Origin of the sequence: uncultured Pseudoxanthomonas sp., assembly GCF_947498795.1 — a bacterium.
GTDB lineage: Bacteria > Pseudomonadota > Gammaproteobacteria > Xanthomonadales > Xanthomonadaceae > Pseudoxanthomonas_A.
Genome location: NZ_CANMLQ010000004.1, coordinates 280,486 through 336,122, shown reverse-complemented (window position 1 = coordinate 336,122; position 55,637 = coordinate 280,486). Strand labels below are relative to the sequence as shown.

Here is a 55,637-nt window from a genome sequence, read left to right as displayed (position 1 = left end):
GCCACCGGCGCACTGCGCCAGGCCGCGTGCAGCATCGCCAGTGACCACGTGCCCCAGAAAGCGTAGCGCTCCCAGTCGCCGCGTGCGGGCAGCCCTTCGGGAAACAGGCGGTTCGCGACCAGGATGCCCAGCGCCGCCAGCACCATGCCGGTGACGGTGGTCACCGCCAGCGCATCCACCACACGCGCGCCCTGCTGTCCCTGCCTCGCGTGCTGCCGCTTGCGTTTTTCGACGAAGAACAGGAAGCCGGTGGCGATGCATACCGCGCCGAGCAGGCCGCCCAGCACGTACATCCAGCGCAGCAGCCAATGGCGGAAGTGCTGCAGGTGCAGGCCGGTGAGGAATTCGGCGACGCGGCCCGCCGCGCTTGGCGGCGGATCCTCGCGGATAAGTTCGCCGGTGGACGCCTTGTAGTGGATGCCATCGCCGACCAGCGCGATGCGGTCGGTGCCTGCGCGGTACACGCTGATGTAGCCGTTCGCATCGCCGACATGCTGCAGCACCAGGAAGCCGACATCGCCGGCCTTGTCCTGCGCCTGCCAGCGCCGCTGCGCGTCCGCCACCATCGCATCGACATCGGCGAGCCCGGCGGGTACGCCCGCACGCAGGTGCGGCAGGCCGGTCTCGCGCGCTTCCACCACCGCATGCAGGTCGTGCAGGTCGTGCAGCTGCGTGTGACCGACCGGGAAGTAGTACGTCGCCGCGAAGATCAGCAGGCCCGTGAAGGCGAAGAAGAAGTGGAACGGCAACGCCACCACGCCGGTCAGATTGTGCAGGTCCAGCACGCTGCGCAGACCGCCCTTGCCGGGCCGGAAGGTGAAGAACTCGCGGAAGATCTTGCGGTGCATGACCACGCCGGTGACCAGCGCCACCAGCATCATCAGGGCGGAGAAGCCGCCGATCCAGATGCCCAGGTTCTTCCAGTCCAGGGTCAGGCCGTAGTGCATCGGATAGAAGAAGCCGCTGCCGACCTTCAGTCGGTCGTTCGGCAGCGGCGTGCCGTCGCGCGGGTCGATGGTGGCGTCGGCCCAGATGGCTTCCTCCGGATCCTTCGCGTTCGGCACCTCGTAGCCGGCGAACAGCTGCAGCACCGGATCGCGGTGGGTGGTGTACGCACTCCAGCTGACCACGGTGTCGAAGCGCTCGGGCATCGGGCCGTCCACGCGCGGGCGCATCGCATCCACGGCGGCCGGCAGCGGCTGCATGCGCTCGAACGCCGGGCGCAGGATCTTTTCGTACGACGGCATCGGCTGCGGTTCGAAGCGCGTGGACGGGATCGCCCAGCGGTCGATCTCGCGGTCGAACACCGACAGCGCGCCGAAGAAGAATGCGGCCACCAGCACGAAGCCGAGGACCAGGCCGAACCAGGTATGCAGCCAAGCCATCGCCTGGCGGAAGCTCTGCATCATGATGACGTCCCCGGCCTCAGACCAGCCGCGATTGCACGAACGAACCGACGGCGGCCAGCAAGGCGCCACCGCCCACGAGCACCGTCCACACCACCCACAACCGGCGCGCCGCGAAGGTCCACAGGAACACCGCCAGGAACGCCAGCACGCCGAACAGGCTGGCGAGGAACTCGGCATCGTGGAAGTCCATGCCGGCGGCGAACATCAGGCTGGCGCCGGCGGCGACGATGCCCCAGGCGAAGCCGTAGCCGCCGAAGATGGCGGCCACGATGCGCGCCGCCAGATGCAGGCGTGGCGAACGGGGAGCGATGGAACGCGGGATCGTGGACATGGTGGCGGCGGCTACCAGGGATGGTCGGGGCGGGACGTCATCAGAACCGGTATTCCAGGCTCAGCGACCAGTGCCGCGGCGCACCGTAGTAGCCGATCTGGTACAGCGTATTGATGTACTTCTCGTCGATCAGGTTGCCGACGTTGGCACGCACGGTGGCGTTCTCCAGGAAGTCCCACGCCGCGAATGCATTGAGCACCGTGTAGCTGCCCTGTCGCACGGTCTGGCCGCTGTAGCTTTCCACGTTGGAGATGGCGCTCTGCCAGCGACCGCCGATGCCGAACGACACCGCCTCGTACGCAGGCAGGCGCGTGCTGAGCATCAGGTTGGCGGTACGGCGCGGCACCCAGTTGTAGGTCAGCGTGCCCTCTTCCCCGTCCATTTTCAGGTGGGTGTAGCCGAAGACCAGGTCGGTGCGATCGCCGAGCCTTCCCGTGGCCTCGAACTCCCAGCCCTTCGACTCCACGTCCTTGGACACGTAGTAGTTCATCAGGGTCTCGCTGCTGTAACCGGCGAAGGTCGCCAGGCCTTCCTGCTCGGCAGAGAAGTACGCCAGCGTGGTCAGCAGGCGCTTGTCGAACCACTCGGCCTTGACGCCCACTTCGTAGTTCACGCCCTTGGACGGCGCCAGGTAGAAGCCGTCGAAGTCGCGCTGGTCCTGCGGCTGGTAGATGTCCGAATAGCTGACGTAGCCCAACACGTCATCGCTGAAGTCGTAGGTCAGGCCGGCGTACGGGCTGGTGTTGCTCTCGGTTTCGTCGAACGGCTCGATACCGTTGGCGCCGTCGCGGTGGTATTCGGCGTAGTTGACGCCCAGCACCGCCTTGAAGTTCTCGGTCAGCGACAGGCGGGTCGCGCCGAATGCACGACGCAGGCGCTGGTTGAAGAAGCTCGACCGTTCGCGGGCACCCCAGGCGGGTTCCGGCACGGCATCGCCCGCGTACGGGAAACCGGGAAGCGCGCCGAACGCCGGCGAATCGGATGGCGCGGGATTGATCCAGTATGCCTGCTCGCTCTCCGCCTGACTGAGGCCGAACATCGCCTCGTGCTCGCGACCGAACAGCTGGAAGCGGCCGTTGACGCTCAGGTCCACCAGATCCGACGTCAGCTCGTCCTGGCCCTTGTAGGCCCAGCCCAGCAGACCCGTGCCGGTGACCGGATCGAGACCCGTAAGGGAGTACGCGAAGAACAGCTCGTCGTCGTTCTCGCCCTTGCGCCGGTTGTAGGTCGCCTTCAGTCGCCAGTCTTCGCCCAGCTGGTGCGTGTATTCGACGAAGGCGGTCTGGGTGTTGGTGTCCCAGTAGGCCCAGTCCACCGTGGTCGAGGCGCCCACGTCCCACGAGGGCTGCGTGCCATCGGTGTTCACGAACGGCAGCGCGCCCCACATGTTGCCGGTGGTATCGGCCTGCTGCCACGAATAGCCGAACGCCAGCGTGCCGTTTTCGCCCACCTGGCCATCGATCACCGCGTAACCGAAGGTGCGCTCGTTCTCCAGGTCGCGCAGGTAGGAGTCGCCTTCCTCCCGCGCGAACACCACGCGACCGGCCCAGGTACCGTTCTCGTTGAACGGCATCGAATAATCGAACTCGACACGGCGCTCGCCCCACGAACCGACCTTCACGCCGACCTGGCCTTCAGCCTCGTTGGTCGGACGCTTGCGCACGTAGTTGAGGGTGCCGGCCGAATTGCCGACGCCGGTGAGCAGGCCGTTCGCGCCACGGATGACTTCCAGCTTCTCGTAGCCGAAGGCGTCCATCGCACCGGTGGCGATGCCCCAGTCGTTGGGCATGCCGACGCCGTCGATCTGCGTGCTCTTGATCTCGAAGCCACGCGCCAGATAGTTGGTGCGGTTGGTTTCCCATTCCTCGACCTGGATGCCGGTGGCCAGGCGCAGCGCATCGTTGAGGCTGTCGGCGCCGAACTGCGCCATCTGTTCGCTGCTGACCACGCTGATCGACTGCGGGGTCTCCTTGATGGCCAGATCCAGGTTGGTCGCGCCGTTGCTGACGCGGTTGGCACGCTGGCCGACCACCAGCACCGCGTCCAGGTCGGTGGCGCTGCTACTGGCGGTGGACGACGTCGCCGCTTGCGGCGAACCCATGACAACGCCGGATGCGCTCAACAGCGCGGCCGCGAGTGCCGCCGGCAGGCGCGCGCTTCGGGGTGCGGGGCCGGAACGCTGTGCAGGGCGAACCAGGGGATGGGACGAAATCGGACGAAGCATGGAGGGGCCTGGGGGAGGGGGAGGGCAGCGCCGGAGAACAGCACGGGGCCAAATCTCACCGCCGTGGCTGCCCGAGCCCTTGCCGACGCATCGGGTCGCAAGGGCCCGAAGGCTCTGCGGCCATTAAATGCGAATGAGTCTTATTTTTCAAGCCGCAGGCCTCGGCTGAGGCCGCGACCCATCGTCGCAGCCGGTGCCGAGCCGCCCGCCCGGGTGTGGATCGAGGTCGTGGCCACCACACGGAAAGGCCGGCGTTGCGCCGGCCTCTTCCATTGCATCCCCGGTAGCCTGAGGAAGGGGCGGGACAGCCCTGGCGTGGACCCGCGACTCACCCGCTCGCGATGATCGCGATCCCCATCACCACCATGAAAACCGCGAACACCCGCTTCAAGGCTTTGCCGCCGATGCGATGCGCAAGGCGCGTGCCGTACGGCGCGGCGAGTACGGACGCGATGGCGACCCCGATGGCGGCGGGAAGGTAGATGTAGCCGACCGCGTGCGCGGGCAATGCGCCTGCGGGTGCATGCGCCGCATACCCCACCGCGCTGGCGATGCCGATGGCGACGCCGCACGCGCTGGAGGTGCCTACGGCCCGCACGGGCTGCACGCCACGCCAGACCAGCAGCGGTACCGTCATGCTGCCGCCGCCGATCCCGACGACCGCCGATACCGCGCCGATCAGGGATCCGGCCGCGCTCATCACCGGGCCGCGCGGCGCGGCCACACCACGTCCTTCCGGATGCGCGTTGCCGCCGAACATCATCTGCGCGCCGGCGATGAAGCAGTAGCCGGCGACGATCCAGCGCAGCACGTCGTCGTCCAGGTGCACCGCCAGGCCACTGCCGACCCAACCACCCAGCAACAGGCCGGGCACCATCCACGCCACCGTCGGCCACAGCACGCTGCCACGACGATGATGCGAGTACGCCGACGACGATGCGGTCAACACGATGCTCGCCAGTGAGCTCGCGAGCGCGGCATGCATCGCCGCGTCTTTCGGGATCCCGTGCAGGGGCAGGATCCACGCGAGTGCGGCGACCAGGACCAGGCCGCCCCCGATGCCGAGCAGGCCCGCGAGAATGCCGGCCAGCACGCCGAGCAACGGAAAAATCCAGACACCTTCCAATCAGCACCTCGCTGTGACGCGTTGTCTACGTGGACGTTCAGCCGGCTTGGGTATAGTCCCGGCATGATCCGATCCACGACTTTCATCGTACTCGTTGCCATCGCCGGGCTGTGCAACGCACCCTTCTCGCGCGCGCAGTCGCTCGACGCACAACGTCCCGCGATGCGCGATGCGCTCGCCGCGGCCGAGGCCGGTCGCTTCGATGCCGGCACCGCGTCGTCGCTTACCCGCCACCCCCTGTACGGATGGCTCGAGTTCGCGGCCCTGCGCCGCGACCCCGATGCGATATCCACGTCGCAGGCACAGGCCTTCCTCGCGCGCTACGAAGGCCAGGCCGTCGCCTCGCAACTCCGCAGCCTGTGGCTGGCGGCCCTGGCGCGCCGCCAGGACTGGCCGACGTTCCTGGCCGCATGGAAACCGGCCGACAGCGTCGCCCTGCAGTGCGCCCACCTGCAGGCGCGCCAGGCCACCGGACGCATCGATGCCGCGTGGACCGAACAGGCGCAGGCGCTCTGGCGGAAAGGCGCGAAGTCGCTTCCGGATGGGTGCGACCCCGTCTTCAATGTGCTGGCGAGCCAGGGCGCGCTGGCGCCGGCGCTGCGCTGGGAGCGCATCGATGCGGCCGCGGCCGAGCGCCAGACCGGCGTGATGCGCAGCGCGGCGCGTGGCCTGCCCGGCGACGAGGCCGCACTCGCCAACGACTATGCCGCCTTCATCGATGCCGTCCATCCTCGCGCGATGAACTGGCCGAAGACCGACCGCAGCCGCCGCATGGCGGCCCACGGCCTGTCGAGACTCGCACAGAACGATCCCGACACGGCCGAGCGCATGCTGCCGCAATACGCCGACGCGCTGGGCATGGGCCCCGACGAGCGCGGGCAGGTGCTGTACCAGATCGCCTTGTGGACGGTCGCATCCTACGGACCGGATTCCGCGCGCCGCTTGGGCAACGTACCCGAGTCTTCCTACGACGAGCGCCTCCACGAATGGCGTGTACGCGAGGCACTGTCGCGCGGCGACTGGCCCTCGGCGCTCGTGGCGCTGAAGAAGATGCCACCGGCGCAGCGCAGCGATTCGCGCTGGCGGTATTTCGAAGCCCGCATGAGCGAGAAGACCGGCGACCGGGCCGCCGCACAGCGTCTTTACCGGGAGACTGCGGGCAGCCCGACCTTCCATGGCTTCCTCGCCGCCGATCGGTTGGAGCAGCCCTACGCGTTGTGCGCCTGGATCCCGAACGACCCCGCCACCGCCGTGCAAGCCGTGGCGCGCGACCCCGCCGTCGTTCGGGCGATGGAACTCTGGCAGTTGGAGCGTCCGGGCTGGGCGACGGCCGAATGGAACGAGGCGCTGTCCCGCTTCGACGATACCCAGCGCCGCATCGCGGTGCAGGTGGCGCAGGACAATGGCTGGTTCGACCGTGCCGTGTTCTCGTTGGGCAAACAGCCCGACGAGCAGCGCCTGTACCGGCTGCGCTTCCCGCTGCACCATGAGGACACCATCAAGCGCGAAGCCGCGAAGCACGGCATCGATCCGGCCTGGGTCGCCGCGGAGATCCGTGCCGAGAGCATCTTCAACCCGAAGGCACGATCGGGCGCCAACGCCATGGGCCTGATGCAGGTGTTGCCCTCCACGGGTGCGGGCGTCGCCAAGCGCCTGGGCATTCCCTACGCGGGCGCGGCCAGCCTGTACGACGCCGACACCAACATCGCCATCGGCACCGCCTACCTGCGCGAGATGGAAGACAAGTACGCCGTGCCCTATGTCGCCATCGCCGCCTACAACGCGGGGCCGGCGCCGACGGCACGCTGGCAGTCGCAGCGGCCGGGCTTCGATCCCGACGTCTGGATCGAGACGATCAGCTACAAGGAAACGCGCGAGTACGTCGCGCGCGTGCTGGCCTTCAGCGTGATCTACGACTGGCGCCTCAACGGCAGCGCCCTGCCGGTCAGCGACCGCCTGATGGGTCGCGTGCAGGCCAAGCGCAAGGCCTTCACCTGCCCGACAGCACAGATGCCGAAGAGCTGATGACGCTGCGCCCCTGTGGGAGCGACGTCAGTCGCGACCGCGGAAACAGGACGACGGCCCACGTCCCGCATCGGGAAGTCGCGTTGTCAGCGGATCATCGCGCACGATCGTCGGGCTGATGGCCTGCACAGGTCGCGGTCGCGACTCGCGTAGCTCCTGAAGCAATCCCGCATCGCGCTCCGGATCCGGCATCATGCCGGCATGAAGACCTATCTCGTCGGCGGCGCGGTGCGCGACCGGTTGCTCGGCCTGGCGCCCGGCGACCGGGACTGGGTGGTGGTGGGTGCGACGCAGGCGCAGATGGAAGACCTCGGCTTCAAGGCGGTGGGACGCGACTTCCCTGTATTCCTGCATCCGGACACGGGCGAAGAGCATGCGCTTGCGCGCACGGAGCGCAAGAGTGGCCGCGGCTATCGCGGGTTCGTCGTCGATGCCGACCCTTCGGTAACGCTGGAAGAAGACCTGTTGCGGCGCGACTTCACCGTCAACGCCATTGCCCAGGACGACGACGGCGCGCTCGTCGATCCCTACGGCGGCGCGCGCGATATCGCGGCGCGCGTGCTGCGGCATGTGGGCCCGGCCTTCGCCGAAGATCCGCTGCGCGTGCTGCGCGCGGCCCGCTTCATGGCGCGCTTTGCATCACTGGGTTTCACGATCGCGCCTGAGACGATGGCGCTGATGCGCGCGATGGTGGCCAGCGGCGAACTGGAGGCGCTGGTGCCCGAGCGCGTGTGGCAGGAACTGCGACGTGCGCTGGCGTCCACGACGCCCTCCACCTTCCTGTCCACGTTGCGCGCCTGCGACGCATTGGCGGTGGTGCTGCCGGAAGTGGATGCGCTGTATGGGGTGCCGCAGCGCGCGGAATACCACCCGGAGGTGGATACCGGCGTGCACCAGGAAATGGTCAGCGACATGGCGGCGGAACTCGCGCCGGGCGATGCGCGCATCGGCTTCGCCGCGCTGGTGCACGATCTGGGCAAGGCCCTGACGCCGGCCGCGGTACTGCCGAAGCACATCGGCCATGAACATGCCGGGGTGAAGCCGGTGATGGCACTGTGCGAACGACTGAAGGTGCCGGTGGACTACCGCGAACTGGCCGTGATGGCATGCCGCGAGCACCTCAACGTGCACCGCCTCGCCGAGCTGCGCGACGCCACCGTGGTGGAACTGCTCACCCGCTGCGATGCATTCCGGCGACCCGAACGCATCCCGTGGCTGGCGACGGTCTGCGAAGCGGACAAGCGTGGCCGCGGGGGACAGCGGCAGGCCGACTATCCGCAGGGGCGTGCACTGGTGCGCCTGCACCAGGCCGCATTGCGGGTCGGCGCGCGCGATGTGGTGCGCGAGGGCATGACGGGCGTGCAGATCGGCGAAGCCCTGCAGGCGGCGCGCGTGCTGGCCATCAGGCAGCAGCGGACGGCGGACGGCTGACGGACGGTCGGCCATTCCGTCTCCCGTCCGCAGGGGAGCACGGTATCGTGTCGCCGCGGCCGGGGGAGCCGCGCCCTCCCACCATCACACGAAGGACCCGTCATGGAACGCACGCGCCTCCTGCTGTCCGTCTGTCTCGCCGGTGCCGGCCTCTGGGGCGCCGATGCCCGTGCCGACGACTACGTGACCTGCGAAAGCCGCAATGATCGCTACCAGAGCTGTTCGATCACCACCGCGGGCTACGTCACGCTCGACCGGCAGCTATCCACTACGTCCTGCACGCAAGGCCGCACCTGGGATTACAACCGTCGGGAGATCTGGGTGGACGATGGCTGCCGGGCGACCTTCCGCGTGCACACCAGCTCGTCCGGACACCACGGCGACGACCATGACGCCAAGGTCGCGGCGGGCGTGCTGATTGGCGCGGCGATCCTCGGCGCGATCGCACACAACGCCAACAAGAAGGACGACAAGTACGACGACGACCGCTACCAGGGTGCCCGGCACAGCTCGTACGTGCCGTCGTGGATGATCGGCACGTTCGAGGGTTACAACGCGGTGTACGACCGCGACGTCACCCTCACGATCACCGCGGATGGCCGCGCCACGGCCCGCACGCGCGACCAGACGGTCGACGGCTGGATCAACGACGGCCGGCTCAACGTGGGGAATACCGCGTTCGACATCGACCCGTCGCGGGATGGCCTGGTGACCACGCAGGTCGGCGATCGCCAGAACGAAGTCCGCTACCGCCGCGTGCGCTGACCGCGCCGACGCGGCACGGACGCGCCCGCCACGCCGGCGGGCGCGTCAGCGGTCGTCATTCCATCGGCTTGCAGGTCAGCTTGTTGCCGAAAAAATCGACTGACGCTTCGCCTTGGTGCTCCCAGTACTCAATGCCGACGCGGCCGTACTTCACACCGCTGGCGGCCGGTTGCGGGAACACGATCGCCTGGTCGTTGCCCCAGGTCATCACCGCCGCCTGCGGATCGATGTCGTTGTAGTACACCATCGTGAAAGGCAGGCGGTTGTCGCTGCATCGGTATTCCACGGTCTTCGGCACCACGACGCCGGGCGCCGCGATGGCCAGCTCGACCAGCCGCGTCCGATAGGACTCCAGCACGCACAGGCGAAGGTCATCGGCCTTCCAGCAGTCGTCGCGCCCCTTGGCCCAGCCGCGCTGCGTGGCAGGGTCCGTGTCCCTCGCGTCGGCGTAACGCCTGGCCAGTTGCCGATCCAGCGCGGCGAGTTCGGCGTCGCCGCAGACCAACCGCTCGGCGGCCGACTGCGCCTTGGCGCAATCGAACGATGGCGGTGACAATGCGGGCACTTCGGCCGCAGGCGTGGGTGCGGGGGGTGCCACGGGCGCCGCCGCGACCGGAGGCGTGGAGGCCGGCGTTGCAGGGGGCGCGGGCGGTGCCGAGGGCTTGCAGGCCGACAGCAGCACCAGGGACAGGCAGAACAACGGCCGCTTCATGACGGTGTCCTCCGGGAAAGGCGGGACGATGCTAGCGCGTGCCGGCGAAGCCCGGCGTCAACGCGCGATCCGCAGGCGGCTGATCGTGCCGCGACCCGGGGCGGACTGGATGGACAGTGTCCACCCGAAGTGTTCGCACAGGCGCGCCAGCAGGTCCAGGCCGATGCCGCCGCCCTCGCGGCTGCCGCCCCGCGCCAGGTGCGCATAGATGCGGCTGATCTCTTCCGGCGTCATGCCATGGCCGGGATCCTGCACGGTGACGGTGGCGTCCGCGTCCAGCGCCACGTGGATCTGGCCCCTGTCGCTGTTCTCGATGGCATTGCGCAGCAGGTTGCCGATCGCGGCCTGCACGATGTGCAACGGCGCGCTCACGCTGCATGGCGCGAGCGCGTCGATGACGACCGACAGGTCCTTGCCTGCCATCAGGTGGCGGTGGTCGTCGATGATGTCGGGGAGCAGCTCGTGCAACGGCACGACTTCCGTGGCGCGCGAGAGGCGTGCCGGATCCTTCGCCAGGGCCAGCAGCAAGCCGATCAGCCGTTCCACGTCGCGCGCGGTGCGGTGGATGCGTTGCACCTGCTGGCGAGCGGGCGCGGGCAGTCCCGCCTGGTCCAGCGCAAGCTCGCTGGCGCCCGCGATGACGGCGATGGGCGTGCGCAGCTCGTGGCTGGCGGTGTCGATGAAGACGCGCTCGCGCTCGACGAAAGCGTCCTGGCGCCGCAGGTAGTCGTTGAGCGCATTGGTGATGACGTGCAGCTCCGCACTGGCGTCCTGCGTCACCACGATGCGCTGGCCCGCGCGGTCGGGCGACAGTGCATCGATGTCGTCGGCCAGGTCGGACAGCGGCCGCAACGAATTGCCTACGCCGCGCGCCACCATGACGCCGATCACCACCAGCATGACCAGCGCCAGCCCCAGCGAGCCGATGATCAGCGCGTCCTCGATGGCTTCGATCCCGGTGATGTCGCGCACGACGAAGTACTGCACGCCGTCCACGCGCTCGACCAGCACCACGTTTTCGCGCCCGTCGAACCAGAAGTCGTCATGGACGCCCGCAGGCAGCATCGACAGGCCCGGCGGCGGCGGACGGCCGGGCACGCCGTAGAGCTGCACGGCGTCCGTGTCCTGCCAGCGATGGTGCGGATCGGCCTGCCGGCGCGCGAGGTGTTCGGCGATCTCCCGGTGGAGCAGCGACTTCCAGACCCGGTCCTCGAGGAAGTCGTCCGCGAAGACCAGCAGGATCACCGCGGCCAGCAGCACGGCGTAGCCGCCCAGCAGCCGCCGGATCTGCCCGCTCAGGCTGCGGTGGCGCTTCATGCCTCCGTCGCCCCGTGGGGCACGGCGAGCCGGTAGCCGGTGCGGGGAAGCGTATGGATCAGCTTGACCGGAAACGGGCCGTCCACGCTGCGCCGGAGTTCATAGATGTGCGAACGGAGCATGTCGCCGTCGGGCGGATCGTCGCCCCACAGGGCATGTTCCAGTTGCTGGCGGGTGACGGCCGCCGGACTCGCCTGCATCAGCGTTTCCAGCAATTTGCGGCATGCGGGGTACAGGTGCAGCGCCTGTCCGGCGCGCATGACCTCCAGCGTGGCCAGGTCGAGGGTCAGATCGTGCACCTGCAGCAGCTTGCGCCGCTGCCGGCCCTGCACGCGCGCCAGCAACGCCTCCAGGCGGACCTCCAGTTCCGGCAACGCGAACGGCTTGGTCAGGTAGTCGTCGGCCCCCGCGCGGAAACCGGAAATCTTGTCCGGCAGTTCGTCGCGCGCCGTCAGCATGATGACCGGCACGTCGGAGGCATGGTCCTCGCGCAACCGGCGCAGGACCTCCGGGCCCTCCAGCCGCGGCAGCATCCAGTCCAGCACGACGGCGTCGTACGCCTGCGTGGCGGCCAGGTGCAGGCCGGTCACGCCGTCGGGCGCCGCGTCCAGGGTGTGGCCGCGCGCCTCGAAGTAGTCGAACAGGTTCGCGACCAGGTTCCGGTTGTCTTCGATCACCAGCAGCCGCATCGGCAGGGCCCGCGCGAAGGGAGGAGGACCGGCAGCATCGCAGGCCGGACGTCGAAACGCCGTCGGAACTCCGACGGTTCTCTTACGCCGCATGATCCACGATCATGCGCCCGACTGCCGACCGCCGACCCCGCCGATGCGACCGACGCCGCTCCGAGACGCCCCCCGCTGGCAGACCCCGTTGTTGATCGCCCTGGTGGTGTGGGCGCTGTTGGCGGGCCTGGGCCTGCGCGAACCGATGCCGGCCGACGAGCCGCGCTTCGTGCTGGCGGCGCGGACGATGGTCGAGAGCGGGCAATGGCTGTTCCCGCACCGGGGCATCGAGCTGTACGCGGAAAAGCCCCCGACCTTCATGTGGCTGCAGGCGGCCAGCTATCTGCTGGTGCGCGACTGGCACGTTGCCTTCCTGCTGCCCTCGCTGCTGGCGGCCTTGCTGACGCTGTGGCTGTCTGGCGACCTGGCGCGCCGGCTGTGGGGCCGCCGCGCCGTGCCCTACGCGGTGTTCGGCCTGTTCGTGTGCCTGCAGTTCGCGCTGCAGGCCAAACGGGCGCAGATCGACATGGTGCTGGTGGGCATGACCACGCTGTCGCTGTGGGCGCTGATGCGCTACCTGCTGGAAACGCCGCGCGCGTGGCTGCTGGCACTGGGCACCTTCGCGGCGGGGCTGGGCACGGTGACCAAGGGCGTGGGCTTCCTGCCGCTGCTGGTCTTCGTGCCCTGGCTGTGGGTGCGGTGGAGGTCGCGCCGCGCGCTGCCGCCGCATCGTGGCGTGCGCGCGCTGGCGGGCGTGGCGGGCTTCATCGCCGGCGCCGGGGTGTGGCTGGTGCCGATGCTGTCGGTTGCGCTGACCTCGTCCGATCCCGCGCTGCACGCGTACGCGCGCGAAATGCTCTTCAAGCAGACCGGCACGCGCTATGCCAGTGCCTGGCACCACGTGAAGCCGGCCTGGTACTACCTGCAGACGATGCTGACGCTGTGGCTGCCGGGCGTCCTGCTGGCACCCTGGCTGGTGCCGGCGTGGTGGCGACGCCTGCGCCGCGTGGACCCCCGGCATGCGCTGCTGCTGGGCTGGGCGGTGCTGGTGCTGGTGTTCTTCAGTGCCAGCCCGGGCAAGCGCGAGGTCTATGTCTTCCCCATGCTGCCGGCATTGGCAGTGGCGGCGTCGCCGTTGCTGGCCGGGTTGCTGCGCCGACGCGGCGTGCGGACGGTGCTGTGGTCGTACCTGGCGGTGCTCGTGGCGGTCGCCGGTGGACTGGGGCTGTGGCTGCTCACCGCGTCGCCGGCGCGCGTGCATGCGCTGGTCGATGGCCGCGGCATGGACATGGATACAGTGGCGCAGCTGGGGCGATGGCTGGCCGGTTTCGCGGCCGTGGCGGTCGTGGTGATGGTCGCGGCGCGACGACGGGTGGCCGTGGCACTGGTCGCGGTCACCGCGGCGCTGTGGACGGCGTATGGCATGGGCTTCATGCCGGCGCTCAGTCCCGACAGTTCGGCGAAGGCCCTGATGCAGCGGGTCGGTGAACGGATCGGCCCCCAGGCAGAACTGGCCATGCTGGGGTGGCGCGAACAGCACCTGCTGCAGGCCGACCGCCCGGTCACCGACTTCGGCTTCAAGCAACCCTGGGCCGCGCAATGGCAGTACGCGCATGCGTGGTTGCTGGAAGCACCTGCGCAGCGCTGGTTGTTCCTGCGCAAGGAAGCCATCGGACCCTGCCTGGACCCGGCGAAGGTGGTGGACATCGGTGCATCCAACCGGCGCGCATGGATTCTGGCCCCGAGCGCGGCATGGATCCCGGGCTGCGAGGTCCCGACCGACTGGTCGGCGGACGTCAGCGAAGACTGAATCGGCGGCAACCCGGGACGCTCGCACGCCCGTTCTCGTGCGTCTCTTAACGCGGCTCCGACGCGCGTCCGACCGCGCTACGACGTAACCGCCACCAGCATGCGTGCACGTTCCGCTCGCCGCCTGCCGCATGTCGTCCTTCCCGGTCCGCCCCCTCTCGCGTTCCCTTGCCCGACTGTCGTGGCGGTTGCCGTGGTCGTTGCCGGTGCTGCTGCTCGCGTGGTGGCTCGCACGCCATGTGGACCTGGCGGTGGCCCACGGGCTGTTCCACTGGGAAGGCGACGTCTGGTCGCTCAAGCGCAGCGTGCTGCTGCAAGCGGCGCTGCATCGTGGCGGTCGGCTCCTGAGCCAGGCGGCCTGGGCCGGCGTGCTCGTCGCCACGCTGCTGCACTGGCGTTCGCCGGCGTCGCAGGCGTGGACGCGGCCGGCGGCGCGCTTGCTGCTGTCGGTCTTCGCATCGGTGGCCTGCGTGGCCGCGTTGAAGGCCCTGACCCACATGGACTGTCCCTGGGACCTGGCAGGCCTGGGAGGCGACCGGGCGTTCGTGGCGTTGTTCGAAGCACGGCCCGCGACGATGCCGCCCGCCGCGTGTTTTCCCGCCGCACATGCCGCGGGCGGCTATGCCTGGGTGGCGCTGTATTTCTTCCTGTCGCAGGTGGCACCGCGCTGGCGCCGGGCCGGGCTCGCCGTCGGCCTGGTGGCCGGTGCCGTGTTCGGTGCAGCACAGCAATTGCGCGGGGCGCATTTCCTCTCGCACGACATCGCCAGCCTGGCGGTGTGCTGGACGGTGGCCTGGGGCGTGAACACCCTGTCCGCATCGGCCCCGCGGGAGACGCAGGCATGAGCGCGTCGGTCGTCGAGCACGCGCACGCCGGCTCGCGCGGGCAACGCCTGCTTGCCCTGCTCGCCGTGCGGCCGCGACTGCACACGGAAACGCTGATCCTGTTCGCGTGCCTGTACTTCAGCCTGTTCGCAAACGCGGAATTCTGGCGCGCCGCCGCACCCCAGCCGTGGACGCACGGTATGTGGACGCTGTCGCTGTTCCTCCTGGTCACCGCCGTGCATGGCGTGTGGCTGTCGGTGCTGGTCTGGCGACATACCGCCCGCTGGGTGCTGTCGGTGCTGGTGGTGGTGGCGGCCCTGGCCGGCCACTACATGGCCAGTTACGGCATCTACATCGATGCCGACATGGTCCGCAACGTGCTGCACACCGACTGGCGCGAGGCGAGCGACCTGGCCGGCGCCGATGCCGTGCTGCCGCTGCTGGCATCCGTTCCCGCGCTGCTCGTGGTGTGGCGCGTGCGCCTGCGTCCCCGCACGTGGTCGCGCACGTTGCTGGCACGCGTGCTGTTCCTCGCCGGCATGGTGGTGGTCGGCGCGCTCGGCGTGCTGCCCTCGATCCAGCCGCTCACCGCCTTCCTGCGCAACCAGCGCGAAGTACGCTACCTGGTCACGCCCGCCAACGTGCTGGTATCGCTGGCCAAGGTGGTCAGCGAGGAGGCGCCGGGCAAGGCGCGCTTGCAGCTGCCGATCGGCGAAGACGCCGTGCAGTCGCCGGCCGCCACCATGCGCCGCCCCCGCCTGGTGGTGCTGGTCGTAGGCGAGACGGCCCGCGCCGCCAACTGGGGCCTCAACGGTTACGCGCGCCAGACCACGCCGGAGCTGGCGCGGCGCGGCGTACTCAATTTCCCCCATGTCGCCGCCTGCGGCAGCAGCACCGAGGTATCGCTGCCCTGCATGTTCTCGCCGTACGGGCGCGAGCACTATGACGAGAAGGAGATCCGCGGGCACCAGTCGCTGCTGCACGTGCTGCAGCGTGCGGGCGTGGCCACGCTGTGGCGGGACAACCAGTCCGGCTGCAAGGGCGTATGCAACGGACTGCCGGTGGAAGACCTGCACGCACGCAACGACCCCGCGCTGTGCGACGGCAAGCGCTGCGAAGACGGCATCCTGCTCACCGGCCTCGCAGACGCGGCGCGCCGCAACGCGGGCGATCAGGTGATCGTGCTGCACATGCTGGGCAACCACGGACCCACGTATTTCGAACGCTATCCGCCCTCCTTCAAGGTGTACCAGCCCGTCTGCGAGACCTCGGACCTGGGCCGGTGCTCGCGGGCGCAGATCGTCAATGCGTACGACAATGCGCTGCGCTACACGGACCACGTACTGGCCGGGGCCATCGATGCGCTCGCCGGCATGGGGGATTACGACACGGCCCTGCTGTACGTCTCCGACCATGGCGAGTCACTGGGCGAGAACGGGCTGTACCTGCACGGCATGCCGTATTCGATCGCCCCCCGCGAGCAGTTGCAGGTGCCGATGGTCGCCTGGTTCTCCCAAGGCTGGCGCAAGGCGACCGGTCTGGACGACACTTGCCTGCGCCGCCAGGCGGCCGGCCAGCGCAGCCATGACGACCTGTTCCACACGATGCTGGGCCTGACCGACGTGAAGACGGCCCTCTACCGGCCGGACCACGACATTTTCCTGACCTGCCGGAGTGGACGATGACCCTCCCTTCCCCAGCAAGCAGCCCCATGACGAGTCTGTCCGTCGTCATTCCCGTCTTCAACGAGCGCGGCAACATCGGGCCGCTGGTCGAGGAAGTGGTACGCCACCTGCGCGGCCACGTCGCCTTCGACATCGTGTGCGTGGACGACCAGTCCGACGACGACACCCGCGACGTGCTGACGGCCCTGAAGGCCGAGGTCCCCGAGCTGCGGGTGCTGGTGCACCATCGCCGCAGCGGGCAGAGCACGGCGATCCGTACCGGCGTGAAGCAGGCCCTGTCGCCGTGGATCGCGACGCTGGACGGCGATGGCCAGAACGACCCCGGCGACATCCCGAAGCTGCTCGCCGCGCGCGACGCCGCCGATGCACAGACCAAGCTGTTCGCCGGCTGGCGCGTCGACCGCAAGGACACCGCCAGCAAGCGCTGGGCGTCGCGCTGGGCCAACCGCATCCGCCAGCGCCTGCTGCGCGACGACACGCCGGACACCGGCTGCGGCATCAAACTGTTCGAGCGCGCCGCCTTCCTGGACCTCCCCTATTTCGACCACATGCATCGCTACCTGCCCGCGCTGATGCAGCGCGCGGGCTGGAAGACCGTCAGCGTGCCGGTCTCGCACCGGCCGCGTGGGTCGGGGCAGTCGAAGTACACCAACCTCGGGCGCGCCCTCGTGGGCGTGCGCGATCTCATGGGCGTCTCGTGGCTGATCCAGCGCAGCCACGTCACCGCGATCAGCGAGATCAACGCGGGGCGCAAGCCATGAGCGTGATGGACCAGGAACTCGTCTGGCTGGGCTGGACCGGCCTGCACATGACGCCCTGGAAGCTGATCGGCCTGACCGGCGCCGCCATGTTCGGCGCGCGCTGGGTGGTGCAGTTCGTCGCCTCGCGGCGCGCGCGCCGGCCCGTCATCCCGCGCCTGTTCTGGTACATGAGCCTGGCCGGCAGCCTGATGGCGCTGAGCTACTTCCTGTTCTCGTCCAAGCAGGATGCGGTGGGCGTGCTGCAGAACCTGCTGCCGGCGTTCACCGCCGCCTACAGCCTGTACCTGGACATCCGCAACGGACGCGAGACGCGCGCGGACGGCCGCCCGGCCTGATCAGCTGCGGTTGGGCATGAGCTTCAGCAACCGCCCGCCGGCGCCGTCCTCCAGCAACCACAGCGCGCCGTCCGGCCCCTGTTCGACCTCGCGGATGCGCCGCCCCATCGGATAGCGCCGCGCCTCGCGCGCCTGCGTGCCGGTGAATTCGATCTCGACCAGCGCCTGCGAGGCCAGGCCGCCGATGAAGCCCTTGCCGCGGAACCAGGGAAACAGGTTGCCGGTGTAGATGACGAAGCCCGCCGGCGCGATGACCGGCGACCACCAGGCCTCGGGCGCGTTCAAGTCCGGTCGCGTCACGTGGTCCGGGATCGGAGTGCCGTCGTACTGGTCGCCGTTGGACACGACGGGCCAGCCATAGTTGGCGCCGCGTTCGATCAGGTTCAGCTCGTCGCCGCCCGACGGCCCCATTTCATGCGTCCACAGCTGTCCCGACGGATCGAAGGCGATGCCGAGCAGGTTGCGGTGGCCCAGGCTCCACACCTGCGCCGCAATGCCGCCCTGCGCCGCGAACGGATTGTCCGGCGGCAGGCTGCCATCGTCGTTGAGCCGGATCAGCTTGCCGAGTGAGGACTGCAGGTCCTGTGCAGGCGTCTGCTGATCGCGCTCGCTCGAGGTGATCCACAACTTGCCGTCCGCCCCGAAAGCGAGGCGGTGTCCGTAGTGATTCGAGCCTGACACTTTCGGCAGCTGGCGCCAGATCACCTGCAGGTTGGACAGGCTTCCGCCATTGCCACTGGCATCGAGCTGCAGCGTGGCGCGCGCCACGGCAGCGCCGCGCGTGCCGCCGCTGCCGGCTTCCGCATAGCTGACATAGACCAGCCGGTTGTCGGCGAAGCGGGGATGCAGCAGCACGTCGCCGAAGCCCCCCTGCCCGCCGTAGGCGACCGTCGGCACCCCGATGATCTCGCCGACCTGGCCGCTCGCGACGTTGGCCAGGCGGAGCTTCCCGGATTTCTCGGTCACCAGCAGGCGACCGTCCGGCAGGAACGTCATCGCCCAGGGCTCGTTGAACGTGGCGACCGGCGTACTGGTGAACGGCGGGTCGGGGACCTGCCGCGCGCGCGACAGTCCTGCCATGGTGCGGCCCGTGCCGGTCATCGCCGCCCCGGTCCCGGCCGGTGCCGGCGTCGCTGCCGTGCCCGCGGCGGAGCCGGTCGTGGGCATGACGCGGGAGGCCACCACCGCCTTCGCGCCCTCCTCGGTGATCGACGCCCGCTGGCAGGCGGATACGCACAGGCAACAGACAAGCAGCAACGGCATCTTCATGCAGGCGGCATCCGGCGGGGCTCGTTGCCCTTGTACGCCTGCGGAGCGAAGAAAAGCGTGACGACGGCGGAGCTTCAGACCTTCACGTACCAGCCGCGGCGATCCATCGCCCACACGACCAGCCACCACACGCCGACGAACGACAGCGCGAAGGCCAGCGACGGCAGGTACGGTCCGAAGCGCGGCGTCATCCAGTTGGCGAATCCGACCCGGTACAGCGGCTCCATCCAGCCAAGCGCGAGCAGTACGTACGTCATCACGGCGGCGCCGACATAGGCGGCGATGGCATTCACACCGAAGCGCCGCCCCACCGCCGGCCACCCCTGCCGGTCCACCGCCGCATGGGCGAACGCCAGCGCGAGCGATGCGCAGCCGGCGGAGAACAGCGCATACGACGATGTCCACAGCGCCTTGTTCAATGGAAACACACTGCTCCATGCCAGTCCGAGGGCCACGGCCGCCATGCCGGCCAGCACCAGCGTGCGAAGCGCGCCTCCCCGCAACCAGGCGCCGGCGCGCACGCCGAACAGCGTGGTGGCGATGGCCGGCAGCGTGCTCAGCAACCCCTCCGGATCCTGCCCGCGCGCGAGCGTCGTATCCCACTGGTACAGCCACGGCGCGAACAACGCCGTGTCGATGCGTGCCGGCAGGTTCGTGTAGGCCGCATAGCCGGACGGCGCGAGCAGCGCCCAGTAGCCGAGCAGGACCGCGCCGATCAATGCCCACTGCAGGCGAGGCTTCACGTACAGCGCGATCAGGCCGGCCGCAGCGAAACACAGGCCGATCCGCTGCAGCACGCCCCAGGGGCGGAAGTGCGGACGGTCCAGCATCAGGTACGCCAGCAGGTGCAGCGCCAGGCCGAGCGCGACGATCTTCGCCGCGCGCCACAGCAGCGCGCGCACCAGCACGCCATGCGCCACGCCTGTTTCGCTACGCGGCACGATGCCCAGCGAGATCGATACGCCGACGATGAAGAGGAAGAACGGAAACACCAGGTCGGTCGGTGTCACGCCATGCCATTCCGCGTGCAGCAGCGGTGCGTAGACATGCGACCAATCGCCCGGCGTGTTGACCAGCAGCATCGCGGCGACCGTCAGGCCGCGCAGCGCATCTACGGACGCGAACCGGGCCGGCGCGACGCTCATGCGCGCGGGATCAGGCGCCGCCGATCCACGTGCCGACGATCTGCAGGTCGGCGTCCAGCGCCACCAGGTCGGCACGGTAGCCGGGCGCGATGCGGCCGCGCGTCCCGCCCAGGCCGAGGACATCGGCAGGATAGGTGGACGCCATGCGTGCCGCCTCGTCCAGCGGCAGGCCGAGCAACCGCACGCAGTTGCGCACGGCGGTGATCATGTCCAACGCCGAACCCGCCAACGCGCCGGCGGCATTGCGCACCACGCCGTCGACGGCGGTGATGGTTTCGCCATACAGATCGAACGACGGATCGTCCGAACCGACCATCGGCATCGCATCGGTGACCAGGACCACCTTGCCGCGCGGCTTGGCCGCCAACGCGACGCGCAGGCTGGCCGGATGCACGTGCACGCCATCGACGATCACGCCACACCAGCAGCTGTCGTCCTCCAGCGCAGCACCGACCGCGCCCGGTTCGCGGCCCTGCAACGGCGACATCGCGTTGTACAGATGGGTGAAGCCCGACACGCCCGCGTCGATGCCGGCGCGGATCTGTTCGTAGCTGCCCGCCGTGTGGCCGGCGACGACGATCGCACCACGCGCCACCAAGGTGCGAATGGTGTCGGTCGGCACCTGTTCGGGCGCCAGGGTCAGCAGGGTCACGCCGCTATCGAGCGACGTCGCCATCGCGATTTCGTCCGCGCCGGGCACGCGGAACTTGGCCGCATCGTGCGTGCCCTTGCGCGCGGGCGCGATGTACGGGCCCTCCAGGTGGATGCCGAGGACGCCCGGCACCCCCTGCGCGATGGCGTCGCGTGTCGCCGCGATCGCGCGCGCCATCACGTCGGCATCGTCGCTGATCAAGGTCGGCAACAGGCCGGTCGTGCCGAAGCGCCGGTGCGCCTTCGCGATCGTGCGGATCGCGTCCACCGTGGTGTCGTTGTTGAACAGCGCGCCGCCGCCACCGTTGACCTGCGCATCGATGAAGCCGGGCAGCAACGTCGCGCCGCGAAGATCGTGCCGCACCGCATCTGACGGGATCGCATCGTCCGCGAGCAGGTCGGCGATGCGGCCGTCCTGCATCAGTACCGCCAGGCCTTCGACGAAGCCGTCCGGCGTCAGCACGCGGGCGTTGCAGAGGGCAATGGCGGCGCTCGTCGCGTTCATACCGTTTCCGTGACCTTGTTGAGGTGCGGCGGCACATCCGGATTGTGGCCGCGACGCAGCGCGAGCGCATTGATCGCCCGGTAGAAGCTCTGGATGGTCAGCAGCGGCGCGCACGCCGGATGCGGTGCCTCGACCAGTGGCAGATCGCCCTGGCGCGATGCCACCCACACCTGCGCACCGCGGTCGCGGAATTCCTGCGCCAGCGCCAGCGTGCCGGCTTCGGTTTCGTCCGGCTGGGCGAAGCAGAGCACCGGGAAGCCCGGACCCACCAGCGCCATCGGTCCGTGTTTCACTTCCGCCGAACTGTAGGCCTCGGCGTGCAGGCCGCAGGTTTCCTTGAATTTCAATGCGGCTTCCTGCGCGGCGGCGAGGCCCAAGCCTCGTCCCAGCACGAACAGGTTGTGCGCACCCACCAATCCATCGCTCAGCGGCGACCAGTCCGCCTGCCACGCGCGACGCAGCGCGTCGGGCAGGGCATCGGCGGCGGCATGCAGCGGCGCCTCGTCCTTCCAGTACGCGGCCAGCTGCAGGATCGCCGCGAGCGAACCCAGGTAGCTCTTGGTTGCCGCCACGCTGCGCTCGGGACCGGCGCGCAGCGGCAGCACGGTGTCGGCGAGTTGCGCCAGCGGCGAGTCTTCCACGTTCACCAGTGCGACCACGCGTGCGCCGGCCTCCTTGGCCGCGCTCGCGTTGCGCAGCAGGTCCGGGCTCTTGCCCGACTGCGAGATCACCACGTACAGCGCATCGGCCAGTCGCTGCTTCACTTCGTACACCGACCCCACCGACGGCGACGCCGACGCTGTGACCACGCCGAGCTGCGTCTCGAACAGATACTTCGCATACGTCGCCGCATGATCGGAACTGCCGCGCGCGCAGGTCACCACGAACGGTGGAGGATTACGGCGCAGGTCGTCCGCCAGCGCTTTAACCGTCGCGGCGTTGCGCGCGTACTGGTCGGCGACGATGTCGGCGGTCTGGGCCGCCTCCTGGTGCATCAGGGTGTCGGAAGGCGCAGGCAGTAGCGTGTCGGTCATGGCGAGAGCGGTTCGGGTCGGTCGGCGCGCGGACGGACCGGCGCCGTGGAGCCCCGCACCACCAACTGCGGCACGAAGCCCTGGTTGTGCACGGGGGTGGGGTTGTCGTCATAGGCATCGGTACGCAGGCCGGCGATCAGCAGGCGTGCGGCCTGTTTTGCGATGTCCTGCGTCGCCTGCTTGGCGGTGGTCAGCGGCGGCCACGACTGCTTGGAGAACGGGCTGTCCTCGAAACCGGCGATGGACAGGTCGTAAGGCACGTTCATGCCGGCCGACTTCGCCGCCGCCAGCACGCCGGCCGCAATTTCATCGTTGGAACCGAAGATCGCCGTGGGCGGTTCGCGCAGTGCCAGCAGGCGGCGCGCGCCGCGGAAACCGTCGTCGAACGTGTAATCGCCCGGCACGACGAGATGCTTGTCGAGGGTGATGCCGTAGTCCTTCAACGCTTTCTCGTAACCGGCATAGCGTTCGGTACTCGACCGGTGCGCCAGTCCGCCCCACAGGAAGCCGATGCGCTGGTGTCCGAGCTGGATCAGGTGTTCGGTGATCTCGTAGGCGGCATCGCGATCATCGACATAGACGCACGGCAGGCCGTCTTCCGGATCTTCGGTCGCGGCGATGATGCGCACCAGCTTCACCCCGCGCGCAGCCAATGCCGTCACCAGGTCGGCGCGTTCGGACATCGGCGCGGTCAGCACCAATCCGGCCAGGCGCGAACGCTGGACGAATTCCACGAGCTCCTCGGCCAGCAACGGCGAGGTGGAATCCACCGGATGGATCTGCAGGCCGAAGCCGGTCTCCTTGCAGGCGGCCAGCACGCCGTTCTGCACGCCGATGATGTGGTACGGGTTGGGGTTGTCGTAGACCAGACCGATCACGAACGGCGTGCCGCTGCGCAGGTTGCGCGCGGACTGGTCCGGTTCGTAGTCCAGTTCGGCAATGGCGTGCAGCACGCGCGCACGCGTGCCCTGCAGCACCGACGGCTCGTTGTTGATGACCCGGGACACGGTCTTCAGCGAGACCTTCGCGCGTTCGGCGACGTCCTTGATGGTGGGTCGGCGCATGGGCGTTTCCGTCATGGAGGCGAGTCCACCATGATGCCGCGTTCCGGGACGCCCGTCGCCGCCCGTTTCGCGCTGCCCACGCGGTGCCCGGCCAGCGCGTAGTAGAGGATGTACAGGTAGCCGGGAATGGCCAGTCCGGCGAACACGACCTGGAAGTCGTAGTGCTGCTTCAGCACCGCGAACAGCTGCGGCAGGATCGCTCCGCCGGCGATGCCCATGATCAGCAGGGCCGATCCGGTCTCGGTGTGCCGGCCCAGCCCCTTGATCGCCAACGGGAAGATCGCCGGCCACATCATCGCGTTGGCGAAGCCCAGTGCAGCGACGAAGCCGACCGACACATAGCCGTGCGTCAGCAGCGCGCCGAGGGCGAACAGCACCCCCAGCGTGGCGGAGATGGCGAGGTAGCGTTCCTGCGACACGAAGCGCGGGATCACGGCCAGGCCGACCAGGTAACCGGCCAGCATCGCGAACAGGGTGTAGGTGGTGAACAGCTTGGTCTGGTCCAGCGGCAGGCCGAAGCCCCTTCCATAGGTGCCGATCGCGTCGCCCGCCAACACCTCCACCCCCACGTAGAGGAACAGGCAGAGCACGCCCAGCCACAGGTGCGGGAAGCGCGACAGGCCACGTGCGCCATCGGCGGCATCGGCCGCGGGCGCGGCATTGACCTCGGACGGCTTCACCTCGGGCAGCGGCGAGAACAGGATGCCGATGGCGACCACGACCAGGAGGCCGGCCATCACCAGGTACGGCAGGTGGATCTTCGCTGCGAACGCGTCCAGCAGCGCCGCCTTGGCGACGGGATCGGCCGCCTCGACCTGCGCCGCGAGATCGCCCACGCCGTGCAATACCAGCGTGCCGATCACGATCGGCGCCAGCATGCCGGCGATCTTGTTGCAGATGCCCATCAGCGCGATGCGCTGCGCGGCGCTCTCGATGGGGCCGAGGATGCTGACGTAGGGGTTCACCGCCGTCTGCAGCAGCGCCAGGCCGCCGCCGATCACGAACAGGCCGGCCAACGCACCGGGGTACCAGCGCTGGGTGGAGAACTCGCCGAACATCGCCGCCCCCACCGCCATCACGAACAGGCTGGCGGCCAGCCCCTTCTTCATGCCGGTGCGCTTGAGCAGCACCGCAGCAGGCAACGCGAGGAAGAAGTACGACAGGTAGAACACCATCAGCACGAGGAAGGCATTCACCTCGTCCAGATCGAAGGCAAGCTGCACGAAGGTGATCAGCGGGCCGTTGATCCAGGTGAAGAACCCGATGATGAAGAACAGCACGCCGACGATGGCGAGCGAACGGAGCGGGGTGGTTCCAGCGGCGGTACTCATGCAATCCCCTCGATCTGGGATGTCGCGCCTGCGCGCGACATCGGGAACAACGTTGTCAAAGCCATCAGGCAGTCCCCCCGGAACTTGAAGGCCTCCAAGCGATCTGGCCTTCCTTCCGTGAGTGCACCGGCATAGTGCGCCGCAACATAAAGTCCTGTAGGACTTAGCGCTTTTCCGCCTTTGCATGCCGCAATTGGCGACACCAATGCGCTCAATTGAATAATGAATACGAGCATTGTTGTCGGTTCCATGCATCGCCTCGGCCGCCAGACGGCTATTTCATGACAGAGTCTTGACAACGTTGTCAAACACTTTCCACACTCCGGCCATATCGGGATGACGGGGTCCCGGCCGCGAACATGTGAGGAGACGTGTGGTCGCCATTGCCAATCCATTGCCGACAGATGCCAGCCGCGGGGCGCACGACGCCTTCATCGCGGCGGACGTCGGTGGCACCCACGTCCGCATCGGCCTGGTGCGCGGCAGCGGCGACGCCGGGATGCCGGTCCACGTGCTGGAGTACCGCAAGTACGCCTGCGCCGACCACGCCGGCCTGGGCGACATCGTCGAGGATTTCCTGCAACACCTGGGCCTCGACCACGGGCGCGCGACCCGTGGCGTGATCGCCAGCGCCGGCTATGCGCTGGAAGACGGCACCGTCATCACCAACAACCTGCCCTGGCGCCTTTCGCTGGCGGAACTGCGCACGCAGCTCGGCTTCGACGACGTCCGCCTGGTCAACGATTTCGAAGCCGTGGCGCATGCCGCCGCGCAGGTGGACGCCAGCCAGGTGCTGCAGCTCACCGGCCCGGCGATCGCACCGACCCGCGGCCCCACGCTGATCCTCGGCCCGGGCACCGGTTTGGGCGCGGCGGTGTGGATCCCGGTCGGCCCGCGCGCCGTGGTGCTGGCGACGGAAGCCGGCCAGGCCGCGCTCACCGCCGGCAACGCGCTCGAGATGGCGCTGCTGGCCGAGATGCTGAAGACCCGCACGCACGTGCCGGTGGAACAGGCGCTGTCCGGCCCCGGCCTGTTGAACCTGCATGCCGCGCTGTGCGCCGTCCGCGGCGCCGCGCCTTCGGCCTACACGCACCCGGGCCAGGTCACGGCCGCCGCGCTGTCGGGCGACGACCCGCTGGCGCGCGAAAGCCTCGATGTGTTCTGCGGCCTGCTCGGCAGCGTCGTCGGCGACATGGCGCTTCTTTACGGCGTGCAGGGCGGCGTGTATCTCGCCGGCGGCATCCTGCCGAAGATCCGCGGATTCCTGATCCAGAGCAGTTTCGTCGCGCGATTCCTCAACAAGGGATCGATGCGCGAGGCGCTCGAACGCATCCCCGTGAAGCTGGTGGAGCACGGGCAGCTGGGCGTCATCGGCGCGGCCCGGTGGTACCTGGATCGCGACGGAGACACATGAAGGAAAGCGCCGGCACAGGCGCGGAGCAGGAAGGGGCGGGGTGCAGGGGATACGTGCAACGCCAGGCGACATCGAAGTACCAAGCACGGCGGAACAGCGCGAGCGATGGCTGCCGGAACTCTAAAAACAATGATGGGAGAGACATCATGAAGTACCGCACCTCGATCCTTTCGGCCTCGATCGCCGCCGGGCTCGCGTTCTCGATGCAGGTCCACGCGCAGGAAGCCGCACCGGCCGACACGGCCGCGACCGACCTGGACACCGTCGTGGTCACCGGTATCCGCGGCAGCATCGAGAAGGCCCTCGATGCCAAGCGCGACGCCGCCACGCACGTCGAAGTCGTCACCGCCGAAGACATCGGCAAGCTGCCGGCCAAGAACGTGGCCGACACCCTGCGCCAGCTGCCCGGCGTCAACATCGCGTCGTCCAGCGCCAGCGAAGGCGGCTTCGACGAAGCCGACCGCGTCAGCCTGCGCGGCACCAATCCCAGCCTCACCCAGACCCTTGTCAACGGACACGGCATCGGCACCGGCGACTGGTTCGTGCTGAGCCAGGTGGGCAATGTCGGCCGCAGCGTGAGCTACTCGCTGTATCCGTCCGAAATCGTCGACCGCGTGGTGGTGCACAAGACCTCCGAAGCGAAGCTGGTCGAAGGAGGCACCGCCGGCTCGGTGAACATCATCACCCGCCGTCCGCTGCAGTTCGCCGAACCGCTGACGATCCAGGGCTCCATCGGTGCGGTCCATTCCGACCTGCCGGGCGACACCAAGCCGCAGCTCGATGCGCTGCTGAACTGGCGCAACGATGAAGGCACGGCTGGCCTGCTGGTGCAGGTCTTCAATGAAGAGCGCAGCCTGCGTCGCGATGGCCAGGAAGTGGTGGGCGGCTACGGCACCATCACCTCCACCAATCCCGACCTCGATGGCGTGCTGTATCCCAACCTGATCGGCGCGGCGCTGTTCGAACAGGTGCGCAAGCGCCAGGGTGGCGTGGCCAACATCGAGGCGAAGGTCACCGACAACCTGACGCTGAACGTCAACGCGTTCTACTCGCGCCTCAAGGCGGACAACTACAACCGCAACTACATGATGTGGGCCAGCCAGTTCGTCAACTCGCAGATCCCCACCAGCTACACCGTCGAGAACGGCGTGCTGACCAGCGCCACCTACGCGCCGGTGACCGGCGGCACGACCGTCACCCCGTACGGCGTATACGACATGATCTCGCGGCCGGGCGCCGAGTCCACGTCCAAGTACATCGCCCTCGATGCCGAGTGGAATGCCAGCGACGCGCTGAAGTTCGTCTTCCAGCTGGGCTCCACCAAGGGCCGGGGCAGTAGCCCCACGCAGGACGTGCTGGAAACCGGCATCGCCGGCAATGCGGGCGCGAGCTGGAGCATGAACGGGGTCGGCAATCCGATCGACTGGTCGCTGGGCGGCACCAACACGGCGGCGAACCACTTGCCGCAGAACGGCTGGATCTTCGGCGCGCAGGGCATCGATGTGCTGGACAAGGAAGACTGGGCGTCGGCGGACGGCCAGTTCTTCTTCGACAACGACACCCTGTCCTCGCTGGACTTCGGCTACCGCTATGCCACGCATGAGCGCAGCAACGACTTCTCGCTCGCGCAGGGTCCCAACTGGGCCACCAACTGGACCGACATCGCGGCGTACCCGGCGGCCGGCGGCGCGTATCCCGGCGACTTCGGCGTGGGCGGCAACGTGCCGTCGGGCATCTGGTACTACACGCCCGCGCAGCTGGCGGAGATCAATGCCCGCTTCGCCAACCGCAACAACCCGGAGCGCTTCTACTTCTCCGACGTCTACGGCGTGAAGGAAGACATCAACGCGGTGTACGCGCAGTTGAACTTCCGCGGCGACCGCTGGAGCGGCAACGCCGGCCTGCGCTACGTGCGTACGCAGACCGACGTGAACTACAACCAGGCGCTGGCGGTCAACTCGGGCATTCCGGGCGCGATCACCGGGTCGGCGTTCGGCGACTACCTGCCGGTCGTGGTGAACAACGACTACAACGAGCTGCTGCCCAGCGTGAACTTCAAGTTCGAGCTGACCGACTCCCTGGTGGCGCGCGTGTCGGGCAGCAAGACCATGACCCGCCCGGACTTCTCCGCGCTGGCCGGTTCGCTGACGCTGAACGACCTCACGCACGAAGGCAGCGGCGGCAATCCGAACCTCGACCCGCTGGTGTCGACCAACTTCGACGCGTCGCTGGAGTGGTACTTCGCTCCCCGCGCGCTGCTGGCCGCCAGCGTGTTTTCCATGGACCTGGACGGTTATGTCGACTTCGGCAACGTGATCGTGCAGTACAAGGACCAGCAGGCCAGCCAGGCGGCCGGCACGGATGTCTACAGCGACTACCTGGTGTCGATCCCGGTCAACTCGAACGGCAAGGCCCGCGGCGTTGAACTGACCTACGAGCAGCCGATCGGCGACAACTTCGGCATCAACGCCAACTACACCTACGTGGATGGCGAGGCCGATGGCGGCAAGCCGCTCAACGGTACCTCCGAGAACACCTACAACCTGTCGGGCTGGTACGAGAACGACCGCTTCAACGCACGCATCAACTACAGCTACCGCAGTTCGTTCTACGCCGGCGTCAGCCGCGCCGACAACTTCTACCAGGACGACTTCGCCACGGTCTCGGCGTCGCTGGGCTTCAAGGCCACCGAGTGGCTGACCATCAGCCTCGATGGCCTGAACCTCAACAACCCGAAGCTGAAGTACTACACCGAGAACGATGCGGTACCGGGCTACCTGCCGCACGCGTTCTACAGCAACGGCCGTCAGTACTACCTGAACTTCCGCTTCAAGTTCTAAGCCTCACGATGTAAGGGAACACTCTCCCTCTGCGGGCCCGGATCCGTCCTGGCCCGCTTTTTTTTGGGCATGCTAGGCCCGCCGCTATCGAGGACTCCGATGAACCGACGCATCGCCCATCGCGCCCTGGCCGGATTGGCCTTCATGCTGCTCGCGCTCACCGCCTGCACGCCCAGGACGGGTGACGACGCCGACACGACCACGGTGGCGGCCACACCGATCACGCCTTCGCTGATTCCCGCGCCGGCGGTAATGGAAACCGGCACCGGCAGCTTCACTGTCGGCACGGGCACGCGCCTGTCCGCCAGGGGCGACGTGGCCACGCGCGTCGCGCGGCAGTTCGCCGCCTACCTGCAGTCGGCGGGCGGGCCGGCACTGGCCACTACCGGGGACACAGGCAAGGGCCTGATCCAGTTCGTGCTGGCGCCGGCCGGCGCTGGCTCGGCCAATCCCGAGGCCTATACGCTCGACGTGACGCGCGACGGCATCATCGTGCAGGCGCACGACGAACGCGGCCTGTTCTACGGCGCGGTGACGCTGTGGCAACTGGTCACGCAGGGCGACAAGGGCGGGGCCACGCTGCCCGTGCTGCACATCGAGGACGCACCGCGATTCGGCTGGCGCGGCTTCATGCTGGACCCGGCCCGCCACTTCCAGCAGGTCGACGACGTCAAGAAGATCATCGACGCGATGGCGCTGCACAAGCTCAACACGCTGCACTGGCACCTGACCGACGACCAGGGCTGGCGCATCGAGATCAAGCAGTACCCGAAACTCACCGGGATCGGCGGCTGCCGCATTCCCGCCGGCGACGGCGGCAAGGATCCGAAAACCGGCGAGCCGCGCCCGTACTGCGGCTTCTACACGCAGGACCAGATCCGCGACGTGGTGAAGTACGCCGCCGAGCGCCACATCACCGTGGTGCCGGAGATCAACGTGCCGGGCCATGCGACCGCGGCGATCGCCGCCTATCCCGAACTGGGTTCGATCGGCACGCCGCTGGTTCCGTCGAACGAATGGGGCGTGTTCCCCAACCTCGTCAACGTGGAGGAGCCGACGATTGCCTTCTTCGAGAACGTGCTGGGCGAGGTCGTCGCCCTGTTCCCCGGCACCTACGTGCATATCGGCGGCGACGAGGCGGTGAAGGACCAGTGGGAAGCTTCCGCGCGCGAACAGGCGCGCATGCGCCAGGTGGGTGCGAAGACCGAGATGGACCTGCAGGGCTATCTGGTGGAACGCCTCGAGAAGTATCTCGCCGGACACGGCAAGCGCCTGGTCGGCTGGGACGAGATCCTCGAAGCCAAGTTGCCGGCGGAAGCGACGGTGATGTCGTGGCGCGGCATCGAAGGCGGCCTGCAGGCGGCGCGCCAGGGGCACGACGTGGTGATGTCGCCGTCGAACAAGACCTACCTCGACTATCTGCAGACCGCCTCGCCGAACGAACCGCCCGGACGCCCCGCGCTGATCACGCTGCAGGATGTCTACGGCTTTGAGCCGGTGCCGCCGGATCTCGAGGAAAGCCAGCGCCACCACATCCTCGGACTGCAGGCCAACCTGTGGACCGAGCACACGCGCACGTTCGCGCGTCTGCAGCACAACGCATTCCCCCGCCTCGCCGCGGTCGCCGAAACCGGCTGGTCGCCCGCGGCCAAGAAGGATTTCGCCAGCTTCACCGCCCGGCTGCCCGCGCAACTGAAGCGCTACGACGCCATCGGCCTGGGCTACGCGAAGACACCGTTCGAGCCGCTGATCGCCACCGAGGACAACCGCAAGGCAGGCAATGCAAAGGTTAAGCTATCCAACCCGCTCGACTACCCGGTGCACTACACCACCGACGGCAGTGAACCCACGCAGGCGTCGCCGACCTTCGCGTCGCCGATCGAGGTGAAACTGCCGGCCACGCTGCGCGCCGCGGCCTTCGCCGACGGTCGCCCCCTGGTGCCGGCGTCGACGTTCGAACTGAGCGCCGCTTCGATGCTGAGCCGCACCGATGAGGCGATGTCGGTCTGCCCCGACGCCGGCCGCCTGCTGCTGCGCCTGGAAGACGATGGCCCGGCCGACGGCGAACGTGCGATCTTCAACGCGACGATCTTCTATCCGTGCTGGCAGTGGGACCAGGCCGATCTGGAAGGCATCGCCTCGATCCGGGTACGTGCGGGCCGCATTCCCTACTACTTCCAGCTCGCGCACGACGAGCCGCACCGCACCTTCGAACCGGCGAAGTCGCCGCTGGGCGAACTGGAAATCCTGGGCGGCGGCTGCAAGGGCCATACGCTGGCGACGGTCGCGCTGCCGGCCGCGCCGAACGCGGATGGCTTCCTCGACCTCGACGCACCGCTGCCCGCAGGCACCACCGGCAAGCAGGACCTGTGCGTGCGCTTCACCGGCGACACGCGCCCGCAGATGTGGGTGCTGGACCGCATCACGCTGCAGCCTCGCTGACGGCGGTCATCGCAGCATGGAAGAGCCGGGCATGTCCCGGCTTTTCTTTTTCTAGACGCGTGCGGGACGCAGGCGCGCGTCCAGTGTGAGCAGCAGGCAGTGCACGGGCGTCAGCAACGTCGCCAGTCCGGCCAGCACACCCAGCGTGTTCGCAAGCGCATCGCGCGGGTCGGCCATGCGCGTGGCGGTCAGCGTGCCCTGTGCGAACTCCAGGCAGACGCCCAGGGCGACCAGCAGCGCCGCCACGATCAGGCAGCCGCGCCGCGTGGCGAACAACTGCATCGCCGCCGCTGACAACACGCCGTAGGCGAGGAAATGCTCGACCTTGTCGCTGCCTTCCGGCACTGGCGGCAATCCGCTCAGGTTCACCAGCGACAACACGATCACGGCGGCGACGGCCAGCAGCCACAACCCAAGCCACAGCCGCGGGCGATGGAACGGCTTCAGCGCGAAGACACGGCTCACAGGCGCCAGCTGAGGTCGTTGAACAGGAAGGCCGTACCGAACTCGACGTCGCTGGAGAATCCCATCACCTGGAAACGCTCGCCCATCTCGCTGGGGAGCGTCAGCCGCTTGGCTTCGTTGCGCAGGCGCAGCAGCGTGGTTTCGTCCGCGCGTGCCTCGGCTTCGTTCAAGCGCTCCTGCAGCCCATTGCCGAGCAGGAAGTTCGCCTGCGTGGTGTAGCCGGCCAGGTCGAACCCGGCCTGCGTGCCCGCCTCGGCCAGCGCGGTGAAGTCGACCGAGGCGGTAATGTCCTGCAGCCCGGGCCACAGGTAGGGATCGTTGTGCACGCGGTGGCGGTAGTAGGCACGCAGCGTGCCGTCGTCGCGATCGGGCTGGTAGAACTCGCGCCGCGTATAGCCGTAGTCGGCGAACAGCATGGCGCCCCGGTCCAGGCCACCCATCACCGCCTGGATCCAGTAGGGCAACTGCGGCAGCAGCTCGGAGCGATAACCATCGGGAAACGGCCGCCCGATGTACCGCTCGACATGGCGCACCGCCGCGGACAGCAGGGCATCGGCCGGGCGATCGGCACGCACGAAGCGGCCTTCGCCATCCATCGCCACGCCCTCTTCGAACACTTCGCCATCGCGCAGCGTGAAGCGCGGCGTCGGCAAAGCATCGATCACTTCATTGGCGAACAACACGCCGCTCCACGTCGCCGAAGGTGGGCCGTCCAGCCATTCCACCAGCTCGAACACCGGCGGAATCAGGCGCTGGCGCAGCCGTTCGCGCTGTCGCTCGCGCAGGTCCGCACTGGGCTCCAGGATCGCGTAGCGCGCCGGCAGCGCATCGAGTTCCAGCAAGCGCTTGAGCATGATGTCGGCGAAGGCGCCGCTGCCGCCGCCGATTTCAACGAACTCGGCTTCGGGACCCAACTGCTGCAGCACAGGGGCCACGGCCTGCGCGACGCAGCTCGCGAACAAAGGACCCAGCTCGGGCGATGTCGTGAAATCGCCCGCCTCGCCGAACTTGGTGCTGCCGGCGCTGTAGTAGCCGAGTCCGGGCGCATACAGGCTGCGCTCCATGAAGCGCGAAAACGGAATGCTGCCGCCCTCGGCGGCGATCTCGTTTCGGATGAAATCAGCAAGGCGTTCGCTGTGGGCGCGCGCCGCATCGTCGGGAAGGGGGAGATCGGCCTGCATGGCGCACCTGGAGCGGAAATCCCGGCCATTGTACGGGCCGTCTAACACTGCGACGGCGGCCCTAGCCAACCCCCGGGACGGCGCATAGAATCGTGATGCACAGCAGCAACGGACACGCCATGACCTATTGCGTCGGCATCGAAGTCAACGAAGGCCTGGTCTTCGCCGCGGATACCCGCACCAGCGCTTCCTTCGACGACGTGCGCGTGTACCGCAAGATGCACGTGTTCGAATGGCCCGGCGACCGCGTGCTCGTCATCATGTCGGCCGGCAACCTGGCGACCACGCAGCTCACGCTGTCCCGCCTGCAGCGCGACATCGACGATCCCACCGCCACGCGCAGCCTGCGCACGTTCTCGCATCTCTACGAGGTGGCGGAATACGTCGGCGAGATGCTGGTGGCCAGCCAGGTGAAGATGAGCGGCGAACTGCAGCAGAGTGGCGTCAACGTGCAGTCCACGCTGATCCTGGGGGGGCAGATCGCCGGCGAGCGTCCCGGCCTGTACATGGTGTACCCGCTGGGAAACTGCATCGCGACGTCGCCGGAAACCCCTTACCTTCAGATCGGCGAGTCGAAGTACGGCAAACCCATTCTCGACCGCATCATCCGCCCCGAAACGCCGCTGGAAGATGCCGCGCGCTGCGCGATGGTGTCGCTGGATTCCACCATCCGCTCCAACCTCTCGGTCGGCATGCCGGTGGACATCGCCCTGGTGCGGAACGGCGACCTGAGGATCAGCCAGCAGATGCGGCTGGAAGCGGACACTCCGTTGTACGCCGAGATCCACGACACCTGGTCGCGCAAGCTGGAAGCCGCCGTGCACAGCCTGCCGCGCTTTCCGTGGGAGCCGCAGCAGCCACAGGAAGCGCCGCCGCCGGGCCTGCCCGCCATGCCGCCCCGGCGAGTACCGTCGCGACAGGATCCGGGCGACGCGCAAGGCCAGCAGCAGTAACCGTCCGCCGGCGCCGCGAGCCTGCGATGAAACCCTGGGCCGTCGCGCTGCTGGCATTCCTGCTGGGCGCCGGCGTCACCGCGCTGATCCTCGTGATCTGGATGCCACCGGCCTGGCGGATCGTCGCCGGCGCGGCGGGACTGCTCGTCGCCAGCAAACTGGCGGCGGTGTCCGCGGCCGCCTGGCGCGAACGCGGCGACTGAGAGCCGCTCAGCCGTGGAAGTAGCCGGAGGCGACGGCGTCGTGCAACGCGCCGAGATGCCGCTGGATCTCGTCCATGAACGCAGCGGGGTTCCGCTCCGCCAGCACGGCGGGGTCGGCGTTGCGCGTCATGCCCAGCACGCGGTTGAGGTGGCGGTCCACGCCCGGACGTGGCGGCATGGTGGGCAGCACGCTCTGCACGCGCGCCAGGCAGAACTGGACGCTGCGCGGGAATTCGTTGTTCTGCAGCAGGAAGCGCAGCGCCAGTTCGGCGGTGACGCGCTGGCGCACGTGGCGACGGAACATCTGGTAGCCGGCCAGGGAGCGCAGCACGCTCATCCACTGCATGTTCTGGAAGGCTTCGCGGTCGTCTTCGTTGCGCGGAGTGACCAGGCCGGATGCGCCGGCATCGATGATGCGCGTGGTCATGTCGGCCTGTTCCAGCGCCGTGCCCAGCCGCAGGAACTGGTAGCCGATGTCGCGGCTGACATTCGCGCTGAGCAGGCCGGACACCTTCAGGCAGCCGTCGACGATGCGCTGCAGGAAATCGAGCCGGTAGCGGCGGCTCAGGCTGCGTTCCCCGTAGGCGGCGATGTAGAGGTGCAGGTCGTTGATGGCCTCCCACACGTCCTGCGGCAGCGTGTCGCGGATGCTGCGCAGGATCTCGCGCGCCGCGTCGACCGACACGCGCAGCGATGACGGATTGCGCTCGTCCAGCAACAGGAAGCGGATCACGTCGACATCGCCCGCGGCGTCGCCGGTCTCGGGAAAGCACTGCTCGAAGCGCTCGCCCGCGCCGACCGTGTCGATCATCGGCCGCCACGCGAACCGCACCGAGCGCGGCATGTCGAGCTGCAGCTGGCTGCCCACGCCGACCAGCCTCGCGGTGTTTTCCGCGCGCCGCACATAGCGGCTGAACCAGTAGAGATCGTCCGCGACGCGCGACAGCATCAGGCGGCCTCCTCGCCATGGTCGGACAGGTCGACGACCCAGGTGTCCTTGGCGCCGCCGCCCTGCGAGGAGTTCACCACCAGCGACCCCTTCACCATCGCCACGCGGGTGAGGCCACCCGTGGTGACATAGGTGTCCTGGCGCGAGAGCACGAACGGACGCAGGTCGATGTGGCGAGGCGATGGACCCTGCTTGGTGACGATCGGCGCGGTGGACAGCGCCAGCGTGGGCTGGGCCATGTAGTTGCGCGGGTTGGCCTCGATCAGCGCCTTGAATTTCTCCCGCTGGCGCTTGGTCGAGCGTGGGCCGATCAGCATGCCGTAGCCGCCGGATTCGTTGGCCGGCTTCACCACGAGCTTCTCGATGTTCTCCAGCACGTACTTCCGCTCCTTCGCGTTGTGGCAGAGGTAGCTGGGCACGTTGGGCAGGATGGGATCCTCGTCCAAGTAATACTTGATCATCTTTGGCACATAGGCGAAGACGACCTTGTCGTCGGCCACGCCTGCACCCGGTGCGTTCGCCAGCGCCACCTTGCCGGCACGCCAGCTGCGGATCAGCCCCGGTACGCCGAGCACGGAATCCGGATGGAAGACTTCCGGATCGATGAACAGGTCGTCCACGCGCCGGTAGATGACGTCCACGCGCTTGGGCCCGTAGACGGTCCGCATGTACGTGCAGTCGTCGTCGGCGACGAACAGGTCACTGCCTTCGACCAGCTCGATGCCCATCGCCTGGGCCAGGTACGCGTGCTCGAAGTAGGCGCTGTTGAACACGCCGGGCGTCAGCAACGCGATCACCGGGGTATCGCCCGGGCGCGGCGACAGCGCGGCGAGCGTGTCGTAGAGCTGGCTGGGGTACTCGTCCACCGGCAGGATCGAGCTGGTCTCGAACAGTTCCGGAAACACGCGCTTGGCCACCATGCGGTTCTCCAGCATGTAGCTCACGCCGGACGGAATGCGCAGGTTGTCCTCCAGCGCGTACAGCGTGCCGTCGCCGTCGCGCACCAGGTCCGAACCGCAGATGTGCGCCCACACGCCCAGCGGCGGGGTGATGCCGACGCACTGCTCGCGGAAGTTCACCGAATCCTTCAGCAGCATCGCCGGGAACACCTTGTCCTTGACGATCTGCTGCTTGCCGTAGATGTCGCCGATGAACAGGTTCAGCGCGCGCATGCGCTGCTTCAGGCCGGCCTCGGTCCGCTGCCATTCGCTGAGCGGGATGATGCGCGGGATCAGGTCGAACGGCAGCGTGCGGTCGACGTTGCGGCCGTCGGAATACACGGTGAAGGTGATGCCCTGGACGCGCGCCACCACGTCGGCGGCGAGCTGGCGTTCGGCGAGCTCGCGGCCGGACAGGCCGGCCAGGTATTCCACCAGGCGACGCGCGGCCGGTCGCGGCCGTCCATCGGCCTGGATCAGTTCGTCAAAGGTCGTGGTGCGGTACTTCGCCCAGTCCATTCGCCTTCCTGCTGTCCCCGCCGGCACATCCGGCGAGGAGTAATGCATCGCAACATGCATGGTCGATGCGCACGCCGTCAAGCATCCGGGCGATGCCGCGTTCTCCTCACATTGCTGGCGGTGCCATGCGCCATTCCGGTGCAACTCAGGGGACAATGCGGGCCTTGCTTCCGGAGCCTGCCATGTCCACAGCGCGTCGCGTCATCCTGATCACCGGTGCCGCACGCCGCATCGGCGCGGCGATCGCACGTCGCCTCCACGCCGAGGGCCATGACCTGGCGCTGCACTATCGCGGGTCGTCTTCCGACATGCGCACGCTGGTCGGCGACCTGGAAGCGGCACGCGCGGGCAGCACGCTGATGCTGCAGGCCGACCTGGCAGTCTTCGACCGGCTGCCGGAACTGGTGGCCAAGACCGTCGGGCACTTCGGCCGCCTCGACGCGCTGGTCAACAATGCCTCCGCCTTTTATCCCACCCCCGCCGGCGCCACCACCCCCACGCAGTGGGAGGAACTGTTCGCGGTCAACGCACGCGCGCCCTTCTTCCTGGCGCAGGCGGCAGCTCCGCACCTGCGCGCCGCACGCGGCGCCATCGTCAACATCGCCGATGTCTATGCCGAGAGGCCACGTGCGGACCTGGCGGTCTACGCGGCCTCGAAGGACGCACTGCTGGCGGTGTCGCGCGGACTGGCGGTATCGCTGGCGCCGGAGGTGCGGGTGAATGCCGTGTCGCCCGGCGCCATCCTGTGGCCCGATGGCGGGATCGATCCCGACGTGCAGTCGCGCCTGCTGGCGCAGACCCCGTTGGCGCGCGTCGGAGATCCGGACGACATCGCCGGTACCGTGGCGTGGCTGCTCGGCGACACCGCCGGCTACGTCACCGGCCAGGTAATCCACATCGACGGCGGCCGGCACATCGCCTGACGCGCATGTGGCGTAGCGTGCGCCATGCGCGCGCTACGGGAACGGGACCGCCTGCGGAGGCGTGTCGTGGTCGGGATGCTCGCGCCACAGCGCCGCCAGCGTATGGCCGCTGCGCGGTTCGACCACGTCGGGTGCGATGTCGACCAGGGGCAGCAGCACGAAGGCATGCTTCAGCTCATCGCGCGGCAGGCGCAGGTTGCCCGGCCCCTGCATCACCCGGTCGTCGTAGAGCACGATGTCGATGTCGAGCGTGCGGTCGGAGAAGCGCGGACCGCTGCGGTCGCGACCATGCGCGTCTTCCAGCGCGTGCAGCCAGTCGTTCAGCGCCAGCGGATCCAGATCGCTGTCGATGATGGCCGCCGCATTGAGGAAGTCGGTACCGTCGAAGCCGACCGCGCGCGTGCGGTAGACGGGCGACAGCACCACCTCGCCGAAGCGCTCGCGAAGCGCATCCACCGCCACCCGCAGGTGGCGCTCGGGTTCCACGTTGCTGCCGAGGCTGAGATAGGCCTTTCCCATGGTTCAGTCCGGCCGCACGCCGCGCTCGATCAGCACGCCGACGTTGCGCGCGCCGGTGACCGCACCGGGCTTGCTCAGCTTCAGCCGTACCCATGCCACCCCGAATTCCTCGCGGATGATCGCCGCGCATCGTTCGGCGAGCGTCTCGACCAAGCCGAAGTTCGCCCCTTCGACGAAGGCGATCAAGCGCTTCGACACCGCCTTGTAGTCCAGCGTGTGCACGATGTCGTCGCTCGAGGCGGGAACGCGGTTGTCGAATGCCATCTCCACGTCCAGCGCGACGGTCTGGCGGATGCCGCGCTCCCAGTCGTAGATGCCGATGACGGTCTCGATGCGCAGGTCTTCGATGAAAACGATGTCCATGGGGGGCTCTGGATCCGGGTGCGGGAATGGTACGCGCAATCGTCGCGTCCGCTCAGCCCGCGACTCCCATGGCGGCACGCGGCATGCCATCAAGCCGCCGCAGGTCGGCACCGCCCGGCTGCTGGAAGACCTGCAGCCCGAACTCCGGGAGGATCGCCAGCAGGTGGTCGAAGATGTCCGATTGGATGCCTTCGTATGCGCCCCACGCCACTGTCCGGGTGAAGCAGTAGATCTCCAGCGGCAGTCCGGTCGGGCCCGGCGGCAGCTGGCGGACGAGCAGCGTCATTCCATCGTGGATGCCATCGTGCGCGCGCAGATAGGCTTCGACGTACGCGCGGAACGTGCCGACGTTGGTGATCCGCCGGTGGTTGACGGTCTCGCTGCCCCGCGCGGCCAGCGAGGTGTTCCATGCCCGCAGTTCGCCGTCCTTGTGCCGCAGGTAGTCCTCCAGCAGGCGGAAGCGGCGCAGGCGCGCCTGTTCGGCATCCTCGAGGAACCGCACGCTGTTCTGGTCCAGGTGCAGCGCACGCTTGATGCGCCGGCCGCCGGACTCGCTCATGCCCCGCCAGTTCTTGAACGACTCGCCGATCAGCTTCTTGGTCGGGATGGTCGAGATGGTCTTGTCCCAGTTCTGCACCTTCACCGTGTGCAGGGCGATGTCGATGACGTCGCCGTCCGCGTTCTGGCTCGGCATTTCGATCCAGTCGCCCACCCGCACCATGTCGTTGGAGCTGATGGTGACGCTGGCCACCAGCGACAGCAGGGTGTCCTGGAACACCAGGATCAGCACCGCCATCATCGCGCCCAGGCCGGACAGCAGGATCACCGGCGAGCGGTCTATCAGGGCGGCGACCATCAGTACCGCGGCAATGACGAACACGATGATCTTCAACAGCTGCAGGTAGCCCTTGATCGGTTTGTCGGCGGCATCGGGTCGACGCTGGTAGACCTCGTTGGCCAGGTCGAGCGCCGCCGCGACGGCCAGCGCGACCGTGAGGATGATGAAGGCGAAGCACACGTTGCGGACCACCGCCACCAGCAAGGGCGGCAGGTCGGGAACGAAGGCGATGCCGGCCGCGAGCACGATGGCGGGGACGACGTTGGCCAGCCTCGGGATGACGCGCAGGCGTACCTGTTGGTCGCCCTGTCCCACCGGCAACGTGGCAAGCAGTCGCCGCAGGCCGCGCAGCAGCACGCGCTTGGTCAGCCAGTTCGCCAGCCAAGCCAGCGAGACGAGTGCGCCGGCGGCGATGAGGGCGTAGGCCCCGGGATACGGCGCTAGGTGCGCGCGCAGGGCGTCCAGGTGTTCGATCATTCCGTTACCCCTTGAGGCGGTTCATGCGCACCACGGGATCTGCATTGCACAGGAGGGCGCGTCGGTTGGCGGAACGGTCACCCTACCCGGACCGCCTTGAACCTGATCGGAACTCGGCTGCTCAGGGCGCCGCGATCCGCGCCACCTGCGGCAGCGTCGCCATGTCCCAGCGTGGCGTGACCTTCACCTCTGCCGTCTCGTGCTGGCCCGCTTCCAGTCGCAACGCACCGGCGAAGGCGATCATCGCGCCGTTGTCGGTGCACAGCGACGGGCGGGGAAAGCAGGCACGGCCGCCGCGCTTGGCCGCCATCTCCTGCAGCCTGGCGCGCAGCCGCTTGTTGGCGCCGACACCGCCGGCGATGACGATGACGTCGCTGCCGGCTTCGTCCAGTGCGCGTTCGCACTTGATGGCCAGCGTGTCGACCACGGCATCCTCGAACCCGCGCGCGATGTCGGCCCGGGTCTGTTCCGCCTGGTCGCTGTCGCGCCAGGCCAGCAGCACCTGCGTCTTCAGGCCGGAGAAGCTGAAGTCCAGCCCCGGCCGGTCGGTCATCGGACGCGCGAACCTGAAGCGGCCCGGCGTGCCCTTTTCCGCAAGGGCGGCCAGTTGCGGACCGCCCGGGTACGGCAGGCCCATCATCTTGGCGGTCTTGTCGAAGGCCTCGCCGGCAGCGTCGTCGAGGGTTTCGCCCAGCAGGCGGTAGCGGCCGATGGCGTCCACCGCCACCAGCTGGGTGTGACCGCCGGACACCAGCAGGGCCACGAAGGGCGCATCGGGCGGGTCGTCTTCCATCAGCGGCGCCAGCAAGTGGCCCTCCATGTGGTGGACGGCCACGGCGGGCACGTCCAGCGCCCAGGCCAGGGACCGGGCCACGCCGGCCCCGACCAGCAAGGCGCCGACCAGCCCCGGGCCGGCCGTGTAGGCCACGCCATCCAGATCGCCGGTGGCCAGGCCGGCCTCGGCCAGGGTCTGGCGGATCAACGGCAGCAGCTTGCGCACGTGGTCGCGACTGGCCAGTTCCGGCACCACGCCGCCGTATTCGGCGTGCAGGGCGATCTGGCTGTAGACCGCGTGCGCGCGCAGCCCGGCCGCGCCGGACAGGCCGGTGTCGTAGACGGCCACGCCGGTTTCATCGCAGCTGGTTTCGATGCCGAGGACTTTCATGAGGGGGATCTGGGGTTGCTGGAGGGCGGGGACAAGCCGGCGACACGCCGGGTGGGTTGCAGCGCCGGAGTCAGCCGCTATAATACGCGGCTCACCGGGCGTGCCCGGACCGTTTACACCACCGAGATTACGTATGCCCAGCGTCAAAGTCCGCGAAAACGAGCCGTTTGAGTTTGCGCTGCGTCGCTTCAAGCGCACCTGCGAGAAGGCCGGCGTCCTGGCCGAAACCCGCAAGCGCGAGTTCTACGAGAAGCCGACCCAGGAGCGCAAGCGCAAGGCCGCTGCTGCGGTGAAGCGTCAGCTGCGTCGCAGCTCGCGCGACGTCACCAAGCGCCAGCGCCTGTACTGAGCCGCGTCGCTTCGCAAGAAGCCGGCACGCGCGAGCGTCGCCGGCTTTTTGTGTTTTTGGCGCCCCGCCGTCGCGGACCGTCTTACCCCAGTTCCCCCGGAGCACACCATGTCCCTGAAACAGCAGCTTACCGATGACATGAAGGCCGCCATGAAGGCCGGCGAGAAGGACCGCCTGGCGGTCATCCGCCTGATCAACGCCGCCATCAAGCAGCGCGAAGTCGACGAGCGGATCGAGCTGGACGACGCCGCCGTGCTGGCCGTGCTGGAAAAGATGGTCAAGCAGCGCAAGGACTCGGTCAGCCAGTTCGAGGCCGCCAACCGCGAGGACCTGGCCGCGATCGAGCGCGCCGAGCTGGTCGTGATCGATACCTACCTGCCGGCCAAGCTGGGTGAAACCGAGATCCTGGCCGCCATCGAGGCGGCCGTCGCCGAAACCGGTGCCACGGGGCCGGCCGACATGGGCAAGCTGATGGGCGTGCTGAAGCCGCGCCTCGCCGGCCAGGCCGACATGGGCCAGGTGTCCGCGCTGATCAAGAAGAAGCTCGCGGGCTGAATGCAGTTCGCGTTCGCTCGCGTGACGCACGCTACGCACCAGACCGTGGCGTTCTCGTAGAGCCGAGCTTGCTCGGCTCGACTGCCTCCGCACGTCACCGACGTCATGGCCAGTCGAAAGCAGCGGAGCAAGCTCCGTTCTACGCACCACGCCGTACAATCGCGGCATGAGCAGTCCTGAGATCAACCTGCGGCCCGCGACCCCGGCGGACATCCCGCAGATCCTGGATTTCATCCACGGCCTCGCCGAGTACGAAAAGCTCGCCCACGAAGCCGTCGCCACGCCGGCCCTGCTGGAAGCGCACCTGTTCGGCGAACGCCCCGCCGCGGAAGTCGTGATCGCCGAGGTCGATGGCATGCCTGCGGGCTTCGCCCTTTTCTTCCACTCGTTCTCGACCTTCCTGGGCCGGCCCGGGTTGTACCTCGAGGATCTGTTCGTGCTGCCGCCCTACCGCGGGATGGGTCTGGGCAGGCGGTTGATGGTGCATCTGGCGCAGCTGGCGGTGGCGCGTGGTTGCGGGCGTTTCGAATGGTCGGTGCTGGACTGGAACGAGCCCGCCATCCGCCTGTATCGCAGCCTCGGCGCGGTGGGCCTGGACGAATGGACCGTGCAGCGGGTGACCGGCGATGCCTTGTCGGCACTCGCACGCCGCGACGCGTGAACATCAGGGCCACGCCGCCATAACGAACTGCTGACACGCCGCGCGCCACGCTCGGCACATGGAACATCCAGCCCCCTTCCGCACGCTGCGCGCACGAGCACGCACCGTCGGTGAACGTGCCAACCGCAGTCTGCCCGCCGCGCTGGTGCGGCGCTTCATCGAAGCCGACCTGATGACGCAGGCCGCGTCGCTTTCGTTCTACGCGCTGCTGTCGCTGGCGCCGCTGCTGATCCTGCTGCTTTGGCTGACCGCTTCGCTGTATCCACCGGCGCAGCAATCGCTGCTCGACCAGATCCAGCAGCTCGCTGGCCCCAGCGCCGGTACCGTGGCCGAAACGGTGATCCGCAACGCCAGCGACCGGCCGGATGTCGGTTCGCTGGCGGGATGGTGGAGTACGGCCCTGCTCTTCATCGGCGCCACCGTGGTGTTCGCGCAGTTGCAGGGCGCGCTCAACCTGATCTTCCGCACCGATGCGCAACGGCTCAACGGCGCGCTGGCCTGGCTCAAGAAACGCGTTTTCTCGCTCGGCGTGGTGCTGGCCATCGGCTTCCTGCTGGTCGTCTCGATGGTCGCCACGACGGCGCTGCAGGTGGTGTTCGCGCGACTGCCATCGCTGCTGCCTGCACTGGGCTATACGACCACGCTGCTGCTGTACACGCTCGCGTTCGCCTTCTTCTACCACTACCTGCCGGACCGGCGCGTGGCATGGAAGCAGGCCTTCCTAGGTGGCGCCATCACCGCGCTGTTGTTCGCCGCCGGCCGCTACCTGATCGGGCTGTACCTGGCCGAAGCGGCGCCGGGCAGCGCCTACGGTTCGATGGGAGCGCTCGTGCTGTTGCTGGTGTGGATCTACTACGCCAGCGTGGTGTTCTTCGTAGGCGCATTGATCACGGCGGTGATCGATGAGCGGAAGCGTGCAGAAGCCAGCGTAAAGGAGTGAGAAGTGAGTGCAAGGCGACGTTCGCTCACTTCTCACTCCTCTCCACTCACTCCTTCCAGTCCGCCTGCCTGCTGGTCTGGCCGATGCCGGGATTGAAGGTATTCGTGGGATCCAGCATGCGGTAGAAGTCGGCCAGCGCCGGCTTGGCACGGTACAGGTGGCCGACGTTGTGTTCGGCGGGGTACTCGGCGCCGCGCGCATCGAGCAGGTCCCACAGGCGGTGTTCCACCGCCAGCGGATCGACGCCCTTCCGCACGATGTAGTCCTGGTGGAACACGTGGCAGAAGAAGTGCCCGTAGTAGAGCCGCGCGACCATCGTCGTCGCCAGCGCCGCCGGCAGTGTCTCCACCCAGGCGCGGTCGTCGCGGCGCAGGGCGATGTCCAGTGCGACGATTTCCTCGACCTCGGCCGCATGCACCGCGCGATAGCGCACCGCCGCGCCCGCCACCGCGAAGCGCAGCAGGAACGCCTTGCGGCCCTCCTCCGCATCGCAGGCGAAGAAATCCCCCTCGCGGCCACCGAAGAACCCGTGCAGGAACGCGCGTGTCGCTTCTGCATCCCGCGTCGACACCTTCAGCAGCAGGTGGTGCTCGTAGCGGTTGCGGTACGCGCGCAGCCGCGGCGGCAGGTGGTCAGGCAGCTTCGCGGTGAACCATTGCAGCGCGCGATCCGCCAGCCCCTGCATGCCGAACCGTTCGCACACTCCGTCCACGCGGCTCTTCAGTGCGAACGCTGCGGGTATCTTGTCGGTCCCGAACCGGTCGATCAGCAGGAAGGTGTCCTTGCCATAGCGGTCGCCGATGTCGAAGGCGTCGCGGTGCAGGTATTCGCCGGCGATCGGCAGGCGCTCGAAGGCGGTCAGCAGATGACGGCGCACCTCGGTGAGGTCGTCCGGGTCGTTGCTGCCGATGTAGAAGACCGACGCATCGTCGCGTTCGAACGTATCCAGCCGCACCGCAAACACCGCCAGCCGCCCCGCACAGCCCGAGGCCTCGTGCAGGCGCGAAGGGTCCGCGTTGTAGCGGGCGGGCGTGGGTGCGTCGACCTCGCGGACGTGGTCGGCATAGCAGGGGTCCGATGCGGCCTGCGCCGGATCGTGGACGATGGCATCGGCACCGTAGTCCCCGGCCTGCAGCCGCGACAGGATCTCTTCCGGTGTCTCGCCCAGCGCGATGCCGAGATGGTTCACCAGCCGCAGCACTCCGTCGTCGCCCCGCTGCGCGTACAGCGCCAGCTCGGTGTACGCAGGTCCGCGCCGCACCAGTGCGCCGCCGGAGTTGTTGCAGACGCCACCGAGCACGGAGGCACCGATGCACGAGGAGCCGATCACCGAATGCGGCTCCCGCCCGAGCGGCGCCAGCGTCTTCTCCAGCACATCCAGCGTAGCGCCCGGCAGGCAGACGACCTGGCGTCCTCCCTCCAGCAGCTGCACGCCGGTGAGGCGCCGCGTGCTGATCAGCACGATGCTCCGGTCGTAACCTTCGCCATCGGGCGTCGAACCGCCGGTCAGGCCAGTGTTCGCCGCCTGCATCAGCACGATGCGTCCCGCATCCACGGTCGCCTGCAGTACCCGCCACAGCTCCAGCAGCGTGCCCGGGCACGCCACCGCCAGCACGGGGCCGTCGCCAAACCGGTAGCCCTTGCGGTAGCGGCGTGTCGCGCGGGCGCCCGTCAGCACGTGCCTGCGGCCGACAACCTCGCGCAATCGCGCCAGCAGGGCGTCGTCTGGAATCGTCTCGAGCGGCATGGGCGCATGGTAGCGCGGCGGCGCGGCGGCCCGGCGGCCCGGCGGCCCGGCGGCCCGGCGTGGCATCCTATGCCTCGCATGGCCCGCATCCCCGACGCCTTCATCGACGAACTGCTCGCCCGGACGGATATCGTCGAGGTGGTGGGCGCGCGCGTCCCGCTGAAGCGCCAGGGCAAGGAATATTCGGCCTGCTGCCCATTCCACGATGAGCGCTCGCCGTCGTTCACGGTCTCGCCGACGAAGCAGTTCTACCACTGCTTCGGCTGCGGCGCGCACGGAACGGCGCTGTCGTTCCTGATGAACTACGACCGCCTCGAGTTCCTCGACGCGGTGGAGGAGCTGGCGCGCCGCAACGGCATGGAAGTGCCTCGCGAGACCCAGCAGCGCAACGAGAACAACGACACCCGCGACCTGTTCAATGCGCTGGAAGCGGCCGCGCGCTTCTTCCAGCGCAATCTGGAGGGCAGCGACAAGGCGAGGTCCTATCTCGACGGCCGCGGCGTGGATGCGGCGATCCGCACGCAGTTCATGATCGGCTATGCGCCGGACGGCTATTCGGCGCTGAAGGACGCGCTGGGCACCGACGAGCGCCGGATGAAGCTGCTCGATCGCGCCGGCCTGTTCTCGAAGAACGACCGCGGCCACGTCTACGACAAGTTCCGCGACCGCGTGATGTTCCCGATCCACGACCGGCGCGGGCGCGTGATCGCCTTCGGCGGGCGCGTGCTGCAGAAGGACGACGGCCCCAAGTACCTCAACTCGCCCGAGACCGCGCTGTTCCACAAGGGCCGCGAACTCTACGGCCTGTGGCAGGTGAAGCAGGCCAACCAGAAGATCGCGCGCCTGGTGGTGGTCGAGGGCTACATGGACGTGGTCTCGCTGTTCCAGTTCGGGGTGAAGGAAGCCGTGGCCACGCTGGGCACCGCCACCACGCCCGAACACGCCGAGCTGCTGTTCCGCAATGCGCCCGACGTGTACTTCTGCTTCGACGGCGATGCCGCGGGCCAGCGTGCCGCGTGGCGCGCACTGGAATCGGTACTGCCGCGCATGAAGGACGGGCGCCAGGCGTTCTTCCTGTTCCTGCCCGATGGCGAGGACCCCGACACCATCGTGCGGCAGGAAGGCGCGGTCGGTTTCGATGCGCGCCTGCAGCAGGCGACGCCGCTGTCGCAGTTCTTCTTCGACGAACTGGCCAAGGACATCAAACTGTCCACGCTCGACGGCAAGGCACGCCTGGCCGAGCGCGCGCGCCCGTTGCTGGCGCAGATTCCCGACGGCGCGTTCGGCGACCTGATGCGCCAGCGCCTGACCGAGATCACCGGTGTCGGCGCCGGCAGCGCTGGCACGCCGGTCGCCTCATCCCCGCCAACGTCACGTCGCGCGGTACCCACGCAGGCGGGGCACACCAAACCGAGCCTCGTCCGCAGCATCATCGTGCGCCTGCTGCACAAGCCCGCGCTGGCGTTGTCCATCGAGTCGACGCACGGTTTTTCCGCATTGCGCCTAGCGGGCATGGAGCTGTTGCTGGAACTGATCGACCTGGTGCATGCACGCCCCGACATCACCACCGGTGTGCTGCTTGAGCACTTCGCGGAACGCGACGAGGCCGCCGCCCTGCAGAAGCTCGCGATGCAGGACCTGCCCGGCGACGAGGACAGCTGGCGCCAGGAACTCCTCGACGCCGCCGTGCAACTGGAAAAACAGATGCTGCAGCAACGACTCGAGGAACTGCAGGCCAAGCAGCGCAGCCAGGGCCTGGACGAAACCGACAAGTACGAACTGCGCACGCTGCTGCAGGCCCGTATCGGCCGCCACTGAGGAGCCCACGATGATCCGCTTCGCTTCTTTGCTGTTCCTCCTCCTGGCGGGCTGCCCGCCGCTCGCCGCCCATGCCCGCGACTTCACCCAGCCGCAGCCCGGCCTGCACACGGGTGGCCAGCCATCGCAGGACGATCTCGTGCGCCTGAAGTCGCAGGGCGTGCGCACGGTGATCGACCTGCGCGGCGCGCAGGAAGATCGCGGCTACGACGAGGCCGCTGGAGCGCAGCGGCTGGGCCTGAACTACATCGCTTTGCCGATCGCTGGCAAGGACGACGTCACCCCGGCGAACGCGAAAGCGTTGGGCGAACTGCTGAGGGCACAGAATGGCGACGTGCTGCTGCATTGCGCCTCGGGCAACCGCGTTGGCGCACTGCTGGCACTGGATGCGGCGACGCGGGGTGTGCCACGCGAGGAAGCGCTGGAGCTCGGTCGCAAGGCGGGATTGACGTCGCTGGAGCCGGTGGTGGCGGAGCAGTTGGGCAAACCCTGACGCACCACGGTGAGCATGCTTCCCGTGGGAGCGACGTCAGTCGCGATGACGCATTCATGGCGCTCATTTCGCGACTGACGTCGCTCCCACAACAGCTCAACTTTATCCCGCCGGCACGAACTCGATGCCGGACGCCGCCGCCGCGGGCCGCAGCATCGGCATCGCCCAATGATCGACCAGCAGGAACGCGAACAGCGCCATCAGGTAGACGATGGAGTAGTTGAAGACACGCATCGGAAAGAAGTCGTCCGGCGGATCCAGCAATCGCCACGCGTACCAGAGGAACACCGCGCCCAGCACCAGCGCGCCCCCCAGGTAGAAGAAGCCGCTCATGCCGAACACCACCGGCAGCACCGTCACTTCGACCAGCAGTACCGTGTAGAACAGGATCTGCCAGCGCGTGTATGTCACGCCATGCGTCACCGGCAGCATCGGCACCAGTGCGCGGGCGTAGTCCTCGCGGCGGAAGATCGCCAGCGCCCAGAAATGCGGCGGCGTCCACACGAAGATGATCAGCACCAGCAGCAGCGCGTGCGGCCAGTCCCACTCGCCCTGCATGCCGGTCATGGTGGCCCAGCCCAGCAGCGGCGGCGCAGCACCGGCGATGCCACCGATGACGATGTTCTGCGGCGTGGCGCGCTTCAGGAACACCGTGTAGACCACGGCATAGCCGATCAGCGAGGCGAAGGTCAGGATCGCGGTGATCGTGTTGACCCAGATCACCAGGATCGCCATCGACAACGCCGCCAGGACCAGCGCGAACACCAGCGCCTGCCACGGCTTCACCTGGCCCTGCACCAGCGGGCGCCACGAGGTACGCGCCATCTTCGCGTCGATGCGCGCGTCGAGCAGCTGGTTGATCGCGGCGGCGCTGGAGGCGGCCAGCCAGATGCCGAGGAAGCCCAGCGCGCCGCGCAGCAGCTCCGCGCCGTCGGGCAGGCCGTCGATGGCGAGGAACATGCCGACGATCGCGGTGAACACGATCAGCGCCACCACGCGCGGCTTGGTCAGGTCCCAGTACTGGCGGAACGTCGATGCCATCAGTCCGGCCTGCGCAGGCGCGCGGTCAGCGAGACCAGGGTGAACAGCAGCAGCACGGCACCGGCGTTGTGCGCAACGGCCACCGGCAGCGGCAGGTTGAGCTTCACGTTGAGGATGCCCAGCGTGACCTGCGCGGCGATCAGCACCCCCAGCGTCAGCGACCAGCTGCGCATGCCGGGGGTGCGGAACAGGCGAAGCGCCAGCGCCAGCACGTACAGCGCCACCACCACCGCCATCGCGCGATGGGCGAGCTGGATCGCAATGCGGGCCGCACCATCGAGCACGCCCCCTTCGTAGTCCACGCCGATGCCACGCCACAGCACGAAGCCTTCGCGGAAATCCGCCGGTGGCGCCCACTGGCCCACGCATTTCGGAAAATCCAGGCCGCAGGCCAGGGCGGCGTAATTCGCGCTGACCCAGCCGCCCAGCGCGATCTGGATGCCGAGCAATGCCAGCCCGCCGATCAGCCAGCGGCGCAGCACGCTCGCATCGGCCAGCGTGATCGGCCGGCCGGTGGCCCGCCACGCCATCCAGACGAGCAGCGAGAACGTGGTCAGGCCGCCGAGCAGGTGCCCCATCACGACGATGGGTTTCAGCAGCCAGGTGACCGTCCACATGCCGAGCAGCGCCTGGAAGATGATCACCGCCAGCGTCAGCGCACCGGCGCGCGCCAGGTCGATGTTCGTCCAACGCAATGCCGCGAACAGCAGGATCGCTTCGCCGATGACCGCAAGTACGGACGCTTCCACGTGCTCGCCGTGCATGTACAGCGGGATCGCCGCGCCGACCAGCCCGGCGGCGATCAGGATCTGCGCGATGCCCCAGCGCCGGCGGCGTGCGGCGAGCAGCGCCAGCACCAGCACCAGCACGCCCAGCGACGCGGCGAGGTGGCGGTGCACCTGTTCGCGCCACGCCTTGTGGGTTTCGAACGGCCGGATCTCGCTGGCGACGTGGGAGGCCGCTTCATCGACCGCTTTCGGCCACGCGGCACGGCCGTAGCAGGTCGGCCAGTCGGGGCAGCTCAGCCCGGCATCGGACAGGCGCACGAAGGCGCCGAACACGACGACGCACAGGGTCAGTGCGACCGCGAGCCAAGCGATGCGGTGGAAGTGCTTGTAGACAGCAGGACGGGAGAGGACGGAGCGGGCGGGGGTAGTCATCATCGGCGGTTCTGTGAGCGGCTCAGATGAGCTTGATCAGCTTGGACACATCCGTGCGCAGGCCGCCCGGATCGAAGCCGGGGGCATAGCGCAGGATGACGAAGCCATGGGGATCGATCACGTAGACCGGCGTACCCGCCGCGTCGTCGACCTGCGGCAGGCGCGCGCGCAGGGGATCGTTGGCACGCACCTCGCGCAGGGCCGCATGGCGGGGGGCATCGGCGGGATAGTCGCCGATCCAGAGGATGTCCACTTCGTCGGCGTTGTGGCCGAACAGTTGCCAGACCTTGTCCAGGTCGCGGGCGAGCCGGGTGCAGGCCTGCGCGCAGTCCGGCGCCGGGGCGGCGACGATGCGCCAGCGACGCTCGGCGGGCGTCCAGTCGTAGCGGCCACCGTCGGCCAGCGTCAGCGAAAGATCGCGCGCGTCCGTCGGCGGCTGCAGCATCACCCCGTGGTTCTTGTGCGAGGCGGGTTGCCAGCCGGAAAAACGCAGGATGCCGGCGCCGAACACGGTGCCGAAGAACAAGGCGAACAGGCCGACGAGCATCCACCGCCCGCGACGCCGCTGGGCGGGATCGAATGGTTTTGGGTCCATGGACGCATTTTCTCACGCCCGCGGGATCATTGCCCCTTCCGCGCACCACGCCGGCTGCGCCAGGTCAGCACCAGTGCCGTCACCAGCACGGCACCCGCCAGTCCGAACCACTGCACGGCATAGCCGATGTGGCGCTCCGGGGGCAGCGTGTTGGGCAGGATGTCCAGGTCGCGCGCATAGCCCAGCGGCAGGTCCGGATCCAGTTTCAGCACACGCGGCGCCAATGAAGGCAGGCCCAGCGCCTGGCCGATCTCCTGCCGCTGCAGCGCGATCACCAGCAAGCTGCCATCCGGCTGCGCGCTGGGCGGCGCGTGGGCGATGCCTTCCGATGGCGGCGGCACCAGCAGTCCGGTGATGCGCTGGGGACCCGACAGCGGCGCCACGGCCGGCATCACGCGGTTGCCCGGCACCGGCAGCCAGCCCAGTTCCACCAGCAGCGGCGCTCCCGCATCGGCCGGCTGGAAGACACGATACGCGCGCACGCCGGGCTGGCGGTCGCGGGTCTGGTTGTCGAGCAGGATGGCCGGCGCAGGCAGGAATTCGCCCTCGCCGGCCGCCCAGTCGTAGGCCTGCGACCGCGCCTTGTCCGCGGCCGACGCCAGCGGCTGCGGCTGCCGGTCCGCCAGCACGCGGGCGGTCTCGGCCAGCATCGCCTCCTTCTGCTCTGCCCGCCCCCACTGCCAGGCACCCAGGCTGCCGAACAGCGACATGGCCAGCACCGCCAGGGTCCAGCCGACCGGCAGCGGCATGTGGCGGCTCATGGACTGCGTCCGAGTGTCGCACCCACCGCGGGCTCACCCGGGGAGAGCGATAATGCGCGCCTCACTGCCGAAGTCCCGTCGAGGACGCCATGAACGATTCGCTGAAAACCCTGCTGATCATCGCTTTCCTCATCCTCATCGTCTGGAACCTGGGCGCAGGCCTGTACTACATGCTGGTCGACAAGGGCGAGAGCAAGCGCACCGTCAACGCGCTGACGCGCCGCATCGCCCTCTCCGTTGGCCTGATCCTGCTGGTCGTGCTGGCCATCAAGATGGGCTGGATCCAGCCGCACGGCATCAATCCCGGCTGAGCACGCATTGTCCCGCGCGCGGCACCCCGCGCCAACCGGGCAAAAGAAAAGGGCCGGCATTGCCGGCCCTTTCTTCGTTGCGGCGTCGCCCGCGCTTACAGCACGTAGACGAACAGGAACAGGCCCAGCCACACCACGTCCACGAAGTGCCAGTACCAAGCCACGGCTTCGAAGCCGAAGTGGTCGTCCTTGGTGAAGTGGCCCTTGGCGCAACGGAACCAGATGATGGCCAGCATGATCGTACCCAGCGTCACATGCAGGCCGTGGAAGCCGGTCAGCATGAAGAACGTGGAGCCGTAGATGCCCGAGCCCAGCGTCAGGTTCAGTTCCTTGTACGCGTGGACGTATTCCTCGGCCTGGAAGAACAGGAACACGCAGCCCAGCAGCACCGTGGCGCCCAGCCAGATCAGCAGCTGGCTGCGGTTGCCGGCCTTCAGCGCATGGTGCGCGATGGTGATGGTGACGCCGGAGGTCAGCAGGATCAGCGTGTTGAGCAGCGGCAGGCCCCACGCCGGGATGGTCTGGAACTGGCCGCCCACCTGGCCCGGGCCGGCGCTCGGCCACGCGGCCGAGAAGCCTTCCCACAGCAGGCTGTTGGTCATCACGCCGTCGCCTTCCCCGCCCAGCCACGGCAACGCGAGCGTGCGGGCATAGAACAGCGCGCCGAAGAAGGCCGCGAAGAACATCACTTCCGAAAAGATGAACCACACCATGCCCATGCGGAACGACACGTCCACCTGGCGGTTGTAGTGGCCGCTGACCGACTCGCGGATCACGTCGCCGAACCACATGAACAGCGTGGCGCACAGGCCAACCACGCCGGCGTAGAACGTCCACATGCCGAACGACAGGTCGTTGAGCCAGCTGGCCACGCCGACCATGGTGACGAACATGGCGATGGAACCCACGAACGGCCACTTGGAGCTGTGCGGCACGAAGTAGATGTTGGCGTCTGGCGATGGGGCGTTTGCCATGGCGATGCTTCCGGTTGCTAAGGCGAAGTCAGGGGGCCGCGAGCGGCGAAGTCGACGCATTGCCCGTGCCGATCTGCGCGGTCAGGGCGTCGTTCTTGAAGAAGGTATACGACAGGGTGATCGTCTTCACTTCCGCCGGCAGGTCCTGGTCCACGATGAAGCGGACCGGCATGTCGCGGCTTTCGCCGGGCTGCAGCGTCTGGGCGGTGAAGCAGAAACACTCGGTCTTGGTGAAGTAGCCCGACGCGCGCGCCGGCGCGACCGACGGCACGGCGCTGCCGACGACGGCCTTGTCGCTGTCGTTGCGAGCGAAATACTTCGCTTCGTAGAGCTCGCCGGGCACCACCTGCATGGTCAGCTGTTCCGGCTTGAAGGCCCACGGCAGCTTGGAGTTCACGCCGCCGTCGAACTGCACGGTGACCGTGCGCTTCGCCTTGGCGGCGGCCGCCGCGGCGGCCTGGCCCGGGCCCTGCTCCAGGCGGATGCCGAACACCTTCTCGCAGGCGATGCGATACAGCGGCACCAGCGAGAACGTCAGCACGAACACCGCCATCGCCACGCCGACCAGCTTGAACAGGCCGGCCGAGTTGGACTTCGCCGCCGTCATGCGGCCAGCACCGCGCGGCCGATGAAGGCCACGAAGATGGCGAAGGCGATGCCGCCGATCACCCACGCGGTCCGCAGCACTGCCCTGCGGCGGCGCGCGAGTTCTTCGGGGGTGAAGGCGGGGACGTTCATGCGGTCGCGGTCAGGCGTTCAGTGCGTCACGTCGCCGTGCGCCAGGTCGCCGTCCCGGATGACCGGCGGCGTGGTGAAGGTGTGGTGCGGCGCCGGCGACGGCACGGTCCACTCCAGCCCCTTCGCGTTCTCCCAGGCGCGCGCCTCGGCCTTCTTGCCGCTGCGCAGCGAGGACCACAGGATGGCGGCCATCATGAAGGGCGTGACGAACATGCCGAACGCACCGATCGAGCTGATCAGGTTCCAGTCCGCGAACACCGGGTTGTAGTCCGGGATGCGGCGCGGCATGCCGGCCAGGCCCAGGAAGTGCTGCGGGAAGAACAGCAGGTTGACGAACACGATCGTCCACCAGAAATGGACCTTGCCCCAGAACTCGCTGTACATGCGGCCGGTCCACTTCGGCCACCAGTAATAGGTGGCGGCGATGATCGAGAACAGCGCGCCGGTCACCAGCACGTAGTGGAAGTGCGCCACCACGAAGTAGGTGTCGTGGTACTGGAAGTCCGCCGGCACGATCGCCAGCATCAGGCCGGAGAAACCGCCGATGGTGAACAGGATGACGAAGCCCACGGCCCACAGCATCGGCGTCTCGAAGGACAGCGAGCCGCGCCACATCGTGCTGACCCAGTTGAACACCTTCACGCCGGTCGGGATGGCGATCAGCATGGTGGCGAACATGAAGTAGATCTCGCCGCCCAGCGGCATGCCCACCGTGAACATGTGGTGCGCCCATACGATGAACGACAGGAAGGCGATCGAGGCGGTCGCGTACACCATGGCCTGGTAGCCGAACAGCGGCTTGCGGCTGAAGGTCGGGATGATTTCCGACACCACGCCGAACGCCGGCAGGATCATGATGTAGACCTCGGGGTGACCGAAGAACCAGAAGATGTGCTGGTACATCACCGGGTCGCCGCCACCGGCCGCGTTGAAGAAGCTGGTGCCGAAGAACTTGTCGGTCAGCAGCATGGTCACCGCGCCCGCCAGCACCGGCATCACCGCGATCAGCAGGAACGCGGTGATCAGCCAGGTCCAGCAGAAGATCGGCATCTTCAGCAGGTCGATGCCCGGCGCGCGCATGTTCAGCACGGTGGCGATGATGTTGATGGCGCCCATGATCGAGCTGACGCCCATCATGTGGATCGCGAAGATGGTGAAGGCGACGTTGTAGCCGCCCTGCAGCGACAGCGGCGGGTACAGCGTCCAGCCACCGGCCGGCGCGCCGCCCGGCAGGAACAGCGACATCAGCAGCAGGGTGAAGGCGAACGGCATGATCCAGAAGGACCAGTTGTTCATGCGCGGCAGCGCCATGTCCGGCGCACCGACCTGCAGCGGGATCATCCAGTTGGCCAGGCCGACGAACGCCGGCATCACGCCACCGAAGATCATGACCAGCGCATGCACCGTGGTCATCTGGTTGAAGAACTCGGGGCTGACGAACTGCAGGCCCGGCACCATCAGCTCGGCACGGATGATCACCGACATGCCCGCGCCGATGATGAACATGATGAAGCTGAAGATCAGGTAGAGCGTACCGATGTCCTTGTGGTTCGTGGAGAAGAACCACCGCTCGATGAAGCTCTGCTGGTGACCGTGGTGATCGTCGTGATGATCGACAGCGGTGTTGGCCATGTTCGTAATCTCTTGCAGCTGGTGCGGACGGTCGATCAGCCCTGCGCGGTCGGCGCGGGCGTCTCGGCGGTAGGGGCGGCTTCAGCGGCCGGGGCCGTCGTGGCGTCGGCCGGAGCGGCCGGTTCCACCGGCGCGGCCGGAGCGGGTTCGGCGGCCGGAGCGGGCTTCTTCGACGCCAGCCACTGCTCGAACTCGGCCTTCGGCACAGCCTTCACGACGATCGGCATGAAGCCGTGGTCCTTGCCGCACAGCTCGGCGCACTGGCCGCGGTAGATGCCGGGTTCCTTGATGTCGGTCCAGGCCTCGTTGACGATGCCCGGGATCGCATCCTGCTTCCAGCCCAGCGCCGGCACCCACCAGGCGTGGATCACGTCGTCGGCGGTGATGACGAAACGGATCTTGGTATTGGTCGGCAGGACCAGCTGGTTGTCGACGTCCAGCAGGTAGTGCGGGTTCTTCGCCAGGTCCGGCTTCTCGCCGCTCTGGCGGATGCGGTCGGACTCGCGGTCCAGCCGGCTGGTGAAGGAGACGTCCTCGCCCAGGTAGTCGTACTTCCACATCCACTGGTAGCCGGTGACCTTGACGGTCATCTCGGCATCGCGGGTGTCGTACATGGCGATCAGCTTGGCGGTGGCCGGCCAGGCCATGACCACCAGGATCAGCACCGGGATGACGGTCCAGATGATCTCGGCCGTGGTGTTGTGGCTGAACTGCGCCGGCACCGCGCCCTTGGAATGGCGGAACTTGAACATCGCGTAGCCCATCGCGCCGAACACGATGACGCCGATCACGATGCAGACCCACAGCGCGATCATGTGCGCGTCATAGGCATGCTGCGAGGACGCGGTGACGCCCTTGCCCATGTTCAGCTGCCACCGGTGCGGGTCGGCCGACTGCGCCCAGGCCAGCGCCGGCATCGCCAGCAGCGTGCAGGCCGTCACCAACCGCTTCCACATCCCATTCACTTGCGTCATTGCCTAGACCCCAATGCGTCATCGGTTGCGGCCGCTCGCGGCCGCCAGTAAATCCTGCAACGTGTCCGCCAGCTCCCGGCGTTCGGCCGGCCCCAGGAAGTCGCCCACCCGGACCCGCCTGCCGCTGGATGCCAGCGAAATCCTTTCGCCTTCCCGCTCGATCCCCAGCCGTACCCAGTACGGGTGCGCCCGGAACACCACCCCGGCGTCGGAGGTGACCACCT

General features: G+C 68.2%; 52 protein-coding genes and 1 pseudogene (2 of these 53 only partly in view). 21 read left to right on the top strand and 32 right to left on the bottom strand.

Annotation, left to right across the window (positions count from 1 at the left end; all coding sequences use genetic code 11):
• The 4 genes from Q0907_RS12560 to Q0907_RS12545 form a co-directional block, all read right to left on the bottom strand.
• Positions 1-1,409: the 5' portion of a PepSY-associated TM helix domain-containing protein gene (locus Q0907_RS12560; protein WP_299345183.1), read on the bottom strand. Its footprint begins 256 nt before the window's first position; the window shows 1,409 of its 1,665 coding nt (coding positions 1-1,409); the start codon lies at positions 1,407-1,409; the stop codon falls past the left edge of the window.
• 16 nt (positions 1,410-1,425) lie between these two features.
• On the bottom strand, positions 1,426-1,740 hold the full coding sequence (locus tag Q0907_RS12555) for an iron uptake protein (protein ID WP_299345181.1): 315 nt from the start codon (positions 1,738-1,740) through the stop codon (positions 1,426-1,428).
• A gap of 40 nt (positions 1,741-1,780) precedes the next feature.
• Positions 1,781-3,841: a TonB-dependent siderophore receptor gene (locus tag Q0907_RS12550; protein ID WP_299345178.1), complete on the bottom strand. Its 2,061-nt coding sequence runs from the start codon at positions 3,839-3,841 to the stop codon at positions 1,781-1,783.
• Positions 3,842-4,292: 451 nt separating this feature from the next.
• Positions 4,293-5,090 (bottom strand): sulfite exporter TauE/SafE family protein, encoded by a 798-nt coding sequence (locus tag Q0907_RS12545; protein ID WP_299345175.1) that lies wholly within the window; start codon positions 5,088-5,090, stop codon positions 4,293-4,295.
• Positions 5,091-5,153: 63 nt separating this feature from the next.
• Here Q0907_RS12545 and Q0907_RS12540 point away from each other — a divergent pair, with 63 nt between their 5' ends.
• The 3 genes from Q0907_RS12540 to Q0907_RS12530 all read left to right on the top strand — a co-directional run bounded on the left by Q0907_RS12540 (position 5,154) and on the right by Q0907_RS12530 (position 9,311).
• On the top strand, positions 5,154-7,115 hold the full coding sequence (locus Q0907_RS12540) for a transglycosylase SLT domain-containing protein (protein ID WP_299345173.1): 1,962 nt from the start codon (positions 5,154-5,156) through the stop codon (positions 7,113-7,115).
• Between the two features lie 201 nt (positions 7,116-7,316).
• Complete coding sequence (locus tag Q0907_RS12535) at positions 7,317-8,546, top strand: multifunctional CCA addition/repair protein (RefSeq protein ID WP_299345170.1); 1,230 nt, start codon at positions 7,317-7,319, stop codon at positions 8,544-8,546.
• A 102-nt stretch (positions 8,547-8,648) separates the two neighbouring features.
• Positions 8,649-9,311 carry a DUF3011 domain-containing protein gene (locus Q0907_RS12530; protein ID WP_299345167.1) on the top strand — a complete coding sequence of 221 codons (663 nt, stop codon included), beginning with the start codon at positions 8,649-8,651 and terminating at the stop codon, positions 9,309-9,311.
• A gap of 55 nt (positions 9,312-9,366) precedes the next feature.
• Here the strand turns inward: Q0907_RS12530 and Q0907_RS12525 are convergent, their stop codons facing one another.
• The 3 genes from Q0907_RS12525 to Q0907_RS12515 are packed head-to-tail and all read right to left on the bottom strand — an operon-like array spanning position 9,367 to position 12,029.
• The gene (locus tag Q0907_RS12525) at positions 9,367-10,023 is read right to left on the bottom strand and encodes an MliC family protein (protein ID WP_299345164.1); all 657 of its coding nucleotides are present in this window, start codon (positions 10,021-10,023) and stop codon (positions 9,367-9,369) included.
• A 57-nt stretch (positions 10,024-10,080) separates the two neighbouring features.
• The gene (locus tag Q0907_RS12520; protein WP_299345162.1) at positions 10,081-11,340 is read right to left on the bottom strand and encodes a HAMP domain-containing sensor histidine kinase; all 1,260 of its coding nucleotides are present in this window, start codon (positions 11,338-11,340) and stop codon (positions 10,081-10,083) included.
• Entirely contained in the window at positions 11,337-12,029 is a 693-nt protein-coding gene (locus Q0907_RS12515; protein ID WP_296281371.1) for a response regulator transcription factor, read from the bottom strand. Before Q0907_RS12515 ends, Q0907_RS12520 begins: the two co-directional genes overlap by 4 nt.
• Before the next feature lie 136 nt (positions 12,030-12,165).
• Here Q0907_RS12515 and Q0907_RS12510 point away from each other — a divergent pair, with 136 nt between their 5' ends.
• The 5 genes from Q0907_RS12510 to Q0907_RS12490 all read left to right on the top strand — a co-directional run bounded on the left by Q0907_RS12510 (position 12,166) and on the right by Q0907_RS12490 (position 17,476).
• Entirely contained in the window at positions 12,166-13,872 is a 1,707-nt protein-coding gene (locus Q0907_RS12510; RefSeq protein WP_343229814.1) for a glycosyltransferase family 39 protein, read from the top strand.
• Between the two features lie 130 nt (positions 13,873-14,002).
• The gene (locus tag Q0907_RS12505; protein ID WP_299345159.1) at positions 14,003-14,716 is read left to right on the top strand and encodes a phosphatase PAP2 family protein; all 714 of its coding nucleotides are present in this window, start codon (positions 14,003-14,005) and stop codon (positions 14,714-14,716) included.
• Complete coding sequence (locus tag Q0907_RS12500; RefSeq protein ID WP_299345156.1) at positions 14,713-16,380, top strand: phosphoethanolamine--lipid A transferase; 1,668 nt, start codon at positions 14,713-14,715, stop codon at positions 16,378-16,380. Before Q0907_RS12505 ends, Q0907_RS12500 begins: the two co-directional genes overlap by 4 nt.
• Positions 16,381-16,406: 26 nt before the next feature.
• Positions 16,407-17,141 carry a glycosyltransferase family 2 protein gene (locus Q0907_RS12495; RefSeq protein ID WP_296281368.1) on the top strand — a complete coding sequence of 245 codons (735 nt, stop codon included), beginning with the start codon at positions 16,407-16,409 and terminating at the stop codon, positions 17,139-17,141.
• The gene (locus Q0907_RS12490) at positions 17,138-17,476 is read left to right on the top strand and encodes a lipid-A-disaccharide synthase N-terminal domain-containing protein (RefSeq protein ID WP_299345153.1); all 339 of its coding nucleotides are present in this window, start codon (positions 17,138-17,140) and stop codon (positions 17,474-17,476) included. The genes Q0907_RS12495 and Q0907_RS12490 overlap by 4 nt, the downstream gene beginning before the upstream one ends.
• Here the strand turns inward: Q0907_RS12490 and Q0907_RS12485 are convergent, their stop codons facing one another.
• From Q0907_RS12485 to Q0907_RS12460, 6 genes are all read right to left on the bottom strand, one after another.
• Positions 17,477-18,643, bottom strand: a complete 1,167-nt coding sequence (locus Q0907_RS12485) for a PQQ-dependent sugar dehydrogenase (RefSeq protein WP_299345261.1) — start codon at positions 18,641-18,643, stop codon at positions 17,477-17,479.
• A 176-nt stretch (positions 18,644-18,819) separates the two neighbouring features.
• Positions 18,820-19,890 (bottom strand): heparan-alpha-glucosaminide N-acetyltransferase domain-containing protein, encoded by a 1,071-nt coding sequence (locus Q0907_RS12480; protein WP_299345150.1) that lies wholly within the window; start codon positions 19,888-19,890, stop codon positions 18,820-18,822.
• A gap of 10 nt (positions 19,891-19,900) precedes the next feature.
• The gene (gene nagA / locus Q0907_RS12475; protein ID WP_299345148.1) at positions 19,901-21,046 is read right to left on the bottom strand and encodes an N-acetylglucosamine-6-phosphate deacetylase; all 1,146 of its coding nucleotides are present in this window, start codon (positions 21,044-21,046) and stop codon (positions 19,901-19,903) included.
• On the bottom strand, positions 21,043-22,080 hold the full coding sequence (locus tag Q0907_RS12470; protein ID WP_299345145.1) for an SIS domain-containing protein: 1,038 nt from the start codon (positions 22,078-22,080) through the stop codon (positions 21,043-21,045). Before Q0907_RS12470 ends, nagA begins: the two co-directional genes overlap by 4 nt.
• Complete coding sequence (locus Q0907_RS12465; protein WP_296281363.1) at positions 22,077-23,144, bottom strand: LacI family DNA-binding transcriptional regulator; 1,068 nt, start codon at positions 23,142-23,144, stop codon at positions 22,077-22,079. The genes Q0907_RS12470 and Q0907_RS12465 overlap by 4 nt, the downstream gene beginning before the upstream one ends.
• An 11-nt stretch (positions 23,145-23,155) precedes the next feature.
• Positions 23,156-24,475 (bottom strand): sugar MFS transporter, encoded by a 1,320-nt coding sequence (locus Q0907_RS12460; RefSeq protein ID WP_299345143.1) that lies wholly within the window; start codon positions 24,473-24,475, stop codon positions 23,156-23,158.
• A 382-nt stretch (positions 24,476-24,857) separates the two neighbouring features.
• On the opposite strand from Q0907_RS12460, the gene Q0907_RS12455 reads away from it, so the two are divergent.
• The 3 genes from Q0907_RS12455 (at position 24,858) to Q0907_RS12445 (ending at position 31,171) form a co-directional block, all read left to right on the top strand.
• Positions 24,858-25,889 (top strand): glucokinase family protein, encoded by a 1,032-nt coding sequence (locus Q0907_RS12455; RefSeq protein ID WP_299345258.1) that lies wholly within the window; start codon positions 24,858-24,860, stop codon positions 25,887-25,889.
• 146 nt (positions 25,890-26,035) lie between these two features.
• Positions 26,036-28,729: a TonB-dependent receptor gene (locus tag Q0907_RS12450; protein WP_299345141.1), complete on the top strand. Its 2,694-nt coding sequence runs from the start codon at positions 26,036-26,038 to the stop codon at positions 28,727-28,729.
• 99 nt (positions 28,730-28,828) lie between these two features.
• Complete coding sequence (locus Q0907_RS12445) at positions 28,829-31,171, top strand: family 20 glycosylhydrolase (protein WP_299345138.1); 2,343 nt, start codon at positions 28,829-28,831, stop codon at positions 31,169-31,171.
• Between the two features lie 51 nt (positions 31,172-31,222).
• Here Q0907_RS12445 and Q0907_RS12440 read toward each other — a convergent pair whose 3' ends face one another.
• Both Q0907_RS12440 and Q0907_RS12435 read right to left on the bottom strand, forming a co-directional pair.
• Positions 31,223-31,645: a VanZ family protein gene (locus Q0907_RS12440; RefSeq protein WP_299345255.1), complete on the bottom strand. Its 423-nt coding sequence runs from the start codon at positions 31,643-31,645 to the stop codon at positions 31,223-31,225.
• Positions 31,633-32,817 carry an SAM-dependent methyltransferase gene (locus Q0907_RS12435; protein WP_299345135.1) on the bottom strand — a complete coding sequence of 395 codons (1,185 nt, stop codon included), beginning with the start codon at positions 32,815-32,817 and terminating at the stop codon, positions 31,633-31,635. The genes Q0907_RS12440 and Q0907_RS12435 overlap by 13 nt, the downstream gene beginning before the upstream one ends.
• Positions 32,818-32,936: 119 nt before the next feature.
• On the opposite strand from Q0907_RS12435, the gene Q0907_RS12430 reads away from it, so the two are divergent.
• Complete coding sequence (locus Q0907_RS12430) at positions 32,937-33,770, top strand: 20S proteasome subunit A/B (protein WP_299345133.1); 834 nt, start codon at positions 32,937-32,939, stop codon at positions 33,768-33,770.
• 26 nt (positions 33,771-33,796) lie between these two features.
• Positions 33,797-33,973, top strand: a complete 177-nt coding sequence (locus Q0907_RS12425) for a hypothetical protein (RefSeq protein ID WP_296281358.1) — start codon at positions 33,797-33,799, stop codon at positions 33,971-33,973.
• 7 nt (positions 33,974-33,980) lie between these two features.
• Here the strand turns inward: Q0907_RS12425 and Q0907_RS12420 are convergent, their stop codons facing one another.
• A complete protein-coding gene (locus Q0907_RS12420; RefSeq protein ID WP_296281357.1) occupies positions 33,981-34,922 on the bottom strand; it encodes an alpha-E domain-containing protein in 942 nt (313 codons plus the stop codon).
• A complete protein-coding gene (locus Q0907_RS12415; RefSeq protein ID WP_299345131.1) occupies positions 34,922-36,379 on the bottom strand; it encodes a circularly permuted type 2 ATP-grasp protein in 1,458 nt (485 codons plus the stop codon). The genes Q0907_RS12420 and Q0907_RS12415 overlap by 1 nt, the downstream gene beginning before the upstream one ends.
• A gap of 182 nt (positions 36,380-36,561) precedes the next feature.
• On the opposite strand from Q0907_RS12415, the gene Q0907_RS12410 reads away from it, so the two are divergent.
• Positions 36,562-37,302: a pteridine reductase gene (locus Q0907_RS12410; protein WP_299345128.1), complete on the top strand. Its 741-nt coding sequence runs from the start codon at positions 36,562-36,564 to the stop codon at positions 37,300-37,302.
• Between the two features lie 33 nt (positions 37,303-37,335).
• Here the strand turns inward: Q0907_RS12410 and folK are convergent, their stop codons facing one another.
• From folK to tsaD, 4 genes are all read right to left on the bottom strand, one after another.
• Complete coding sequence (folK, locus tag Q0907_RS12405; protein WP_299345125.1) at positions 37,336-37,821, bottom strand: 2-amino-4-hydroxy-6-hydroxymethyldihydropteridine diphosphokinase; 486 nt, start codon at positions 37,819-37,821, stop codon at positions 37,336-37,338.
• Between the two features lie 3 nt (positions 37,822-37,824).
• Complete coding sequence (folB, locus tag Q0907_RS12400; RefSeq protein WP_299345122.1) at positions 37,825-38,184, bottom strand: dihydroneopterin aldolase; 360 nt, start codon at positions 38,182-38,184, stop codon at positions 37,825-37,827.
• A gap of 52 nt (positions 38,185-38,236) precedes the next feature.
• Positions 38,237-39,499, bottom strand: coding sequence for a mechanosensitive ion channel domain-containing protein (locus Q0907_RS12395; RefSeq protein ID WP_299345119.1), 1,263 nt, complete (start codon positions 39,497-39,499; stop codon positions 38,237-38,239).
• Between the two features lie 121 nt (positions 39,500-39,620).
• Positions 39,621-40,664 (bottom strand): tRNA (adenosine(37)-N6)-threonylcarbamoyltransferase complex transferase subunit TsaD, encoded by a 1,044-nt coding sequence (tsaD, locus tag Q0907_RS12390; protein ID WP_299345116.1) that lies wholly within the window; start codon positions 40,662-40,664, stop codon positions 39,621-39,623.
• Between the two features lie 133 nt (positions 40,665-40,797).
• Here tsaD and rpsU point away from each other — a divergent pair, with 133 nt between their 5' ends.
• The 4 genes and pseudogenes from rpsU to Q0907_RS12370 form a co-directional block, all read left to right on the top strand.
• Positions 40,798-41,013: a 30S ribosomal protein S21 gene (gene rpsU / locus Q0907_RS12385; protein ID WP_002808376.1), complete on the top strand. Its 216-nt coding sequence runs from the start codon at positions 40,798-40,800 to the stop codon at positions 41,011-41,013.
• Between the two features lie 108 nt (positions 41,014-41,121).
• Complete coding sequence (locus tag Q0907_RS12380; RefSeq protein ID WP_299345113.1) at positions 41,122-41,568, top strand: GatB/YqeY domain-containing protein; 447 nt, start codon at positions 41,122-41,124, stop codon at positions 41,566-41,568.
• Between the two features lie 166 nt (positions 41,569-41,734).
• Positions 41,735-42,229 (top strand): GNAT family N-acetyltransferase, encoded by a 495-nt coding sequence (locus Q0907_RS12375; RefSeq protein ID WP_299345110.1) that lies wholly within the window; start codon positions 41,735-41,737, stop codon positions 42,227-42,229.
• A gap of 85 nt (positions 42,230-42,314) precedes the next feature.
• A pseudogene (locus tag Q0907_RS12370) lies at positions 42,315-43,148 on the top strand (YihY/virulence factor BrkB family protein); the annotation flags it as partial.
• Between the two features lie 67 nt (positions 43,149-43,215).
• On the opposite strand, the gene dld reads toward Q0907_RS12370, so the two are convergent.
• Positions 43,216-44,916 carry a D-lactate dehydrogenase gene (dld, locus tag Q0907_RS12365; protein WP_299345107.1) on the bottom strand — a complete coding sequence of 567 codons (1,701 nt, stop codon included), beginning with the start codon at positions 44,914-44,916 and terminating at the stop codon, positions 43,216-43,218.
• Between the two features lie 78 nt (positions 44,917-44,994).
• On the opposite strand from dld, the gene dnaG reads away from it, so the two are divergent.
• Both dnaG and Q0907_RS12355 read left to right on the top strand, forming a co-directional pair.
• Positions 44,995-46,734 (top strand): DNA primase, encoded by a 1,740-nt coding sequence (gene dnaG, locus Q0907_RS12360; RefSeq protein ID WP_299345104.1) that lies wholly within the window; start codon positions 44,995-44,997, stop codon positions 46,732-46,734.
• Positions 46,735-46,744: 10 nt separating this feature from the next.
• Positions 46,745-47,227: a sulfur transferase domain-containing protein gene (locus Q0907_RS12355; RefSeq protein WP_299345102.1), complete on the top strand. Its 483-nt coding sequence runs from the start codon at positions 46,745-46,747 to the stop codon at positions 47,225-47,227.
• A 102-nt stretch (positions 47,228-47,329) separates the two neighbouring features.
• Here Q0907_RS12355 and cyoE read toward each other — a convergent pair whose 3' ends face one another.
• Genes cyoE through Q0907_RS12335 form a run of 4 tightly spaced genes read right to left on the bottom strand, consistent with a single transcriptional unit; the run spans position 47,330 to position 50,784 of the window.
• Positions 47,330-48,268, bottom strand: coding sequence for a heme o synthase (gene cyoE, locus Q0907_RS12350; protein ID WP_299345099.1), 939 nt, complete (start codon positions 48,266-48,268; stop codon positions 47,330-47,332).
• Positions 48,268-49,428, bottom strand: a complete 1,161-nt coding sequence (locus Q0907_RS12345; RefSeq protein ID WP_299345096.1) for a COX15/CtaA family protein — start codon at positions 49,426-49,428, stop codon at positions 48,268-48,270. Before Q0907_RS12345 ends, cyoE begins: the two co-directional genes overlap by 1 nt.
• A gap of 22 nt (positions 49,429-49,450) precedes the next feature.
• Positions 49,451-50,023 carry a hypothetical protein gene (locus tag Q0907_RS12340; RefSeq protein ID WP_299345093.1) on the bottom strand — a complete coding sequence of 191 codons (573 nt, stop codon included), beginning with the start codon at positions 50,021-50,023 and terminating at the stop codon, positions 49,451-49,453.
• A 26-nt stretch (positions 50,024-50,049) separates the two neighbouring features.
• Positions 50,050-50,784 (bottom strand): SURF1 family protein, encoded by a 735-nt coding sequence (locus tag Q0907_RS12335; protein WP_299345090.1) that lies wholly within the window; start codon positions 50,782-50,784, stop codon positions 50,050-50,052.
• A gap of 89 nt (positions 50,785-50,873) precedes the next feature.
• Here Q0907_RS12335 and Q0907_RS12330 point away from each other — a divergent pair, with 89 nt between their 5' ends.
• On the top strand, positions 50,874-51,095 hold the full coding sequence (locus Q0907_RS12330; RefSeq protein ID WP_162335975.1) for a twin transmembrane helix small protein: 222 nt from the start codon (positions 50,874-50,876) through the stop codon (positions 51,093-51,095).
• A 95-nt stretch (positions 51,096-51,190) separates the two neighbouring features.
• On the opposite strand, the gene Q0907_RS12325 is transcribed toward Q0907_RS12330, so the two are convergent.
• The 6 genes in view from Q0907_RS12325 to Q0907_RS12300 are tightly spaced (at most 35 nt apart) and all read right to left on the bottom strand, a layout consistent with a single transcriptional unit that may run on beyond the window.
• Positions 51,191-52,069 (bottom strand): cytochrome c oxidase subunit 3, encoded by an 879-nt coding sequence (locus Q0907_RS12325; RefSeq protein WP_296281344.1) that lies wholly within the window; start codon positions 52,067-52,069, stop codon positions 51,191-51,193.
• A gap of 28 nt (positions 52,070-52,097) precedes the next feature.
• Entirely contained in the window at positions 52,098-52,676 is a 579-nt protein-coding gene (locus tag Q0907_RS12320; RefSeq protein WP_296281343.1) for a cytochrome c oxidase assembly protein, read from the bottom strand.
• Entirely contained in the window at positions 52,673-52,807 is a 135-nt protein-coding gene (locus Q0907_RS12315; RefSeq protein WP_296281342.1) for a hypothetical protein, read from the bottom strand. The genes Q0907_RS12320 and Q0907_RS12315 overlap by 4 nt, the downstream gene beginning before the upstream one ends.
• Before the next feature lie 18 nt (positions 52,808-52,825).
• Positions 52,826-54,439: a cytochrome c oxidase subunit I gene (gene ctaD, locus Q0907_RS12310; RefSeq protein ID WP_296281341.1), complete on the bottom strand. Its 1,614-nt coding sequence runs from the start codon at positions 54,437-54,439 to the stop codon at positions 52,826-52,828.
• Positions 54,440-54,474: 35 nt separating this feature from the next.
• Positions 54,475-55,413, bottom strand: coding sequence for a cytochrome c oxidase subunit II (coxB, locus tag Q0907_RS12305; protein ID WP_296281340.1), 939 nt, complete (start codon positions 55,411-55,413; stop codon positions 54,475-54,477).
• 18 nt (positions 55,414-55,431) lie between these two features.
• Positions 55,432-55,637, bottom strand: partial view of a DUF2244 domain-containing protein gene (locus Q0907_RS12300; protein ID WP_296281339.1) — the 3' portion only. The gene runs 271 nt beyond the window's last position; the window shows 206 of its 477 coding nt (coding positions 272-477); its start codon lies beyond the right edge, outside the window — the gene reads right to left on this strand; it ends in the stop codon at positions 55,432-55,434.

What these genes read in the sequence shown, in the direction of transcription:
- Q0907_RS12355 (WP_299345102.1), top strand. Translation starts at nt 46,745, where the DNA reads ATGATCCGCTTCGCTTCTTTGCTGTTCCTCCTCCTGGCGGGCTGCCCG.
- Q0907_RS12420 (WP_296281357.1), bottom strand. Translation starts at nt 34,922, where the DNA reads ATGCTGTCGCGCGTCGCGGACGATCTCTACTGGTTCAGCCGCTATGTG.
- folB (WP_299345122.1), bottom strand. Translation starts at nt 38,184, where the DNA reads ATGGACATCGTTTTCATCGAAGACCTGCGCATCGAGACCGTCATCGGC.
- Q0907_RS12465 (WP_296281363.1), bottom strand. Translation starts at nt 23,144, where the DNA reads ATGCGCCGACCCACCATCAAGGACGTCGCCGAACGCGCGAAGGTCTCG.
- Q0907_RS12340 (WP_299345093.1), bottom strand. Translation starts at nt 50,023, where the DNA reads ATGGACCCAAAACCATTCGATCCCGCCCAGCGGCGTCGCGGGCGGTGG.
- dld (WP_299345107.1), bottom strand. Translation starts at nt 44,916, where the DNA reads ATGCCGCTCGAGACGATTCCAGACGACGCCCTGCTGGCGCGATTGCGC.
- Q0907_RS12435 (WP_299345135.1), bottom strand. Translation starts at nt 32,817, where the DNA reads ATGCAGGCCGATCTCCCCCTTCCCGACGATGCGGCGCGCGCCCACAGC.
- Q0907_RS12510 (WP_343229814.1), top strand. Translation starts at nt 12,166, where the DNA reads ATGCGACCGACGCCGCTCCGAGACGCCCCCCGCTGGCAGACCCCGTTG.
- Q0907_RS12380 (WP_299345113.1), top strand. Translation starts at nt 41,122, where the DNA reads ATGTCCCTGAAACAGCAGCTTACCGATGACATGAAGGCCGCCATGAAG.
- Q0907_RS12485 (WP_299345261.1), bottom strand. Translation starts at nt 18,643, where the DNA reads ATGCCCACGACCGGCTCCGCCGCGGGCACGGCAGCGACGCCGGCACCG.
- Q0907_RS12330 (WP_162335975.1), top strand. Translation starts at nt 50,874, where the DNA reads ATGAACGATTCGCTGAAAACCCTGCTGATCATCGCTTTCCTCATCCTC.
- cyoE (WP_299345099.1), bottom strand. Translation starts at nt 48,268, where the DNA reads ATGGCATCGACGTTCCGCCAGTACTGGGACCTGACCAAGCCGCGCGTG.
- Q0907_RS12335 (WP_299345090.1), bottom strand. Translation starts at nt 50,784, where the DNA reads ATGAGCCGCCACATGCCGCTGCCGGTCGGCTGGACCCTGGCGGTGCTG.
- Q0907_RS12495 (WP_296281368.1), top strand. Translation starts at nt 16,407, where the DNA reads ATGACGAGTCTGTCCGTCGTCATTCCCGTCTTCAACGAGCGCGGCAAC.
- Q0907_RS12490 (WP_299345153.1), top strand. Translation starts at nt 17,138, where the DNA reads ATGAGCGTGATGGACCAGGAACTCGTCTGGCTGGGCTGGACCGGCCTG.
- Q0907_RS12540 (WP_299345173.1), top strand. Translation starts at nt 5,154, where the DNA reads ATGATCCGATCCACGACTTTCATCGTACTCGTTGCCATCGCCGGGCTG.
- dnaG (WP_299345104.1), top strand. Translation starts at nt 44,995, where the DNA reads ATGGCCCGCATCCCCGACGCCTTCATCGACGAACTGCTCGCCCGGACG.
- Q0907_RS12325 (WP_296281344.1), bottom strand. Translation starts at nt 52,069, where the DNA reads ATGGCAAACGCCCCATCGCCAGACGCCAACATCTACTTCGTGCCGCAC.
- Q0907_RS12520 (WP_299345162.1), bottom strand. Translation starts at nt 11,340, where the DNA reads ATGAAGCGCCACCGCAGCCTGAGCGGGCAGATCCGGCGGCTGCTGGGC.
- Q0907_RS12445 (WP_299345138.1), top strand. Translation starts at nt 28,829, where the DNA reads ATGAACCGACGCATCGCCCATCGCGCCCTGGCCGGATTGGCCTTCATG.
- Q0907_RS12505 (WP_299345159.1), top strand. Translation starts at nt 14,003, where the DNA reads ATGTCGTCCTTCCCGGTCCGCCCCCTCTCGCGTTCCCTTGCCCGACTG.
- Q0907_RS12525 (WP_299345164.1), bottom strand. Translation starts at nt 10,023, where the DNA reads ATGAAGCGGCCGTTGTTCTGCCTGTCCCTGGTGCTGCTGTCGGCCTGC.
- Q0907_RS12500 (WP_299345156.1), top strand. Translation starts at nt 14,713, where the DNA reads ATGAGCGCGTCGGTCGTCGAGCACGCGCACGCCGGCTCGCGCGGGCAA.
- Q0907_RS12395 (WP_299345119.1), bottom strand. Translation starts at nt 39,499, where the DNA reads ATGATCGAACACCTGGACGCCCTGCGCGCGCACCTAGCGCCGTATCCC.
- Q0907_RS12470 (WP_299345145.1), bottom strand. Translation starts at nt 22,080, where the DNA reads ATGACCGACACGCTACTGCCTGCGCCTTCCGACACCCTGATGCACCAG.
- nagA (WP_299345148.1), bottom strand. Translation starts at nt 21,046, where the DNA reads ATGAACGCGACGAGCGCCGCCATTGCCCTCTGCAACGCCCGCGTGCTG.
- Q0907_RS12320 (WP_296281343.1), bottom strand. Translation starts at nt 52,676, where the DNA reads ATGACGGCGGCGAAGTCCAACTCGGCCGGCCTGTTCAAGCTGGTCGGC.
- Q0907_RS12480 (WP_299345150.1), bottom strand. Translation starts at nt 19,890, where the DNA reads ATGAGCGTCGCGCCGGCCCGGTTCGCGTCCGTAGATGCGCTGCGCGGC.
- Q0907_RS12315 (WP_296281342.1), bottom strand. Translation starts at nt 52,807, where the DNA reads ATGAACGTCCCCGCCTTCACCCCCGAAGAACTCGCGCGCCGCCGCAGG.
- Q0907_RS12415 (WP_299345131.1), bottom strand. Translation starts at nt 36,379, where the DNA reads ATGGACTGGGCGAAGTACCGCACCACGACCTTTGACGAACTGATCCAG.
- Q0907_RS12450 (WP_299345141.1), top strand. Translation starts at nt 26,036, where the DNA reads ATGAAGTACCGCACCTCGATCCTTTCGGCCTCGATCGCCGCCGGGCTC.
- rpsU (WP_002808376.1), top strand. Translation starts at nt 40,798, where the DNA reads ATGCCCAGCGTCAAAGTCCGCGAAAACGAGCCGTTTGAGTTTGCGCTG.
- Q0907_RS12410 (WP_299345128.1), top strand. Translation starts at nt 36,562, where the DNA reads ATGTCCACAGCGCGTCGCGTCATCCTGATCACCGGTGCCGCACGCCGC.
- Q0907_RS12345 (WP_299345096.1), bottom strand. Translation starts at nt 49,428, where the DNA reads ATGACTACCCCCGCCCGCTCCGTCCTCTCCCGTCCTGCTGTCTACAAG.
- folK (WP_299345125.1), bottom strand. Translation starts at nt 37,821, where the DNA reads ATGGGAAAGGCCTATCTCAGCCTCGGCAGCAACGTGGAACCCGAGCGC.
- Q0907_RS12530 (WP_299345167.1), top strand. Translation starts at nt 8,649, where the DNA reads ATGGAACGCACGCGCCTCCTGCTGTCCGTCTGTCTCGCCGGTGCCGGC.
- Q0907_RS12375 (WP_299345110.1), top strand. Translation starts at nt 41,735, where the DNA reads ATGAGCAGTCCTGAGATCAACCTGCGGCCCGCGACCCCGGCGGACATC.
- Q0907_RS12535 (WP_299345170.1), top strand. Translation starts at nt 7,317, where the DNA reads ATGAAGACCTATCTCGTCGGCGGCGCGGTGCGCGACCGGTTGCTCGGC.
- Q0907_RS12515 (WP_296281371.1), bottom strand. Translation starts at nt 12,029, where the DNA reads ATGCGGCTGCTGGTGATCGAAGACAACCGGAACCTGGTCGCGAACCTG.
- Q0907_RS12555 (WP_299345181.1), bottom strand. Translation starts at nt 1,740, where the DNA reads ATGTCCACGATCCCGCGTTCCATCGCTCCCCGTTCGCCACGCCTGCAT.
- tsaD (WP_299345116.1), bottom strand. Translation starts at nt 40,664, where the DNA reads ATGAAAGTCCTCGGCATCGAAACCAGCTGCGATGAAACCGGCGTGGCC.
- coxB (WP_296281340.1), bottom strand. Translation starts at nt 55,413, where the DNA reads ATGACGCAAGTGAATGGGATGTGGAAGCGGTTGGTGACGGCCTGCACG.
- Q0907_RS12425 (WP_296281358.1), top strand. Translation starts at nt 33,797, where the DNA reads ATGAAACCCTGGGCCGTCGCGCTGCTGGCATTCCTGCTGGGCGCCGGC.
- ctaD (WP_296281341.1), bottom strand. Translation starts at nt 54,439, where the DNA reads ATGGCCAACACCGCTGTCGATCATCACGACGATCACCACGGTCACCAG.
- Q0907_RS12460 (WP_299345143.1), bottom strand. Translation starts at nt 24,475, where the DNA reads ATGAGTACCGCCGCTGGAACCACCCCGCTCCGTTCGCTCGCCATCGTC.
- Q0907_RS12430 (WP_299345133.1), top strand. Translation starts at nt 32,937, where the DNA reads ATGACCTATTGCGTCGGCATCGAAGTCAACGAAGGCCTGGTCTTCGCC.
- Q0907_RS12550 (WP_299345178.1), bottom strand. Translation starts at nt 3,841, where the DNA reads ATGGGTTCGCCGCAAGCGGCGACGTCGTCCACCGCCAGTAGCAGCGCC.